The organism is Blautia sp. 1033sp1_1033st1_G9_1033SCRN_220408, assembly GCF_040929965.1.
Lineage (GTDB): Bacteria > Bacillota > Clostridia > Lachnospirales > Lachnospiraceae > Blautia_A > Blautia_A ammoniilytica.
Window position 1 is genome coordinate 23956 of the sequence record NZ_JBFKZO010000014.1, and the last position, 57671, is coordinate 81626.

The window sequence follows — 57671 nt, forward strand, 5'->3', positions numbered from 1 at the left end:
GCGAGAGGGGGATTTGAACCCTCGACACCACGGGTATGAACCGTGTGCTCTAGCCAACTGAGCTATCTCGCCATATAAAATTGTTGGTGAATCACAAGTAGCGAGAGGGGGATTTGAACCCTCGACACCACGGGTATGAACCGTGTGCTCTAGCCAACTGAGCTATCTCGCCATATATTCATAAGTATGGGGCCTATAGGGCTCGAACCTATGACCCTCTGCTTGTAAGGCAGATGCTCTCCCAGCTGAGCTAAGACCCCATGTATCAAGCTGTAAAAAAGTATTCATCCCTGTCACAACTTGCTTTGCTATTATACTATCATATCCGTCACTTTGTCAACAACTTTTTTAAATTTTTTGAGTTTTTAAAATAATAAAAAAAATATAATTTTTCCAAAAAACCATTTGACAACCATTCATTTATATGGTAATATATGTCTTGTCCTTGAGACAAACAATAACAAATGCGATAGTGGCGTAGTTGGTAACGCGCGACCTTGCCAAGGTCGAGACCGCGGGTTCGAGCCCCGTCTATCGCTCTTGATGCCGGAAGATTTTTCTTCCGGTTTTTTTTGTTTAGAATCTTCCAGTCAATTGCTGCATCCTGCGGAGCGTTTTTATACAAAGAAACATTATGGAGTAATTTCCTGTTACATAAAATAACAGCAAAACTTCCTGCTATACGCTAAGAAGTCCTGCTGTCTTATTACTATATTTATAGCTCTGCTTTCTTTAAAATCAATTAATGGTGGAACAGACGGATTCCGGTAAATGCCATAACCATTCCATAGCTGTCACAGGTAGCGATCACATCTGCATCTCTTACAGATCCACCAGGCTGTGCAATATACTTCACACCACTTTTATGTGCACGCTCAATATTGTCGCTGAATGGGAAGAATGCATCAGAACCAAGTGTTACATCTGTCATCTGATCCAGCCATGCACGTTTCTCCTGGACTGTAAAAATCTCCGGTTTCTGTGTAAAGGTTTTCTCCCACTTACCGTCAGCCAGAACATCCATGTATTCCTCACCAATATACACATCAATGGCATTGTCTCGTTCTGCTCTTGAAATCTCCTTTTTAAAAGGCAGGTTCAGCACCTTCGGACTCTGACGAAGGAACCAGTTATCAGCCTTCTGTCCTGCCAGTCTTGTACAATGCACACGGGACTGCTGTCCTGCACCAACACCAATAGCCTGTCCGTCTTTTACGTAGCATACAGAATTGGACTGAGTATACTTCAAGACGATAAGAGCCACTTTCATATCTCTTTTTGCTTCTTCTGAAAGATCTTTCTTAGCAGTCACAATATTGGAGATCAGCTGATCATCAATAGCCAGCTCCTGTCTTCCCTGTTCAAAAGTAACACCATATACCTGCTTATGTTCTACAGGTGCAGGCACAAAGTCCGGATCGATCTGGATCACATTGTAGTTGCCTTTTTTCTTCTGCTGAAGGATCTCCAATGCCTCCTGTGTATATCCAGGTGCGATCACACCGTCAGATACCTCTCTCTTGATCAAAAGGGCTGTATCTTTATCACACACATCAGAAAGGGAAATGAAATCTCCAAAGGATGACATACGGTCTGCACCTCTTGCTCTTGCATATGCACATGCCAGCGGTGAAAAGTTCTTCCAATCCATATCCTCTACCCAGTAGATCTTTGCAAGAGTCTCTGTCAGCGGAAGGCCAATGGAAGCCCCTGCAGGTGAAACATGCTTGAAAGATGTGGCAGCCGGGAGACCGGTAGCTTTCTTCAGATCGCGTACCAGCTGCCATCCGTTAAATGCATCCAGAAAATTAATGTATCCAGGTCTTCCTGAAAGAACCTTGATTGGAAGTTCTGATCCATCCTCCATGTAAATCCTGGAAGGTTTCTGATTTGGGTTGCATCCATATTTTAACTCTAATTCTTTCATTATTGTCTCCTCCTTCTTCTGATTACTGATTCTTGTTTACGATCTTTGATACATAACTGCCTGTTGCAATATCAATGTACCTTACAAACAGAGATACTTTGTTGTCAGGATTCAGGCTGTTCCACAACAACTCTGCAAATGCATCCATATCATCCGGGATGGCTACCAGCTTAGGCTCTCCTTCGAAGCTTGGAAGCGGATTCCCGTCGCACTTGTATGTGTGGATAAAATGTCCTTCTCCTGCTTTTGCATTTGAATAGGCAAAGGTATATCTGTTGCAAGAAGATGGATCCCCATTATTGCTTTTCAAAATAGACATTGCATAGCTGTAGGAACCATTTTCCACATGCATAACACCGGAAATACGAGGCGTATAGTTTGGTCCATCTGGCTCAAATTCTCTGCTGCGAAGGGACTGTTCAAATGTAAGCTGATGATCCATTCCCTCATAGATGGTGTCTGTCTGATCACCATTTGTAACAATCGTCTTATTGCCCAGAACACGTACCGGAGCATAAATGATCAAACTTGGATCAACCAGTTTGGAAGGGTCAAAGGCCTGTGTACGGATCCCCTCTCCTTCTTCTACAAAAATACGGTTTCTGCTGTTTTCACTTCTGCCCATGATAAAATATGCTGTTACAGCCTTGGTTCCATCTGCAGACCGTCCGATCACGATCCCTCTGCCAGGATAAGAATTTTCTTTCAGTTCTTTTTCCAGTGACAACATTTCCATAATCTTTGCTCCTTTGCTTTACCTTTTCTCTTTTTTGTGTACAAAAAACCTGGGAAGCCCTCTTACCAGGCTGCCCAGGCGGTCGACATTTTCATATACTGCACTCCCTGTAGGTTTGCCCTACGATCCGCCAGTTGTGCAGCTCTTTTTTACTATACAATAGATTTTTCTTATTTGCAAGCCCCCAAAAATATTTGGTGTTGAAAAACCTATTCACTTCAAGATTCACAGACACTCTACTGCAAGGCTTTATCTCAGTCGAGAAGACTCCCACATCTTTCAGGTGGTAAGTAACAGCAAGTTCGTCTCAGTGGGAGTCCAATCTCCGACTGAGATAAACGCTCCGCGAGGATGCGCAGTGATTCTGTAAAGAATATGTCAGCTTACGCTGACCAGAATCACGCGCCAAGTCTCGCGGCTACTCGACTTGAACCGCCTGAATGCGAGCCTGTATATCAGCCTTCATCTGCTCCCAGGCCTGAGGATTATCCACATAATATTTAGGGCATTCTTTCCCTGTTACATCATAATGCCGGATCACTGCCTCCTGATCCAGTCCAAAACGCACACAAAGCCAGGCTGCCAGTTTTACGCAAGATTCATAAGTGGTATCATTAAACTTCCCGGTCTCGTCTGGATGGCAGCACTCAATAGACAAAGTGTCTACGTTCCTGGAATTGGTGGCATAGGACATCTCAGAAGATGGAATACACTGGATCACCTCGCCCTCCAGTCCAATCACGAAATGGCTGCTTACCTTTGTCTCATGGGTCCAGGACAGATTCTCAAAATAATCCCTGTTGTCCTGTGCAGAGGCTCCCGGATTCGCTGTATAATGAATGGCAATATAATTAACCTGTGCAATGGGCAGCTGCGGCCTGGAATACTCATTAGGGGTAAGCAGCTGCACATCAATATACGGTGCTCCCTGTTCCTGCCACTGCTGAGGGCCATCGGAAGTACCCTCTACACTGGATGCATTCTGACTGGTCATTTCCTCTGACTGATCTGCTGTATACTTTCTGTTGATCAGCCAGATCATGCAGACAAGGATCAGCAGCAAAAGGCTGCACGCAAGGATCAGCCGCCGGTTACGCTGCCGTATCCGCTGCCTTTTTCCAGGTATTGTTCTTTTCTCTTTATGTAAATCAGGCCGCCTTGGAAAAGACGGCCTGGGAGATTTATCTGTCATATTTATTTATCATCTACACTGTAGTTCGGTGCTTCTTTTGTAATGTGGATATCATGAGGATGAGACTCTTTCAGAGATGCAGCGGAGATCTTAACAAATCTGCCGGTTGTCTTCAGTATCTCAATATTCTCGGCGCCACAGTATCCCATACCTGAACGAAGACCGCCCATTAACTGGAATACAGTATCCTCCAAATGGCCCTTGTATGCTACACGGCCCTCAACACCTTCAGGAACAAGCTTCTTGGCATTCTCCTGGAAATAACGATCCTTGCTGCCGTTCTCCATAGCTGCAATAGATCCCATACCACGATATACCTTGTACTTTCTTCCCTGATATAATTCAAATGTTCCCGGACTCTCATCGCATCCTGCGAACATGCTTCCCATCATACACACATTAGCACCTGCTGCGATCGCCTTAGTAATATCACCGGAATACTTAATACCACCATCTGCAATGATAGGGATATCATAACGGCTTGCCACTTCGTAACAGTCCATAACTGCTGTGATCTGTGGAACACCAATACCGGCAACCACACGGGTAGTACAAATAGATCCAGGTCCGATACCAACTTTAACAGCATCCACTCCTGCATCGATCAGAGCCTTTGTAGCTGCTCCTGTAGCTACATTCCCTGCGATCACCTGAAGCTCCGGATATGCTGCCTTGATCTCCCGAACAGCACGGAGGATATTCTCAGAATGGCCGTGGGCTGAATCGATCACGATCACATCTACGTTAGCTGCAACCAGTGCCTCTACACGTGCAAGTACATTAGCTGTAATACCTACAGCTGCACCACAGAGCAGACGTCCCTGGGAATCCTTCGCTGCCAGCGGATATTTGATCTGCTTCTCAATATCCTTAATAGTGATCAGTCCCTTTAAGTTGAAGTCATCATCAACGATGGGAAGCTTCTCTTTACGGGACTTGGCAAGAATCTTCTTTGCATCTTCAAGAGTGATCCCTTCTTTTGCAGTGATCAGTCCTTCAGAAGTCATGCATTCTTTAATCTTCTTGGAAAAGTCTGTCTCAAACTTAAGGTCACGGTTGGTAATGATACCTACCAACTTTCTGCCTTCTGTGATCGGAACACCTGAAATACGGAATTTTGCCATCAGGTCGTTGGCATCCTTCAATGTGTGCTCTGGGGACAAATAGAATGGGTCTGTGATAACGCCGTTCTCGGAACGCTTAACTTTATCTACCTCATCAGCCTGCGCCTCGATAGACATATTCTTGTGAATAATACCAATACCACCCTGTCTGGCCATGGCAATCGCCATTCTGTGCTCTGTAACGGTATCCATACCTGCACTCATCAGCGGTATGTTTAATTTTACTTTCTTGGTCAGATACGTGGTTACATCAACCTGATTCGGAATTACCTTTGAATACGCCGGAACTAAAAGAACATCGTCAAATGTAATGCCCTCTCCAATGATAGTACCCATTGCATTTCCTCCCTTGTTAAATGTTTTGTGTTTTATTTTTTATGTATTGTTCCATAGTTTAGCAAAAAAAATAATCAGTGTCAATACCGGGTTAGCCTGAAAAATTCTTAGCATGACACACTGGGTCAGGCCGGAAAAACCTTGCCATGACACACTGGGTCAGGCCAAAAAGACCTTGTCACAACCTGTTTACTCAGTCCAGAAAGACCTTGCTTGGCGCACTGCTCCGAATCGCCTGGATCATCTTCTCATCCGGCTCCAGGATCACTTTGCAGGACTCTCCATTATCTCTGATGATCATGGCAAAACGCTTGTGCTCTGCATTTCCAGAAGAAAAATCGTACACCTTCATCTTCTGGTTATTGTTGTAATAATCCATCCTGTGGGAGGTAAGGGGAGCTACCAGATCTGCATTCTTAATATCCAGATTTTTAACTCTTTTTCTCTTGGATTTGGCCATGATCTTGTCAATGTCCAGTTCACCGTTCACATAAAGATACTCGTACTCCAGGTCAGTCCTTGGAAACAGTATAAAATACCCTGCCAGACCAAGAACCAGTGCCAGAAGCAGAGCAATTGGTGTGATAAACAAACCTGCCACAACAAAAAGTGCAGTAAATCCTATCACTGCGATCCGGACTGCAGAATCCGCTGCTGTGCGCTCTTTCTTTACCAGATGCTCCTGATATAAGTCACTCATAACATCTTCTCCTATTTCTTTTTTTGTTTTTAATTTTTGTAATTGTCAGAAAGTTCAATTCAAGTCGAGCAGTGCTTCCAGTACATCTTCTACTATTCCTGACATTTTTTTCAGTATATCACAAAACAGGGCCAGCGTCTATGACGCCGACCCCAATTTATACTTTCTTTATGATGTACCTCTTTATAATGTGGCTGGGATTACATCATACCCATTCCCTGTCCGCCAGCCGGTACTGCCGGTGCATCTTCTTTGATGTTTGCAACAACAGACTCTGTTGTAAGCAGTGTAGATGCAACGCTTGTAGCGTTCTGAAGGGCACTTCTGGTAACTTTTGCAGGATCAAGGATACCTGCGCTAACCATATCCACATATTTCTCATTCAGAGCATCAAAACCAATTCCTGGCTCAGACTCTTTTACTTTATTGATGATCACGGATCCCTCAAGTCCTGCATTTGCAGAAATACGGAACAGAGGAGCCTCCAGTGCTTTCAGGATGATGTTGGCACCGGTCTTCTCATCTCCCTCAAGAGATGCAGCCAGCTCACCAACCTCTTTGGTAGCATGGATGTAAGCAGAACCGCCACCTGCGATAATGCCTTCCTCAACAGCTGCTCTTGTAGCTGCCAGAGCATCTTCCATACGAAGTTTTGCTTCTTTCATCTCTGTCTCAGTTGCAGCACCAACACGGATCACAGCTACACCGCCAGACAGTTTTGCAAGTCTTTCCTGAAGCTTCTCTCTGTCGAAATCAGATTTTGTCTCCTCAATCTGAGCACGGATCTGTGCAACACGGTTTGCAATATCTTCTTTCTTTCCAAGACCGTCAACGATAACGGTATTCTCTTTTGCAACTTTAACGGATTTTGCACGGCCTAACTGAGCCATTGTAGCATCCTTCAGTTCCAGACCAACCTCATCAGAGATCACTGTACCGCCTGTAAGGATTGCAATATCCTGAAGCATTTCTTTTCTTCTGTCACCATAGCCAGGAGCTTTAACAGCCACTACCTGGAAGGTTCCTCTTAATTTGTTTACGATCAGAGTAGTAAGAGCCTCACCCTCAACATCCTCTGCAATGATCAGAAGCTTTGCTCCAGCCTGAACGATCTGCTCCAGAAGCGGAAGAACTTCCTGGATATTGCTGATCTTCTTATCTGTGATCAGGATATATGGATCTTCCAGTGTTGCTTCCATTTTCTCCATATCTGTGGACATATATGCTGAAATATATCCACGGTCAAACTGCATACCTTCTACCAGGTCAAGCTCTGTATGCATAGTCTTGGATTCTTCTACAGTGATAACACCATCATTGGAAACCTTCTCCATAGCATCAGCTACCAGCTTACCAACCTCTTCATCACTTGCAGAAATTGCTGCTACATTTGCGATCTGGGATTTACCGCTTACTTTCTGGCTCATCTTCTTGATTGCTTCTACAGCAACATCTGTAGCTTTCTTCATACCTTTTCTCATAATGATCGGGTTTGCACCTGCTGCCAGGTTTCTCATTCCCTCATGTACCATTGCCTGAGCAAGTACTGTAGCAGTTGTAGTACCATCACCTGCAACATCGTTGGTTTTGGATGCTACTTCTTTAATCAGCTGTGCACCCATATTTTCAAATGCATCCTCAAGCTCGATTTCTTTCGCAATGGTAACACCATCGTTAGTGATCAGCGGAGCGCCAAACTGTTTATCAAGAACTACGTTTCTTCCTTTCGGTCCAAGTGTTACTCTTACTGCATCAGCTAATTTATTCACACCAGCTTCAAGTGCTGCTCTGGCTTCTGCGCCATATTTAATCTCTTTTGCCATGATCATCAATCCTCCTGTTTTTATTTAATAACAGCTAAAATATCGCCCTGTTTTACAACAATATATTCTTCGTTTTCAAGTTTCACTTCTGTTCCTGCATATTTGGAGTAGATAACCTTATCTCCTACAGCAACTTCCATTTTTACTTCTTTGCCATCAACAACGCCGCCAGGACCTACAGCAATAACCTCTGCCTGCTGTGGTTTTTCCTGTGCCTGACCAGGAAGAACAATACCGGACTTTGTAGTTTCTTCTGCTTCTAACTGTTTTAATACAACCCTGTCACCTAATGGTACTAACTTCATGATTTATGTCCTCCTTTATTATTGCAATGCTCTTCATTTCTAATTTGCTAGCACTCAATTAATATGAGTGCTAATCACTGTCCCTATATTATTGAATTTATCGCTTTTCTGCAACTCTTTTCACGCTTATAGATTACAGTGTATTCTTTTAAAATCTTATTTATTCTTTATTTTTCTCTTGTTTTCTAATTTTTTTATTTTTATAAAAAAATGATGTAAATATAGCAGCAAAAGAAACAGCCAGCAAGCCAAGCCAGAATCCTACAGGTACAGTATACACAAAGCCCATCATTGCGATGCATTTTTAGCAATAAGAACCTTACGGAATAATTTCCTGATTACGGAACAAAGCGAACAAGTCCGCTTCAAACTCCCTGTATCCCTCAATCTTTGAGGGACTTGTTACGCTTTGCGCGCCAGATGCAGTCTGCTTTAGCAGACATATTCCTCATGCATCTGGTCGCATCCTCGCGGAGCGTTTTTATGTAATAGGAACATTACGGAGTAATTTCCTATTACATAAAAAAGACTGCTGCAATCTCTGCAACAGCCTTCTGATCATCTGATATCCCAGCCCTGTTCAGGCTTTCTTGTTATTCTTCTGGGCTTTGATCTCCTCCAGTTCATCGAAGATCACTTCATTCAAAACCTTAATATAAGTTCCCTTCATACCTGAAGAACGTGATTCGATCACACCTGCACTTTCAAATTTGCGAAGTGCATTCACAATAACGGAACGGGTGATCCCTACTCTGTCAGCAATCTTGCTGGCAACCAGTATCCCCTCATCCCCATTCAGTTCATCAAAGATATGGATGATGGCTTCCAATTCCGAAAATGATAAAGTATTAAAAGCAGACTTCACAACCTGCTTCTTACGGTCTTCCTCCGCATTCTCTTCATGCACCGCCCGCATCATCTCCAGCCCTACAACAGTAGTGCCGTATTCGCTGACAATAATATCTTCTATATCATATGGACGGTCCTTACGGTACATAAATACCGTGCCAAGTCTCTCACCTGCAATGTCAATGGGATTGATAATCCCCTGGTAGCTTGCAGATACATGCTCAAACCCAAGCGTCTGGAGATTTACATTTTCTTTGGTAGACAGAACGCCCAGAAACCTTTCATTCAACATTCCATCCACATAGCCGCCAACTTTATCTTCAATCAGTTCTGTGATTTCCTCAACTCCAGGACATAAGCTTATACCTAATACCTTACCCTTCTTACTAAGTACAAGAATGTTGGAGCTTAGAGTCTCCATCAGAACCTGGCAGATATCATTAAATACCACCTTGCTGGAGTTGCTGTTGTGAAGAAGCTTGTTAATCTTCCTTGTTCTATCCAGTAACTGAACGCTCATATTGTCCTCCTTTCACTTCTTTTATGAAGCAATCCTGTAATCTGATATAATCATACTACACGTTTTGCAGGATATTTACAAGACATTTTTTACTATTTTTTTATTTTACCCGATTTTTCAGGAAATATATCTTATTAATAAATATTGACTGAAAAAAGCATTATTTATCCTCATCATCGGTTGTTTTCTGTTCCACATATCCACAGGTTTCCTGGCTGCATACCAGTTTATTGCCTTTTTCCACCATATAATTACCGCATTTTGGGCATTTCTTCTTAGACGGCTTCTGCCAGGACATAAAATCACATTCCGGATTGTTCTCACAGCCGTAATATTTTCTGCCCTTTTTGGTCTTTTTCAGCACAACCTCACCGCCGCACTTAGGACACTGTACACCAATCTTTTCATAATATGGCTTAGTGTTTCTGCACTCCGGGAATCCAGGGCATGCAAGAAATCTGCCATGGGGACCATATTTGATCACCATATGACGTCCGCAGTTATCGCAGATCACATCTGTAACTTCGTCCTGGATATCTACTTTTTCCAGTTCCTTCTGTGCAGCATCCACATCTGCTTTCAGATCCGGATAGAAATTACGGACAACTGTCTTCCACTGTACTGTCCCTGCTTCCACGCAGTCCAGAAGACCTTCCATGGTAGCTGTAAAATTCACATCTACAATACTTGGAAATGCCTGTTTCATAATATTATTTACAACTTCACCCAGTTCGGTTACATAAAGGTTCTTCTGCTCTTTTGACACATACCTTCTGCTGATAATCGTGGTAATGGTAGGCGCATAAGTACTTGGGCGTCCGATTCCCAGTTCTTCCATGGTTTTTACAAGGGAAGCCTCTGTATAATGAGCCGGCGGCTGTGTAAAATGCTGCTGTGGCTTTAATTCCTTTAAGGAAAGCTTCATGCCCTTTTCCAGACTTTGGCTTAATACATTGCCCTTCTTCTCATCATCTTCCTGGGTGTATACACACATAAAACCGTCAAAGGCCACCTTGGAAGCTGCAACTGTGAAGGTATATTCCCCTGCCCGGATCTTCACAGATGTGGTCTCATACTTGGCTGCTGCCATCCGGCTGGCTGCAAAGCGTTTCCAGATCAGCTGATAAAGCCTGAACTGATCTCTTGAAAGGGAGTCCTTGATCATCTGAGGAGTCCTGCTGATATCTGTAGGACGGATCGCTTCATGGGCATCCTGGATCTTCTGTCCCTTTTTCACTGCTTTTTCGAAATGGGAAACATACTGCTCACCATAATTGTCTCCAATATAAGCTCTTGCAGCACTGTCAGCTTCCTCAGAGATCCTGGTAGAATCTGTACGCAGATAGGTGATCACACCTACTGTGCCGCTGCCCTTGATATCCACGCCTTCATACAGCTGCTGTGCCAGACGCATGGTCTTCTGTGTAGAAAAATTCAATGTTTTGGCAGCCTCCTGCTGAAGAGTACTGGTAGTAAAAGGAAGTGGCGCATTCTTGGTGCGTTCTCCTTTCTTTACCTCGGAAATCTCATACTCCTGCCCCTCCAGAGCCTTCAGTACCTGGTCCATCTCCTGCTTATTATGGATCTCCATCCGCTTGTCTGTGCCGTAGAATCTGGCTTCCAGTGGCTTTTTCTCTCCATTTACAATGAAGTCTCCGTCCAGGCTCCAGTATTCTTCCGGAATAAAAGAATTGATCTCATCCTCTCTGTCGCAGATGATACGTAAAGCTACAGACTGTACCCTTCCTGCACTTAAGCCTCTCTTCACCTTTACCCATAAAAGAGGACTGATGGTATAACCCACCATACGATCCAGCATACGCCTTGCCTGCTGTGCGTCCACCAGGTTCAGATTTAGTTCTCTTGGATGCTTCAACGAATCCTTTACTGCAGTCTTTGTGATCTCATTAAAGGTGATCCTGTGCATTTTCTTTGGATCCTCTTTCAGAGCCTGTGATAAATGCCAGGAAATAGCCTCTCCCTCACGGTCAGGGTCCGTTGCAAGATAGATCTTATCTGCTTTCTTCGCTGCCTTACGAAGTTTGGCAAGCAATTCTCCCTTTCCACGGATGGTTATATATTTCGGTTCAAAATCATTATCCACATCAATGCCAAACTGACTCTTTGGGAAATCCCGTACATGTCCGTTTGATGCCTCTACTTCATAATTTGCCCCCAAAAACTTCTTAATTGTCTTTACCTTTGCAGGTGACTCAACTATCACCAGATACTTTGCCATGATAACTCTCCTAAGCTAAATCATAATGTAGTCACATGTTACTTACATCTAACATAATGCTGTCTGCCCACCTCACTGGCAAGCCCCAATACCTGAAGCTGCATCAGCAGCCCGCTTGTTTTTCCTGCTGAAAATCCTGTTTTTTGAATAAAATAATCCAGGTTTTCAGGTCGTAAATCGAGACAACTATACACCAATTCCAAATCTCTTGCAAGTCCTAAGTTCTTTTTTTCTCCTGCTGTCTCCTTCTTTTCAGGAAAAATCCCCCATTCCCCAAGCAGGATTTCCGGACACCAGGCAATGCCTGCCCCATCAAAAATCAGCTGATTACAGCCCTGTGAAAGAATCTGATCCACCTGTCCCGGAAGGGCATACACTGCCTTTCCCTGATCAAGAGCAAAGCCTGCAGTGATCAAAGATCCGCTTCGTTCTCTGGCTTCCACGATCAGCACCACATCTGCCAGGGCACTGATGATCCTGTTTCGTGCAGGAAAATGTCCTGCCTTTGGCGGCATCCCGGGAGGAAATTCACTGATGATCCCTCCTCCGGTTTCCAGGATCTGATTGTAAAGCTTCCGGTTGGCTGCAGGATAACACACATCCACGCCGCTGCCCAGCACTGCATAAGTTGGCCTTTGTGCCTCCAATGCGCCCAAATGTCCCTGAGTATCGATTCCCAATGCCATACCGCTTATCACCTGGATCCCGTATTCTGCCAGTACCTTTGCATAACAATGAGCCTGCCTTTTTCCATAGGCGCTGCACATTCTGGCCCCTACCACAGCTGCTGTGGGTGCATTGTCTTCCGGCAGATTTCCTATTACATAAAGTTCTTTTGGCATACCTGACAGCTTCTTAAGACGCTTGGGATATTCCTTACTGTTTATGGTGATCTTTCTTATTTCTGTTTGTTTTCCTTCCATATAAAATACCTCACTGTTTCTTCATTTATACCCAGTATTTTTTGTCAAATGCACGATAGGATAAAGCCTGCGAAATGTGGGAAACATGTATCTTATCCTCCTGCTCCATATCCGCAATGGTTCTGGCCACTTTCAGTATTCTGTGATACGCTCTGCCACTAAGTTCCATTTTTCGGAATGCCTGTTCAAGAAGCCTGTTTCCTTCTTCTGTAACCCCGCAGTATTTCTGGATCTGTCTGCCGGAAAGCTCTCCGTTAAAGCATATGTTTTCCTTTTGATATCTTTCCAGCTGGATCTGCCTGGTTCGCTCTACTCTTTCCCGGATCGTATCAGAGGATTCTCCTTCCGGCGCGCCATTCATCTGCTGAAAAGATACAGGCGATACCTCCGTACAAAGATCGATCCGGTCAAGCAAAGGATTGCTGATCTTCCCCAGATAGTGACTCACTTCTCCAGGAGTGCAGCGGCACCTGTTCATATCCGGAAAAAAGCCACATGGACAAGGGTTCATGGCTGCTGCCAGCATAAAGCCTGCCGGAAATGTAAAGGTCCCGCTGGCTCTTGAAAGCTGGATCACTTTATCTTCCATGGGCTGCCGCAGGATTTCCAGGCTTCTCCTTGAAAATTCCGGCATTTCATCAAGAAAAAGCACACCTCTGTGTGCCAGGGTCACCTCTCCTGGACCAGGAATCCTGCCTCCTCCTGCCATTGCCTGGGCAGAACTGGTATGGTGAGGACTTCGATAAGGTCTTTGACAGATCAACGGACTGTCAGCAGACAACAATCCAGCAATACTGTAGATCCTGGTCAGCTCCAGGCTTTCTTCAAAAGTAAGCTGTGGCATAATGGTGGGAAGCCGCTTTGCCAACATAGTTTTGCCGGCTCCAGGAGGGCCGATAAACAGAATATTGTGAAATCCGCTCACTGCGATCTCACAGGCTCTTTTGGCTCCTTCCTGACCATGGATATCCAGAAAATCCACCCTGGTCTTGCACTCATTTTCTGTTTCTTTAGGGCTTGGTCTGTCAGGATTTTCTTTATGAAAATCTTCCGGATTTTTCAGATATCGGATCAGTTCTTTCAGATCCTTTACACCGATCACTGGCATATCTTTTACAAGCCTGGCCTCCTGAAGATTACCATAGGGAACCATACAATATCTGCACTTTAATTCCCTTGCTTTGATCACTCTGGCAAGAATACCCGGCACAGGATAAATCTCTCCGTTCAGGCTGATCTCCCCGGCAAGCATCACGCCTTCAAGCAGGCTTGGATGAAGGATCCCTGCCGCAGATAAAACAGCTGCAGCTACAGGTATATCAAATCCTGCCCCTTCTTTTTTGATATCTGCCGGTACAAAGTTCACGGTTACTCTTTTAGGTGGCAGACTGATCCCATTATTGCGGAGAGCAGTACGGACCCGGTCCTGAGCCTCTTTTACCTGAGCTGACGGATACCCCACCATTGTGAAGGATGGAAGACCGTCACTTACATCTGCTTCCACCTGAATGGGACACACTTCCATTCCTAAAATACTGGCTGACAATACACTTGCAAACATGATTTCCTTTCTGCAAAAAGCGCTGCCCCGACCTGTGTTTTTGCCTTTTTTAAAATAAAATTCTCATGGATTTTTGTAGATGATTTTCAGAATACTGCACATGAATTCCAGACTGTTTTTGAACAGATAGATAGATTTTAGTATAGCCCATTATGCTCCTATTTGCAATAGTTTAATTGGTTCTGTTTTATACTGCGAATAGACGTTTTCATAGAAATACAAAAGAAAAAAATCGGAAAGGAGAAATACTGTATGAGATTTCAGCGCATTCAGGATCTGCGTACGGATGCTGACCTTTCTCAGAAACAAATCAGCGAAATCCTGCATATCAGCCAGCGATCCTATTCCCATTATGAAACAGGATCCAGGAATATACCAATTGAAATGCTCATCCGACTTGCAAACTATTATAATACAAGCATTGATTATCTGGTTGGCCGTACCGATAACAAAAAGCTGTATCACTAAAAAACATGCATTGTATGCTTCCCGGAAGCTAATCCAGCTCCTAGGCACACACAATGCATGTTTTGTTTTAGTTTTATGGAACAATTATTCTACACCATTCCAGCAATAAGTGCAAAGCTTACATGGCTCAATATCAATGGATGCTTCCAGATCATCCAGACGATGGTACTTCAGGGAAGTGAAATTCAGTTCTTTACGAATCTCTTCCAGCATTTCCTTATAGTTCTGTGAATCCGGATTTGCATAATCTGCAAGCACTTTCGGATCCACATGATCCCCTTCTCTTTTTGCCACGATCCGCCTTGTGATCAGATCCATTTCTGATTTGGATCTGGAGAAATTCAGATACTTGCAGCCATAGAGCAATGGCGGACATGCAGGACGGATATGCACCTCTCTTGCCCCATTATTATAAAGAAATTCTGTAGTTTCACGAAGCTGTGTACCACGAACGATGGAATCATCAATCATCAGCAGGCTTTTCCCTTTGATCAGCTTATGTACAGGGATCAGTTTCATCCTGGCGATCAGATTACGCTGGCTTTGCTGAGTAGGCATAAAAGAACGGGGCCAGGTTGGTGTATATTTAATAAATGGTCGTGCAAAAGGCACTCCGGAACGATTGGCATATCCAATGGCATGGGCAATACCTGAATCCGGCACACCTGCTACAATATCCGGTGAAATCTCCCCTGCATCTCTGCCTGCCAGAATGTCTCCGCATTTGTACCGCATTTCTTCTACATTGACTCCTTCATAGGTAGAAGTTGGATACCCATAATATACCCAGAGGAAAGAGCAGATGCGCATTTTATCCCCTGGCTTTTGCAGCACTTCCACCCCTTCAGGTGTAAGGAAATCTACCTCGCCCGGGCCTAATTCCTTATAATCTTCATAACCCAGATTAATGTACGCATGGCTTTCAAAAGAAGCACAGCAGGCTCCTTCTTTCCTGCCGATCACTAAAGGTGTCCTTCCCAGACGGTCACGGGCTGCATACAGTCCTTCCGGTGTCAGGATCAGCATAGTCATAGATCCCTGGATCACTTCCTGTGCATAGCGGATCCCGTCCAGGATACTGCCCTTCTGATTAATCAGAACTGCCACCATTTCCGTAGGATTTACGCTGCCTCCGCTCATCTCAAGGAAATGTGAGCATCCGTTTTTGAAACAGTTCTGTACCAGTTCCTCCAGATTGTTGATCTTACCAACTGTGGTGATGGCAAAATTCCCCAGGTGGGAACGTACAAGCAAAGGCTGAGGCTCATTATCAGAAATACAGCCGATTCCTACATTTCCGTGCAGTTCCTCCACATCCCGATCAAACTTTGTCCTGAATGGTGAATTCTCGATATTATGGATTGCCCTGTTAAATCCTTCTTCTCTATCATAAACAGCCATTCCACCTCTGCGCGTTCCCAGATGTGAATGATAATCGATTCCGAAAAACAAATCCATTACACAACTGTTTTTTGAAACTACTCCAAAAATTCCACCCATTTTTTCGATTCTCCTCTGTTTTTATTTGCCCTGATGGACTTTTATATAGAAATCAATGCCTGATCCTTTAATGGTTCAGTCACTTTTTCTCTTTGATAATGCCTCTCCTGTAGGCTTCCAGAAGCCATTTTAATTCACTGATCCGCTCCTTCAGTGCCTTTCCATTGTCTGTATCCCCAACCAGGCGCCGTCTGGAAGTATAATGAACTGCCACACGGTTTGAAACAATGTCCTGTTCTCTGATCACTGCATCCTCTGCAGAAGTAAAAGGCTCATGGGCAGTCAGTGCCAGACCATAGGAATTATAGATCAGGGTATATCCGGCGATCCCCGTAACTTTCCGATAAGCTTTGGAAAAACCGCCATCGATCACGATCACCTTCCCACCACACTTCACAGGATTCTCTCCCTCTAGCTGATGCACAGGTACATGGCCGTTAATGATCCTGCCCTCTGCCCCGTCCAATCCAAATTCTTCCAAAATATGATCAACTACTTTTTCATTCTCAAGAAGGCGGTAATAAGCATTTTTATTCTCCTGATGAGTTCCCGGATCTTCTATATAGTACCGTTCAAAAGTAGTCATCTTATCTTTTCCGAAAAGCGGTGAATTAGGTGCTGCCCAGATGTACCACAGTATATCCCTGCTTTTTTCCAGTTCCTTATCGTCCAATTCATAAAAAGCCCGTCTTGCATAGGATTCCAGGGTATCATAAAGGGCTTTTCCTTTGTATATGTTCCCATAGATCTGTACTTTCTTAAAGGATCCGTCTTCATTTAATGGAATGCTTCCATGAAACAGCAGATTCCCATTATATACCCTATAAAGCCCTCCTTTGTCAAGAAGAAAACGCATATGCTGTTGAAGCTTTGCACAATTAACAAAACCGGAAGTAAGCCGTTCCATCACTGTTCGTTCTTCTTTAGTAAGCTGATAAGGATGTGTCCAGTCCACAGTGGGAAAACAATTATCCAAAAGTGGATATTCTTTTCCGTCAGGAAGTGTAACCGTTCCTTTTTCCGGATGGATCCGATGAAGCAGGAGTCGATCCTCCATATCAAAGTCCGGATGGTTCATGATCAGCTGACCCTCCAGTTTGAACTGGATCACTGCAATAGCCTTATGCATTTTCCTGCTATATTCTTTTTCCATTGCATTGTAATTAGACGGACTGGAAATCCCTGAAAAAGCTATGCAGGGATCATCCCTGTATGCTTCCATTGCAAAGGCTGCCAGCGGCATCATGTTAATCCCATAGCCATCCTCCAAAATATCCAGATTGCCATATCGGACACTATTACGGATCACAGTGGCAATACATGCCTGCTGTCCTGCAGCAGCTCCCATCCATACTACATCATGGTTCCCCCACTGGATATCCAGGGAATGGTAAGACATCAATCGGTCCATAATGAAATGGGGGCCAGGTCCTCTATCATAAATATCTCCAAGGATATGCAAATGATCCACTACCAGCCTTTGGATCAGTTCGCACAAAGCAATAATAAAGTTCTCTGCCCTGCCGATCTGAATGATGGTTTCTACAATCGCATCATAATAGGCTTCCTTGTCCAGAACCTCTGCCTTTTCAGTGATCAGTTCTTCAATCACATAAGCAAAATCTGCAGGAAGGGCTTTTCTTACTTTGGATCTTGTATATTTGGAGGCTGTTGTTTTGCATACCTCGATCAGACGGTATAAAGTGATCTTATACCAGTTTTCCATATCCTCTTCCTGTTTTTTTACCAGTTCAATCTTCTCTTTCGGATAATAAATCAGCGTTGCCAGTGATCGTTTATCCTGATTGCTTAGGGTATGGCCAAACACGTCATCCACCTTCTTACGGACTGCCCCTGAGCCATTTCTCAGCACATGGGAAAAAGCCTGGTATTCCCCATGAATATCAGAAAGAAAATGCTCTGTACCTTTCGGCAGGTTCAGAATAGACTGAAGATTGATGATCTCTGTGGATGCCTTTCCAATCGTTGGATAAAGCTCTGCAAGCCGCTGCAGATAGCGCAATTCTTCTGTGGTCATAGTCCCTCCCTACACCGCATTTTTTGAGAAATCAAACAGTGAAATCTGGTTGGACTGAGGAATATCCCCAAATAACCCCAGATCGTCCATCAGATCGATCACTGTCTTGCTTACCTTCGTCCTGTCACGGAAATCATCCTTTGACAGGAACTTTCCTTTTGCTGCTGCTTCTACAACAGCGTCTGCTGCCTTGTCCCCCAAACCGTCAATGGTATCCAGCGCAGGCATCAGCTTCTGATCCATGATCTGGAACCTGTGGGCCTTTGCCTTGTAAAGGTCAATAGGAACAAAGTCAAATCCTCTTGCATACATCTCCTGTACGATCCTCATATCCTTCAGGGTTGCCTGCTCCTTCTGGGTAGCCAGATCCCCTTTCTTACGGATCTCTGCCATATAGTATTCCAGTCTTTCTTTACCCATACACATCAGTTCATAGGAAAATGATGTGGCACGGATACTGAAGTAAGCTGCATAGTAAGCCAGTGGCTGGAAAACCTTAAACCAGGCAATACGGTAAGCCATCATAACGTAGGCTGCTGCATGGGCTTTTGGGAACATGTACTTAATCTTCTTACAGGACCAGATATACCAGTCCGGAACCCCGTGCTCTTTCATGGTTGTGATCCATTCATCACGCAGGCCTTTTCCTTTACGTACACTTTCCATGATGGTAAATGCCAGACCGCTTTCCACACCCTGTCCGATCAGATAGATCATAATATCATCCCTGGTACAGATAGCAGTGGAAATAGTGGCCTTTCCTTCTTCGATCAAGGTCTGTGCATTGCCAAGCCACACATCCGTTCCGTGAGATAGCCCTGCAATACGGACAAGATCAGAGAAATACTTTGGTTTTGTATCAATCAGCATCTGCATGGCAAAGTCTGTACCAAACTCAGGAATACCCAGACATCCCAGCTTACAGCCTCCGATATCCTCTGGCTTGATCTTCAATGCCTCTGTGCTGGCAAACAAAGACATCACTGCCTTGTCATCCAGCGGAACCTTCCTGGCAGAAAGACCTGTCAGATCCTCCAGCATACGGATCATGGTAGGATCATCATGCCCCAGTATATCTAGCTTCAGAAGGTTACCGTCAATAGAGTGATAATCAAAATGAGTGGTGATAAAACCACTGCTGGAATCATTTGCCGGATACTGTACAGGTGTAAATTTCTCAATCTCCTCGCCTTTTGGAAGAACAATGATTCCTCCAGGATGCTGTCCTGTGGTACGGCGTACTCCGGTACAGCCCTGCACGATCCTATTGATCTCACAGTACCGCTTATGCTGGCCTCGCTCTTCAAAATAATTCTTTACATAACCAAACGCTGTTTTATCAGCCAGGGTACCAATGGTGCCGGCCTTAAAGGTCTGGCCTTTTCCAAAAATCACCTCTGTATATTTATGTGCATTTGTCTGATATTCACCGGAAAAGTTCAGGTCAATATCCGGCTCCTTGTCTCCCTTGAATCCAAGGAATGTTTCAAATGGAATATCAAAACCCTGTTTTGTCATCTTTGTACCACACTTAGGGCAGATCCGGTCCGGCATGTCACAGCCTGCCATTCCAGCAAATTCCTTGATTTCAGGAGAATCAAAATCACTGTATTTGCATTCCGGATTAGGGCACAGGTAATGGGGCGGCAGAGGATTGACCTCTGTGATACCGGACATAGTGGCTGCAAGCGAGGAGCCAACCGATCCACGGGAACCAACCAGATACCCATCCTCATTGGACTTCCATACCAGTTTCTGTGCAATGATATACATCACCGCATATCCATTGGAAATAATAGAATGCAGTTCTTTCTCCAGCCGATCCTCCACAATGGCAGGCAGCGTCTCCCCGTACATTTCGTGAGCTTTCTTGAAACATATATCCTTCAGATCCCTGTCGGAATTTTCAATAACAGGCGGAAATTTGTCCGGATGGATAGGGGAAATTTTCTCAATCATGTCTGCGATCTTATTGGTGTTGGTGATTACCACCTCTTCTGCCTTTTCGCTGCCAAGATAAGAAAATTCTTCCAGCATTTCCTCTGTAGTACGAAGGTACAGAGGTGCCTGATTGTCTGCGTCCTTAAAGCCATTACCAGCCATGATGATCCGTCTGTAGATCTCATCCTGAGGATCCATAAAATGCACATCACAGGTAGCCACTACCGGCTTATTAAACTGCTCTCCCAGCTTAACGATCTTCTTATTGATCTGGATCAAGTCTTCCTTAGAGTGGATGGTATCATTCTTCTCATCCTCGATCATAAACCAGTTATTTCCCAAAGGCTGGATTTCCAGGTAATCATAAAAATTCACAAGTCTTGCGATCTCCAGCTCCGGTGCATTCCGAAGCAATGCCTGGTAAAGCTCACCGGCCTCGCAGGCGCTTCCAATGAGCAGTCCATCCCTGTGTGCTTCAAATACACTTTTGGGAACTCTTGGCTTATGGTTAAAATATTTGATATGGGACTGGCTTACCAGCTTGTACAGATTGATCCTGCCTGTTTCATTACGCATAAAGATCACGGCATGATAAGTGGGCAGCTTTTTGATGGTGTCTGTAGAAACCTTTCCTTGTTCATTCAGCTGATCCACATCAAAAATATCTCTTTCTCTGCACATTTCCACAAATTTCTCGAAAATACGTGCCGTACACTCTGCATCATCCACTGCTCTGTGGTGATGATCCAGAGACACGCCAGCTGCCTTTGCCACAGTATCCAGCTTGAAACGGTTCAAGGCAGGAAGAAGGAACCTGGCCATGCCAACTGTATCCACATAAGTAAAATCATGGGCTATTCCCAGCCGGTTGCAGTTTTCAATAATAAAGCTCATATCAAAATCAGCATTATGGGCTACCATGGTAGCTCCCTCACAAAATTCCAGAAATTTTGGCAAAACTTCCTGGATCTTTGGTGCTTCCATTACCATTGCATCATTAATACTGGTAAGCTGCTCGATACGAAATGGGATAGGCACCTCCGGATTTACAAAGGTGGAAAAACGGTCTGTGATCTTTCCTCCTTCTACCAGCACTGCACCGATCTCTATGATTCTGCAGGTAAGAGGTGAAAATCCGGTAGTCTCTATATCAAAAACAACAAAACGTCCATCCAGAGTCTGACCCTTTGGATTTGTAACCATACCTTTCAAGTCATCTACCAGATAGGCCTCCATGCCATACAATACTTTAAAATCCGAATCCTTGGGTACACATCCACCCCAGCTGTCAAAACAATGATTTGCTTCAGGAAATGCCTGCACTACACCATGATCCGTAATGGCAATCGCCGGGTGTCCCCATTCATATGCCCGTTTCACCAGTGCCTTGGCCTCGGTAACACCATCCATATCACTCATCTTGGTATGACAATGCAGTTCCACCCTTTTCTGTGGTGCTGTATCCATCCTTGTGCTGCGGAAATCTCCAATCTTCTTGATCCCACTTACAGAACCAATGGTCAGCTCACTGTCAAAACGGTCAATGGTGGTAACACCTTTCAGCTTAATAAAGGCTCCCTTTTTCAAATGCTCTGTTACTTCCGGCACCTGTTCATTTCGCAGGAACATTTTTACAGTGATAGAGTCTGTAAAATCCGTCACAGGGAAGATCAGAATGGTCTTTTCATTTCGGATCTCCCTTGCCTCCACATCCATTACCTGACCACGAATGGTCACCTCTCCCACAACTTCCACAATGGATTCCAGAGGAACAGGATCATTCTCCACATCCCTTCCATAGATAACATCCGGATTTGGATCCTTGCGATAGCTTCCACGGTCGCCCCATTTACCTTTTTTCTCAAATGGCTTCTTCTCCTTAGGAGCCTGCACGGTTTTGCCTTTTGTTGTTTCACCGGATGCGGCCTTTTCCTGGCCGGAATCAGCTGTCTGTTTCTTTTCCTGGCTTTCGCTTTTTGTTTTCTCATCATCCAGTTTGGCATGGCGAAGCACATTCTCCACCTCCTGCTGGATCTGCAGGGCTGCGTTTTTACGGTATTTGCTTTCTCCTGTCTCAATAAAATCAATGTCTGCTTTCAGGTTCATACCACACCGTTCGCAGAAAACCTTATGAAAATACTCCAGCAGGATCTCACTTTTTTCCCTGGCGATCACAGAATCCGGCAGCTGCAGCTGCATCGTTTCCGCTTCCGGAAAGGTGATCTGTGCACGCTTGAACAGATTGTATTCCAGCATATTATAATTTTTAAGCTCAAGCTCCATGCTGGAACGGTAAACCTCCATAAAATTCTCAGGAGTGTACTGCTCTGACAAATAGAACCGTTCGATCAAAGTAACACCCATGACGATCCCTGGGAAGCACTGTCTCTGGATCTGCTCTTCCAACTCAAAAATATGTTTCTTATGGATCCAGCGGCTGCTTTTAATGTATACTCGCAGCTGTGTCTTTCCAGCATTACAGGATACCTTTGTGACTATTACATCCTCAAGCAGCGCCTGAAGCTCTGTCTTTAATTTCAGTCCTGGAAATACATCAAAAAAAGACTTTTCCATTATTCACTCCAATTCATTAGCTCTTCCCGAAGAACAGCCAGAAGCTGGTCCTCCGGTATCTTACGTACAACTTCTCCTTTTTTGATCAGGAGTCCAACACCATCTCCGCCTGCAATACCAATATCTGCTTCCTTGGCCTCTCCAGGGCCATTTACCACACAGCCCATAACTGCTACTTTAATATCCAGTGGAATATCCTGAACCATAGTCTCTACCTGGTTGGCAAGACCGATCAAATCAATCCTGGTACGTCCGCAGGTAGGACATGATACTACTTCCACCCCGCCTTTTCTAAGACCCAGCGTCTTCAGGATACGCTTTGCCGACTTCACTTCTTCTAAAGGTGCTCCTGTGAGAGATACACGTATCGTATCTCCTATACCCTGATATAAAATGATCCCAAGTCCGATGGCTGACTTGATATTTCCCGAATAAAGAGTACCTGCCTCTGTGATCCCCACATGCAAAGGATATCTGGTCTTTTGTACGATCAGCTCATGAGCCCTGGCGCACATCTGTACATCTGATGACTTAATACTGATCACCAGATTGTCATATCCAAGATCTTCTATGATATGCACCTTATCCAGTGCGCTTTCCACAAGCCCCTCTGCTGTCACCCCGTGGTATTTCTCTACCAGATCCTTTTCCAGGGAACCACTGTTTACGCCTACACGGATGGGGATATTCCTCTCTTTTGCCACATCTACTACTGCTTTGATCCTCTGGATGCTTCCAATATTTCCTGGGTTGATCCGGATCTTATCAGCACCGTTTTCCATAGCTGCAATGGCCAGTCTGTAATCAAAATGGATATCTGCCACCAACGGGATATGGATCTGTTTTTTGATCTCCTTTAATGCCAGTGCAGCTTCCATGGTAGGTACAGCACAACGGATAATATCACATCCTGCTTTTTCCAGGGCAAGGATCTGTGCTGTGGTTGCCTGTACATCTTCTGTCTTGGTATTGGTCATGGACTGGATCAGTATAGGATTTCCTCCACCGATCTTCCTGTTCCCAATCTGTATTACTTTTGTATGCTCTCTATATGTGCTCATTTTTATCTGCCTTTCTGAACAAAGCGGACAAGTCCGCTTCAAACTCCCAGGACCTCTCAATTTTTGATGGACCTGTTACGCTTTGTGCGTCCAGAAAGGGGCTGCTGCATATATGTGCCACAACCCCTTTCCGGATAATGAATGATTACTTACGGATCTCCAAAAGCTTGCTCTTAAGCTCTGCTTCCATACGCTGCATCTCAACCTCAGCCTGCTGACGCTTGATCCTGCCTTCTTTCTGGATCCTCATCACATCATCCAGAGTCTGGATCAGATCTGCATTTGTTTTCTTTAATGTTTCTATATCAACGATCCCGCGCTCAGATTCTTTTGCTGTTTCCACAGATGCCATATGAAGGGCTTCCGCATTCTTCTTCAAAAGCTCATTGGTCAGGTCTGTCACTTTCCGCTGTGCATTTGCTGCTTCTGTAGAATGGGCAATACCAAGTGCCAGCACCATCTGGCTCTTCCATAAGGGAATGGTATTTACAATGGTAGTCTGTATCTTCTCAACCATAGTGGTATCGTTATTTTGTACCAGACGGATCTGTGGTGCAGTCTGCATTGAAATGGTTCTTGTAAGCTCCAGGTCATGCAGCTTCTTCTCAAACCGGTTACATTTACTATCCAGATCCTTTGCTTCCTGGGCATCCTGGGCAGATCCGCTGATCTGAGCTTTGGTTTCCAGCTGTGACAGCCGGCCGTTCCGCACTTCCTCCAGCTTCTTCTTACCTGCCAGGATATACATGGTAAGCTCTTTATAATAGTTCAGGTTCTGCTGATACATCTTATCCAGCATAGCAGAATCCTTCATAAGACGGATCTGGTGCTCCTGGAGGGAATCAACGATCTTCTGCACATTCACCTCTGCCTTGGCGTAACGGTTCTTCATTGCCTCAATCTTATTGCTCTGTTTCTTGAAAAAGCCGAAAATCCCTTTCTCCTCAGTGGCGTCAAAATCACGCAGTTCTCCTACTACCTCTGCGATCAGATCTCCTGCTTCGCCCAGCTCCTGGGTCTTTACATTTGCAAGGGCTGCATCTGAAAAATCCGCCATCTTCTTCTGGGTACCTGCACCATACTGAAGGATCTGGTTGGTATTCTCAATATCGATCCTGGCTGCAAAATCAGCCACCAGCTTTTGTTCTTCCGGTGTAAGGATCGTCTCCTCCATCTCTTTCTTTACTGCAGCTTCTGCAGGCTCTTTCTCCTCTTTCGTTGTCTCTTCCTGTCCGAAATCCGGCTCCAGTGTCAGTGTTGGTGCTTCTGTTTCAAAATCTTTAAAATCTTTTTCCATTACGTTCTCCTCATTCCTTTTACTTTTTGAATGCCTTGTATATCTCCGACTTCCGGCAAAAAACATGCCAAAACTCTTGGTCGGATACTACCTGCCAGATAATTACAGTGCATCTTTTTTCCGCATCTTTGTAAATTCATCCTCTGTCAGGCCTTCCTGTGCCAACACCGTATGTAATACGGAAATATCACTGGACACATCCATGGCTGTATCTTCAAAAATAGAATCCAACAGCTTCTCAAAAGCTGTATTCAGGGTGTCAATCGTCTTCTCGATCTCAAACTTGGAGTTCTGGATATTCTCTCCCTGGACAGGCTGGCTGTCCATATCCTCATATGCATCCAGCAGCTTCACTGTGGTAGGAAGATAGTAATCCATCAGCCTTTTCAGATCTGGGATCACCTCCGGATGTTCCTGCACCCGCTCAAAGATCTTGCGGACGATCAGTTCCATACGGGAGATCTTGGCTGATATTTCTTCTCCTGGGATAGCATCATTACTCCTGTGGATCTTGTCAATAAACTGATTTCCCCGATCAAGCACCTCCTGCACCTGGGCGCTTACTGCCCCGGCTGACGCCTTCTTCTCTTCTTCCTTCCGTGCTGAAGCTGCCCGCTCTTCAAGAGCCTGCTGGGTCTGTATATACTGCTGATAAGTTTCATCGCTGGTGATCAGACAAGTCTGCTGCTGATCCACATGACCTTCCAGGAACCATCCTTTACCGATCATCTTCTTAATGTCTTTTTTTACGTATTTTACAGGCTTGCCTGCGATCCTGGCCAGCTGGTCAAAATTGCAGTATGTTCTCTGACCAAGGGCACGGATATACTTGTTGAAACGTCCAACCCTGCCGATCCGGCTGCATCCTTCCTTAAGAAGCACTACACCAGCTGCGGTAAAGGCACCAAGGGTCACTGCAGTGCTCATCGTAACTGCTGCTCCTGCTGCTGCCGCAATTTCTGCTACAAGAAAAGCAACACCGAAGCCGGCAGTAAAAACACCGCCGAAAATAGTCATCAGGATCCCTTTGGCGCGCTCACCCCCGGTCTTCCTGTAAAGCCCTGGCATGGATAAGCCATATCCGCTTTGTTTGTGCATTCTCGGTGGGATCCCCTGAGATCTGCCAAAAGGCGGCTGCTGGTATCCATGGTCTTTATGCGTCTCATAGGCTCTGGCATTATGCTCCGGGTTCTCATTTGTCCGGTAATCCTGCGTCTGACTGCCTCCGAAAGCACCGTTCAGTACACCCTTTAATGCCTCGCTGCCGGAATCAATAGCCTTATTTACTGTCTGATTAATATTCCTGCTGAGCTTTCGGTAATCCTGCTCGTTCACTGCACTGTTAATAATGTCCTGGATCTTTGCGCCCAGATCATCCCACTCCTGATGTTCCATGTATTCCTCCAATCAGGCTTTCCTGTTTCTTCACGTTGCCTGTATGATTTTCATTATAGCGAAATCAATAAAAAAAAACAAGAGAGCGAACATGAAATTACAGTTTTGCTATTGAATTTGACACGTAAAAGTTTTACAATGTGAAAGAATAAACACAGTATCATTCTTTTAATGAAAGACAAAGGCAGGGAACTGTGAATTTGTATTAAGAGGAGGCTCTTTGGTTATGGAAAAAAAGAACATCGACTGGGGCAATCTTGGCTTCGGTTATGTAAAAACCGATTATCGTTATGTATCTAACTTTAAAAACGGCGCATGGGATGAGGGTGGTCTGATCACAGATGATACTGTCACCATCAGCGAATGTGCAGGTGTACTTCAGTATGCACAGACTGTTTTTGAAGGTATGAAAGCTTATACTACAGAAGACGGCCATATCGTTACTTTCCGTCCTGACTTAAACGGAGAACGTATGGAAAATTCCGCCAGAAGACTGGAAATGCCGGTTTTCCCAAAAGACCGTTTTGTAAAGGCTGTTGTTGAGACGATCAAAGCCAATGCTGCTTATGTTCCGCCTTATGGTTCAGGCGCTACTTTATATGTACGTCCTTATATGTTCGGTTCCAACGCAGTGATCGGTGTAAAGCCGGCTGACGAATATCAGTTCCGTGTATTCACCACACCTGTTGGTCCATACTTCAAGGGCGGTGCAAAGCCTATCACCATCCGTGTCAGTGATTTTGACCGTGCTGCACCATGCGGTACAGGCCATATCAAAGCAGGACTGAACTATGCAATGAGCTTACATGCCATTGTAGATGCCCACAAACAAGGATTTGATGAGAATATGTACCTGGATTCCAAAACACGTACCAAGGTTGAGGAGACCGGCGGAGCAAACTTTATCTTTGTCACAAAAGACGGAAAGGTAGTTACTCCTAAGTCTGACAGTATTCTTCCTTCCATCACACGCCGTTCCCTGATCTATGTTGCACAGCATTATCTTGGACTGGAAGCAGAAGAAAGAGAGATTTACTTTGATGAAGTGAAAGATTTCGCAGAATGTGGTCTTTGCGGTACTGCTGCAGTGATCTCTCCTGTAGGAAAGATCGTAGACCATGGCAAAGAGATCTGCTTCCCAAGCGGAATGGAAAAAATGGGACCTGTTACCCAGAAACTGTATGAAACACTGACAGGTATCCAGATGGGCCGGATCGAAGCTCCAGAAGGCTGGATCCAGGTGATCGAATAAGCCCATATATAATTCCAATATATGCACACAAAAAGGAGCCGTACGGCTCCTTTTTTGCTGGTTTTATTTACATCTTTCATAACGTACAAAACGATATTCCAGATCAAAGTATGTCTGTTCTTCGCTTTCTGCTGCCACCTGCCACTGGGGCATCTCGTCCAGATTGGGAAAATACCTGTCTGCTTCATAAGCAAAGTCAATCTTCGTCACCTGAGCAGTATCACAATATGGCAAAAGCATTTTGTATACACTGTCACCGCCGATGCAATAAACCTGATCCTTTGGATATTTCTTTATTTCCTCCAGAAGCTCCTGAAGGCTGTGCACAACAATAGCACCTTTTACCTGATAATCCGGATTTCCGGAAAGGACAATATTAGTACGATTCTTTAATGGCAGTCCTCCAGGAAAGCTTTCCAGAGTCTTCCTTCCCATTACAACTACCTTGCCAGAAGTCTCCGTACGGAACATTTTCATGTCTGCCGGAATACTGACCAGAAGATCATTATTCTTTCCTATTCCCCAGTTTTTATCTACTGCAACAATCATTTTCATGATAACTTTTCCTCCTGTGATAATTATTATATGGCAATCGGTATATTCTTGATCTGCGGCCAGGTCTGATAATTCTCCACGATCAGATCATCTGTAGTAAAATCATAAAAATCTTTGATCTCAGGATTCAGTTTAACTGTAGGCGCCGGATATGGAGTCCTGGCGATCAGTTCCTTAACTACAGGAATATGACGATCATAAATATGACAGTCAGCGATCACATGTACCAGTTCTCCTGCCTCCATATCACATACCTGAGCGATCATCATCAGCAAAATAGAATACTGGCATACATTCCAGTTATTGGCAGCCAGAATATCCTGGGATCTCTGATTCAGCACTGCATTCAGAGTAAGCCTGTCCTTGCCTGGCTCCTTGGTCACATTAAAGGTCATGGAATAAGCGCATGGATATAGATTCATCTCATGAAGATCCTGGTGTACATAAATATTGGTCATGATCCTGCGGCTGTAAGGATTATTCTTAAGATCATACAGTACACGATCTACCTGATCCATCATCCCCTCTTTGTACTGGTGCTTCACACCCAGCTGATAACCATAAGCCTTGCCAATGGATCCGTTCTCATCTGCCCAACTGTCCCAGATATGGCTGTGAAGATCCTTAATATTATTAGATTTCTTCTGCCAGATCCACAGGATTTCATCCATAGCACTTTTCAGTGCAGTCTTACGAAGGGTCAGTGCAGGGAATTCCCTGCGAAGATCGTACCGGTTCACTACGCCAAATCGTTTAATAGTGTAAGCGGACGTACCGTCTTCCCATACAGGACGTACCTTTTCCCCTTCTGTGCTGGTACCATTCTGGATCACATCCTGACACATCTTTATAAACACTTCATCTGCATAACTCATCTTCATATACCTCCAGATCCTCTGCTTATGTCACACATATCATTCATTTAAGCCTGGCATCATTATATAAAAAAAGGCGGTACAGTTCAACATAATTCTTTACATCTGATTTATCAGGTGTTATATTAATAGCCATGAAAAAGCTGATGATTACTTTATTGAAGCCCCTTTCTTTTCTTCCGGCGATCCTGATGATGTATGTAATCTATTCTTTCTCCGCCCAGACCGGGGAGGTGTCCGGGCAATTAAGCTACAAGATTTCATACAAGATCGTTGAAACAAAGAATCAGCTCCTGAATGAGAACAAAAGCAGTGCAGAGCTTGCTGTTTCTGCAGATACTATCCATTTTTATGTACGTAAGGCAGGTCATATGACCGAATATTTCCTGCTTGCTGTAGCCATCTCCTTCCCGCTTTACGTTTACGGTGTGCGTGGGATCTGGCTGGTGATCCTGGCAGGCATTATATGCGTAGGCTTTGCAGGCCTGGATGAATACCACCAATCCTTTGTGGCTGACCGTGGTCCTTCCCTGCGGGATGTAGGGATCGACAGCATAGGCGCATTGATTGGAATCCTGATGGTGCAGGCTTTTTGCTGGTCAACCCTGCACAATCCCCAAAAAAGAACATAGCCCTAATGCAAAGATGCTGTATCTTTACAGTCCCCAAAGGTTCTGTAAAGATACAGCATCTTTTTTACTTCCAGGATTCCAGATGGCATCCAGGGCAGAGTATGTCTGCCTTTGTTCTTCCGGTCATTCTTCAGTCTTTTCCTGTTCCTGCTCTTCTGGCTGTGCTTCAGTTTCTGCCTCTTCATTCAGATCTTTCACCAGATTGGCTCTGTCTGAAATGGATTTTTTGGCATTTCCTGCTGCAGCAGCTTCTTTTGCAAGACGGGCCTTTTCTTCGGCTTCTTTTGCACGCTTTTCTTTGTCATCTTTGATCACGTTTTTACCGCCGTAGAAAAGCATACCTGCCCCGATCACCAGGAATGCAATACCTGCAACCATAAAGTACCAGGCACCCCCATCTACGCCATCAATGACATTTTTACACAACTTATAGCCTGTATAAAGCAGGTATATACCTGCCAGACACATCAGCATACAGCTTCGCACAGGCAGACCACTTTGATTCTGGTTTTCTTCGCCTGTATTTTGGTTTTCCTCTTTTCTTGGTTCTTCCAATCCCTTATCCTCCTTTATTTATGACACAGCGAACTGACTTTCATACAGACCTGCATAGAATCCTCCCTTTGCAAGCAGTTCTTCATGTCTGCCCTGCTCAATGATGTTCCCATCTTTCATTACAAGGATCCTGTCTGCTTCCTGTATGGTAGACAGACGGTGTGCAACGATAAAACTTGTTCTTCCTTCCATCAGCTCTGCAAAAGCCTGCTGGACCTTTATCTCTGTACGTGTATCGATAGATGAGGTAGCCTCATCCAGGATCAGCATAGTAGGACGCATCAACATGACGCGGGCAATGCACAGAAGCTGCTTCTGTCCCTGAGAAATATTACCACCGTCTTCTGTGATCACAGTATCATACCCCTGGGGCATACGCTTAATAAAACTATGGGCATGGGCATGCTTTGCAGCTTGGATCACTTCCTCCATAGATGCATCCGGCTTACCATATGCAATATTCTCACGAATCGTACCTGCTTTTAACCAGGTCTCCTGAAGTACCATACCAAAATTCCTGCGAAGGCTGTCTCTGGTAAGTTCTCTTATAGGATGGCCGCTTACTACGATCTGTCCTTTATCCACATCATAGAATCTCATAAGAAGATTGATCATCGTAGTCTTTCCACATCCGGTAGGTCCTACAATGGCAATCCTCTGTCCTGGCTTTACATCAATGGAAATATTCTGAAGAAGCGGAACTTCTTTTCGGTAGGAAAAAGAAATATTCTCCACATTTACACTTCCATCTGCTTTTTCCAATTCTACAGCGTCAGCCACATCTGGCTCCTGTGCCGGTGTATCAATAAAATCAAAAATCCTTTTTGCACAGGCAAGAGCATTTTCCAGCTCTGTCACCACACCTGAAATCTCATTAAAAGGCTTTGTGTACTGATTGGCATAATTCAGGAAGCTGGTCAGCTGTCCCACACTCATACCGCCACGCATAACCACAAAAGCTCCAAAAATCCCTACGCTGGTGTATACCAGGCCATTTACAAAACGGGTAGATGGATTTGTAATGGATGAAAAGAAAATAGCCTTGATCCCACATACACGAAGTTCTTCATTTACTTTTCCAAACCGTTCCCTGGCACGCTCCTCGTAGGAAAAAGCCTGTACCACCTTCTGGTTCCCCACAAGCTCTTCCACAAGGGAAGTCATCTCAGCCCGCTTCTCAGACTGCTCTTTAAACATCTGAAAGGTCCTGCCTGCAATAAAGCTGGCAACAAATAAAGAAACCGGTGTAAGCAAAATAACGATTAAAGAAATCTTCACACTGATAGACATCATAAAACCAATGGTTCCTAAAATGGTGATCACACCTGTAAAAAACTGGGTAAAGCCCATAAGAAGACCATCGGAAAACTGACTTACATCTGCAACGATCCTGCTTAAAATATCACCAGGCTGGTTGCTGTCAATATAGGAAACCGGCACCTCCTGCAAATGGGAAAATGCCTGACTGCGGATATCCTGTACCACTCCATAGGTTACCTGGTTTGTAAGAAGGTTCATGATCCATTGCGTGACAGCCGTTCCAAGCACAACCATTGCCAAAGTACCAAGGATCCTGAGCAATGCTTTTGTTTTGATATTCCCGGGCCCGATAATGGTATCAACTCCCTCACCGATCAGAATAGGTGTATACAGGGTAAAAGCCACTGTAAAAAGAGCCATGAGAAGCATCAGGATGATCTTTCCTTTGTAAGGACTGATAAACTTCAACACCCTTCTCATTGTATCTTTGTTCTTTCCCATTATCGGTTCACCTCCTGTTCTGATAACTGTGACAGACAGATCTCGCGGTAAACCTGACAGGATTCCATCAATTCTTTGTGTGTTCCTACACCAGCCAATGCCCCGTCATCCAGCACCAGGATCTTGTCAGCTTGTTTGATGGATGTTGCTCTCTGTGAAACAATAAATACGGTCATCCCCTTTGTCTGCTCATGAATCGCATGACGAAGGGCTGCATCTGTGGCAAAGTCAAGAGCAGAAGCACTGTCGTCCATAACCAGGATCTCAGGCTTTCCTACAAGAGCACGGGCAATCGTCAGCCTCTGTCTCTGGCCTCCGGAAAGGTTGGCACCACCCTGGCTGATCATGGTATCCAATTTTTCAAGCTTACTATCTACAAAATCCTTTGCCTGGGCAATGGAAAGAGCCAAATCGATCTGCTGGTCTGTTGCGTCTGCTTTGCCCCATTTCATATTATCACGGATGGTGCCTTTAAACAACACTGCATGCTGAGGAACCATTCCTATCTTTGTGCGAAGCTGTGCAAAAGGATATGCCTTTACAGAACTACCGTCGATCAGGATCTCTCCCTGTGTTACATCATAAAATCTGGGGATCAGATTCACAAGGGTAGACTTTCCACAGCCTGTACCGCCAATGATACCTATGGTCTCCCCAGGCTTTGCTGTAAAGGAAATCCCTGTTAACGCCGGTACCTGACTGCCGGCATAGGTAAAGGTCACATTGCGAAACTCAACCCTTGCTGTATCTGCCTTATCCTTCTGTGCACTGGTGCCCTCATCAGTAAGAGTAGACTGGGTATCCAGCACCTCATTAATACGTACAGCAGAAGCCATGGCCTTTGTCACTGCAACGATCAGATTGGCAAGCGCGATCAGTGCGATCAGGATCTGGTTCATGTAATTTACAAGAGCCACTACCTCACCCTGACTGATAATCCCGTTTCCTACTTCGATCCCACCGTACCACAAAATAGCAATAATCGCAAAATTCATGATCACAGTTGTTGCCGGATTCAGAAGTGCGGAAATCTTTCCTGCACGGATCTGGATGGCTGTATACTGGTCATTTACTTCTGAAAAATCTTTGTTTTCTTCATACTGTCGTCCAAAAGCACGAACTACCCTGGCACCTACATGATTCTCCCTGGTGATCAGCGAAATCCGGTCCAGGGAAGCCTGTGCCTTTTTGTAAATAGGTACCGTCCATTTCATGATCAGGTAGATCACAATGGAGATCACAGGTACTGCGATCAGAAAAATAACCCCAATCCTTACATTAATAGTAAAGGACATGATCACTGCTCCCACCACAATAAAAGGTGAGCGCAGGAACAGACGCAGAACCATATTTACACCAGTCTGTGCCTGATTAATATCACTGGTGATCCTAGTTACAAGCGTAGGTGTACCAAGCCGGTCAAGTTCCCGGTATGAAAGGCTGCTGATATGGGAAAACATCTCCCTGCGAAGAGCCGTACTAAAACCTGTGGCTGCCTTTGCAGCAAAATACTGTGCTGTAAGTGCGCACACAAGTCCGATCATGCCTAACAACACCATGATCACGCACTGATGCCAAATATAGGCAGAATCTTTATTCTTGATCCCTATGTCCATGATCCCGGCCACCACCAACGGAACGATCAGTTCAAAAGTAGCTTCCAGCATCTTAAACAAAGGAGCCAGAAAAGTTTCCTTCCCATAGCCTTTCAAAAACCGTATTAATTTTTTCATTCTTTTTTATTGCTCCTGGATTCTTCCATAAATTTTTGTCATCCGGCGCATACGTTTGATGGTCTCTTCGTCAAACTGACCCTTTGTCAGTCTCCATTTCCAGTTGTTGCCTAAAGTAGATGGAGTATTCATCCTTGCTTCATTGCCCAGGCAAAGATAATCCTGTACCGGAATCACCGCCAGATCTGCCACACAGGACATGGCTTCACGGATCATCCCCCATACACACTCATCGGCACTTTTCCCTTTGCATCCTGTATATTCCCTGGCAAAAGCTGCATCATGACGACTTAAGTCACGGTACCAGCCCTTTGTAGTCTCATTATCATGAGTACCTGTATACACCACACAATTATGATCATACTTATAAGTAAGATAAGCGCTATTCTCACTTTTGTCAAATGCAAATTGTAAAACCTTCATGCCGGGAAAACCGGATTTCTTCAACATCTGAAGAACTGTATCTGTCAGGTATCCCAGATCCTCTGCAATCACATTCAAATGACGGATATTTTTTCTAAGGACTTTAAACAGTTCCAGTCCTGGACCCTGCTCCCACTTTCCGAATTCTGCGGTAGAATCACCATATGGAATCGCATAATATTCATCAAAACCACGGAAATGATCGATCCTGACCATATCATAAATTTCCATGCAATGGCTCATTCTCTGGATCCACCACTGATATCCTGTCTCTTTATGATAACCCCAGTTATAAAGAGGATTTCCCCACAACTGACCTGTTGCGGAAAAAGCATCCGGTGGACAGCCAGCTACCGCTACCGGCTGATTCTCTTCATCAAACTGGAACAGCAATGGATTGGCCCATGCATCTGCCCCATCAAAGGCTACATAGATTGGCAGATCTCCGATGATCTCCACGCCCTTTTTGTTGGCATAAGTCTTCAGTGCACTCCACTGTTTGTAAAACCAGTACTGCTGGAAACGGTAGAACTGGATCTCATCAGCCAGACGCTCCTTTGCCTGATCCATGGCCTGCGGATCACGTACCTTTAACTCCTTTGGCCATTCATTCCAGCCAATATTGTCCTGCTCATTTTTGATAGCCATATAAAGGCAGTAGTCCTCCAGCCAGAAGCTATGCTTCTTTACAAATTCCTGGAAATCTGCGTCTTCTTCACAGTTATATTTCTCGTATGCTTTTCTCAGCAGACGAAAACGGGAATTGTACATCTTTTCATAATCTACGTAACTTTCACTTCCGCCCCAGTCGCAGCTGCTGCATTCCTCTTCTGTAAGAAGTCCAAGAGAGATAAATGCTTCAAGATCTATAAAATAAGGATTTCCTGCAAATGTGGAAAAGGCCTGATATGGGGAATCTCCATATCCGGTAGGTCCCAACGGCAGGATCTGCCAGTATTTCTGTCCTCCTTTTGTAATCTGGTCTACAAATTCATAAGCTTCTTTTGAAAAGCATCCGATCCCGTAATCGGATGGAATGCTGGATATCGGAAGTAATACTCCACTGGCTCTCATTTGTTGTTCCTCCTGTTTATTAAAATTGACATACCGATTAATTATAACAATCCCATGATTGCAGGTCAATATTGCTATTTTTAGCTTTATGTAAGAAATCCATGAAACCGGAAAACATGACAAATGCAGGCAGAGGGAAACCTATCCTCTGCCTGTGACCATACCAGCTCGCCCTGTCTATCATCACTGGATGCTTTTTTACCACAGCTTACCAGAAAAGCTACACATACCAGCACAAGAAGCAGGATCCATCCTTTTTTCTTCATCTGTTTTCCCCTTTTGGATTGTTTCTATACCTTCATTATTTGCAAACAGATGTTTCTTTATTCATTTTTAAAAAAGTTTCTTTTTGATATATACGGAAATATCGTGGTAAACTTTTTCTTTTCCTTTTTCATTAAGGATCTCATGACGCATTCCCGGATATATTTTCCCTTTTACATCCAGATACCCGGCGTGACGCATAGCCTGCACGGATTTTGCAAAATGACGCACATTGACCATACAAGGATCATCCCCTCCGCTGATAAACAGTACTGGCATTTTAGGCTTTCTGCATTCCCAATGTTTTACATCGTAAGCCCGTTTCATTAGTTCAAATAAAGTAATAAAACCATCATCTGTAAAGGTAAAACCACAGTAGTCTGACTGGTGATAAGCATCACATACTTTCTTGTCTGAGCAGATCCAGTCCTTACACTGCTCATCTTTCAGGAATTTTGCATAATAAGAAGCAAAGGACATTGTCTCTAAAAGCTTGCTTTTATGATCCATCCCACAAAGCTTCCCCTCTGCTTTTGCTATGGCTGTGCCTAATGGCCTGGCTGCATTTTTACTTGGAGAGCCACATACGATCAGCATATCCATACAATCATCATGCTCTCTTGTGTAAGCACGTACTGCCAGTGATCCCATACTGTGCCCCATCAGGATCAGGGGCAGATCCGGAAATCTTTCTCTTAGTCCCTGGTTCACAGTATGAATGTCTAACAAAAGTGCATCTGCACCGCCACCATACATATGCCCCAGGTCCTCTTTTCTCCGCACACTTTTCCCATGGCCTCTGTGATCATGGATGATCGTCAAAAAGCCTTGCTGTGTCATGTATTCCATAAATGGAAGATATCGTTCTTTGTGTTCGGCCATGCCATGGACCAGCTGCAGGATTCCTTTGTAAGGGTGTGCATTCGGAATCAAAGCAAGTACCGAGATCTCCAGCCCGTCTGCCTGGGAATAAAAGCTTCCTTCATATTTTTTGCTCATGTTCTTCCCCTTTCTGCGCCTTGTGTAGATATTAATTATTATAAAGGTGCTGCGTTGCCATTGTCAACGGATTCTGGTATAATGGGGGCGGCTGGGATACAGTAAAGTAACGATTGGCAAGTGTTTCGTTTAGTTATCGAGATGTGTGTAATAATAAAATAATAATGCAGAAAAGATATGTCTTATATATCAGGGCTTCGTTTTCGGATTTCTCCCGTGCGCTTATTATCTCTGTCATTTGCCAAACTCACGCCTACGGCGTTCAGACACGGCAAATAACAGAGAAGCTAGCCCGGTCGAAATCTGTGAAAGCCTCGCATGATATATAATCCATATGCTTTTCTGCTTATACCGAACACTACTCTGTATCAAATGTTCAGTTTGCCAATGGTTATTTTACTGTATCTGTGGTATGATTTGTTGACTGTGTAAATTTTATCAGGAGGTATTATGGACGATAATAAATACGATGAGCAGTTAGGTGATATGACTGAGGAGGACAATAGCGTCCCGGATATTGAAAACAATGAGAACACCCCAGATATTGAAGATAACGAGAGCACCCCAGAGGTTGAAGATGACGATTACACCCCAGAGGTTGTGGATGATGATAACACCCCGGATGTTGAAGATGAGACTGAAGAAGCTGACGCCGAGGATAAGGATGTCACGGTTGAGGAGCCGGTTTCGTCAGGGCGAAAGCGCAAGAAAAAGAAGCGTACTGGTCTGATTTTGTTTTTGCTGGTTCTGATTCTGGCAGCTGGCGGGGCTGTCGGTTATTATATGTATCTGCGCACTCAGCCTCAGGAGGCTGTGGAGGAATATCTGTCAGCTGTTCAAAGGCTTGATTTTACCGCAATGGAGGGTATGCTGCAGAGCAATGATCTTTCTGCACTGGATGATGCTGATCTGAGAAATGAAGCTTATACGGAGTTTTTCAAAAGCATTAACGAGAAGATGACCTTCAAGATCATCCGTAATGATTTCAGCCTGAATAACGGTACTGCCCGGATCACTGCCCGGATCCATTATATTGACGGCACTGAGATTTATAAGGAAACCGTCATCGAGTTTCTCCGTCAGATTGCTTCTAAGGCTCTTTCCGGTGAAAGTCCCACTCAGGAAGATGCTCAGACTCAGCTGGCTTCCATTCTTTGTGAAAAAGTAAAAACCACAACACCGGTTTACAGCGAAACAGATATTCTTTATCCGGTGATCAAAACGGATGATACCTGGAAGATTGTTTCCCTGGATGATGCAACGGTAAAGCTTATGTCTGCCAATGTTAAAAATATAGAAAATGAGATCAACCAGACTCTGGACGGCTCAGCGCAAAATACGTCAGATGATCCTGCTGCTTCCGGTACCGATGGCAGCCAGACAGCTTCTATTGACATGACAACTACTAATTTCCAGATCCGTTATACCAGACATCAGACAACAAATGATTATGCAGGAAATCCCTGCCTGCTTGTTTACTATGATTACACAAACCTGAGTTCTGTACCTTCTAGTGCAATGGTTGATGTTTCTCTTAGCGCTTACCAGAATGACACTGTTTTGTCTGCTGCTATTCCGGATACCAATGATGATGCCCTTGACCATTATATGGCTGAGATCCAGCCTGGTGAAACGGTCAACGTATGCCAGGCCTTTTCCTTGAATGATACCAGTGATGTTACTCTGGTTGCCGGAGAAGGTTTAAGCTTCGGCGGCGGTGCTACTACTTCTCAGATTCTAAAGTTGCAATAATTCAAGTCGAGCAGCCGCGAGACTTGGCGCGTGATTCTGGTCAACGTAAGTTGACATATTCTTTACAGAATCACTGCGCATCCTCGCGGAGCGTTTATCTCAGTCGGAGATTGGACTCCCACTGAGACGAACTTGCTGTTACTCACCACCTGAAAGAGGTGGGAGTCTTCTCGACTGAGATAAAAAACTGTGGCTTATCTGATTTTGAGCAATAATCAGGTAAGTCACAGTTTTTTATTCTGTATGATATTCTTTTAGCTTTTTTCTGCAATTTCTGTAGTCTGGGCAGTATTTTTCCACTTCCTCCCAAAATCGCTGGGAATGGTTCATATACCGCCTGTGAGCCAGTTCATGGACTACCACATAATCCAGAAGTTCTTCTGGCAGGTAATACAGCAGATAATTAAAATTCACATTCCCTTTGGAGCTGCAGCTTCCCCATCTTGTTTTCTGATTGCGGATGGTGACCTTTCCCACCTGTACATTCATAATTCTGCAGTAATATTCTACTCTCTCTGCAATTTTTTCCACAATATTTTTCTTGTCTGCTGCTGTCAGGCTGGTAACTGGCGGGGCCGGCACTTTTTTCCCTGAATCTGTATTTCTCGTTTCCCCATATTTTTTTAAGATCCATTCTTCATGTTCTTTTACAAAGTGAACCAGTTTAGGATCTGACAGACTGTAGGGAATCCGCGCATATATATTGCCTGTCTGTTTCACTTCCAAACCAATGGTCTTTCGACCGGAACGTACTACCTGAACCTTCAGTTTTTCATTTTGATTTTGGATATATATTTCTGTAAGCACGTTTCCTCCTGTATATTTCTGTACATAGTTTCCCCGTGATCCGGGAATACTGAGGGCAGGAACGAGTAAACCTGCCTCGTTACAGAAAGGATGGTATTTATGGGTAATAAATTTATGCAATATTTTTCTCTGACTTTAGTAGTGATCGGTGCCATTAACTGGGGATTGATCGGATTCTTTGACATTAACCTGGTGGCATTGCTGTTCGGAAGCATGTCCTGGCTTTCCAGGATCGTATATGCATTGGTAGGCCTTTGCGGCCTGTATCTGCTGAACTTCTACAGCTTGGTTGCCACAGAAGGCCAGGAAGGTTGAAATAAGTAATAGATTCAAGTCGAGCATCACTTATAAAATCTACCATACAATTCAAAAATGCATCTACAGGATTCCGATTTTCAAAGACTGAATCCTGCAGATGCGTTTTTTCTTGTAGTAATCTTTGTTTCAAAGTATAACTATCAAATCTAATCAAACGGATATTCTGCAATTCCTTTCGCTACTTGCTCATAATAACAAGAACAGGGCAGAAATTCAACTACTACTCTGTTTTCTACCCTGCTCAAATGCTTATTTATACATTACCAAACAGATTCTATACTTTTCAAATACAACTTCGCCATCAGATGATGTGGATCCAGTTGCAATGTTTCTTTCAGGCACTCAACTGCTTTCTTAGTATTTCCAAGACCCATATTTCCAAGACCCATAAGGAAATAGCAATGAGCTTTGTTTTTTTTGGTAAAATCTTATTTAAAAATTAACAGATCCGGATATGATACTGCAAAGTAATCCATTTTAACTTTGTCATAAATATGTGCCTCACCGTAGCTAATCAATTTGTAAAACCTGGAGTTCGATGCTGCCTTCTCTCCCAGTTCCAAAAGAGCCATACCTTGGAACATTATCATGTCTGCTGGCTGATCATTGTAGAACATCATACCTGCCGGTTCAGAAGTACCTGTGCTGGCTTTATCAAACAATTCTTTGGATTTTTCAACATTACCAAGTGCCTTCTCCGCCAGTCCCATATAATAATAAATATGATTATCTTTTGTTCCTTCCAGTTTACCTTCTCCAAGATTTTCCGGATAAGTAATTGCTTTTTCCAAAAGTGCTTTTGCACTATCATAATTTTCGTTTGCGATCGCTTTTTTTGCCAGTTCTACCAAAGAAGTGGTATATTGAGTTGTAACTTTTCCTTCCCCACCTTCCCATGGATGGAATTTACGTCCCATCAAAAGTTCATATGCCTTTTCATGATGACCTGCAAAATTCTGCATCGTAATATATTCAATAAACACATCATCTCTTTTCGCAAACGTTTCCGAATATTTTTCATAAAATGCAATCCTGTTTTCCACAGAATAACCAAGTTTCTTATATAACTGATCCAGTTCCAGGAAAATACGTGCATCTGTAGTATCCAGCAAAAAGGCTTTTTCCAATACTTCTTTTGCTTTTTCCGGCATGTTGCTCTGATTATAATAAACCAGGGACAAGTTTCGTAGTACTGTCGGATAAGTACAATCCAGCTTTGCGGAAGTCTCCCATGCATCCTGTGCTTCTCCATACTGACGCTTGTCATACCAGATATTTCCGATGTAATAATACGCTTTTGGGAGCTGTGGCTGTAATTTTATTGCTAATTCCAGTACCGCAATATCTTCCAAACTATTTGGAAAACAGCAAAATGGATTTATTTTATCAGCGATAATCACCTTTTTCTTTGCAGCTTCTGTATTTCCCATATCCATCAGACAAGCAGCTCTATAATAATCTAACATTGGCCATTGTGCACCACACAGATTCAGAATACCAAGTGCTTCTTCAAAGCATCCGCTTTCTCTATAATCAATGGCTGCCCGAATAAAGTTCTGTGGAAAATTACGCATCCGAATCTTCAATGTCTGCTCTTTTATAGCTTTTTCTTCTCCTTCGGTCAGAAGAACTGCTTCATAACCGGATATATAGTCAAATGGATCTATCTTGAAGTTTTCCTTGATCCACTGTTTTGCTTCTTCGATCTTTCCAAGCTTTCTTAGAATCGTTGCCTTCAATCCACGTGCCTTAACATTATGGCAATTCTTTACCAGTCCTTTTTCAACAAACTCCAATGCCTGCAAAAAGTCTTCTTTTTTTGCTGAAATAGCAGCAAGGAAATAGAAAGACATCTCCTGCTGTTCATTGGACCAAGTAGCCTTGAAGAATGCATCGTAAGCCTCATCATAACGTCTTTGATAGAATAATGTCAGCCCAAGACCATAATAAGCTTCACTATTGTAAGGGTTGGGATTTTTCCAAGTCATACGCTCCAGGGCTTTGCGAAAATACTTCTCACTCTCTGTCAGCAGGCCACGGCGGAACAGAAGCATGCCATAGGCAGTATTTAGACGGATATCTCCTTCATCACGTTTCAGACCTTCCAGATAATAGTCGTCAGGGAGATAGGTTGCGTGGCGGTACTGTTCGATGTGCAGTCCTGTCAGATACAGTTCTTCGCAGGTTTGGATTTCTTTCGGGTCTTTTGCTGCTTTTGCAGGCTCAGGGATCTTTGCAATCTTTTCTTCCAGTGGAGTAAATTCTACAAGTTCTCTGCCATCTGCATTGAACACACGGACAGTAATGTCTGTCTTATTTTCTACTGGAAGGCTGAGTTTCTTCTCATATACAGCTACAGGAGAAATATCTGCGATTTCCTCGAATACCTCTTCACCCTTCTTCTCCAGAACTATTCTTGCATTCTTTTCCACTCCTGTTGCATAAACACACAAAGATATTTCATCGTTTTCAATTTCCATGTTTATCATTGCATCAATAGTGGCGTTCTTTACATAACCCACTTTCTTGTATGGCATAAAGTACTGCTTAAATGTCTTTTCTTCAAATGGTTTTAACCAGGAAAAATCTGGCTGGTTGTCTGTGTAAACACCGGTCATCAACTCAATATACGGACCATCTTCATCTGTAAGATTGCGATCCCAGGCTTTTCCAAAATCACCGCATCCCCATGTCCACTGTTTCTTACCAGGAGAAATATGATGGTCTGCTACATGAAGAATTCCTGCTTCTTCTCTGTAATCATATCCTCCTACGAAATCAAAGTTAGATTTCTCTGCCATGTAAGATGTAGGAACCGGAATATTTTTATATCTGGAAATATCCACACCTGCACTGTAGTCATGTTTATAATATACACCCGTAGCGATTGGAAATTTAGATACATCACGTTTTCCATGATCCATAACAGCATGTACATCTGGTGGAAAAACAGATTGTGTATAGTCGTTTACAGGTACTGCCGGGTTCGCCCACCACAGGAAAGTTTGCGCCATTGGTGTACGGTTGTAAAGCTGTCCGCGAATCTCAATATATGCTTTGTCCGGATATAAAGTAAAGGATGTGATACCTTTAGTTCCATACATTTGATCCACATCGTTGACCATCACGGTCTTGCTGCCATCCTCGTGTTCTGTCATGGTATAATCTACCGGCAGATACGTCGTTGGACGGTGATGCTGCGGCCAATTAAACTCAATTCCTCCGGAAATCCATGGTCCTGTCAGGCCAACCAGTGCTGGTTTAATCACATGATTATAATATACAAAATCATAATTATTGGTCTTATCATAGGCCCGCTGAATTCTTCCTCCCAGCTGTGGCAACACCATTACCTTCAAATATTGATTTTCCAGATATAACGCTTTCCAGATCTTATCATGTTTTTCATCTTCTATTGTTTCAATTACTGGATACGGGTACACTCTCCCTGAACTACCCTGATAAACTCGTTTTTCTGAAAAAATAGGATTCTTCTCTGCCACACCAATTTCATAAGTAGGAATGAGCACATCTTCCTCCCAGATTTTTACTGTTTCCATAGGAACCTCCTTATCTTTGCTATACTTCGTTTCTTTTATAACTACTGACATAACACAAATTCGCAATGTACCAATAATGCATAATACATATTCATTAATAAAAAGGATCTTCCTGTAAGATTGGTATTGCATCTTGCCAAATATAAACAAACCAACCAAAAGAAGATCCTCTGTCATGAATTGTATGTGAAACAAACCTGTAGGTAAATAGTATTTACATAATCCACTTATTCTTTAAAGATTCTTTTCTAGAGCGAACAAGTTTATTATATTTATAAATACACGAACTCTTCAAGCTATTTCAATCATGCATGTTTTTATTATGTAACACTTCTTATATCGTAGGAAATTCTCTGTATACATATTCCAAGTGTTGCTCCAAAAGTGACAATGTCTGTTTGTCCGGATAATTTCCCGGTTGCCGACATACAGCATTTTTCATAATCCCTCTCCGCTTTAAAATGATTTTTTCAAGAGCAACAAAGGATTCTATATCTCTTTGCATAAAGTGAATGTGGGGCAAATATTTATTAAAAAGCTCAAAAGCTTTTTCTTTCTCTCCATTTTCAAATGCATCATAAATCATACGATATGGGCGAATTAATGCCGCTCCCGGCATTACAGCACAGGCGCCACGAAGTAGTGCTTCATACATGCATTCACCTCCATTACCTACTATGATATCATATTTGTTATTCGTTGCTGTTCTTAATGCGGTAATCGCTGGTCCTGTAGGAGATGCTTCCAGCTTAATATACAACTCTCCAGAATGATGTTCACTGATTTCCTCAAATGTCTGAAGCGAAATCGCCATTCCATTTAAAGCAGGTGCGTACTGAATAATAATTGGAATTTTTACATTTTCTGATATTTCTCTTAAATGGTTTACTAACATTCCCGATGTTGGTGATGCATAACTAGGTGGCATAATATTCAATGCTGCCGCTCCCTTTTTCTCATAGTAAGTAGCTTCTCTTATTGCTAAAACAGTAGCATGACTACTTACAGTTGCAATAATCGGAACCCTTCCTCTATTTGCCTGAATGGCTCTCTGGAACAGTTCTTTTCTTTCATCCATTGTTAGCTTATAAAATTCTGCACCAGCAGCAAATAGACAGATTGCATGCGCTCCATCCCTTATTGCTATGTCTACTATATCTTCAAAATTGCCATAATCTACATATTTACCATCATCAGTAAAAGGAGTTGGTATGACCGGAATAACACCTTTTAGTTTTCCCATTAAACTACCTCCTGTCAAAAATTTTAAAATCATGGGAAGGATATATCATCACAGGCTTCCATGCCCTGATTTTTTCAAATACAGTTTCACATTCTTTACCGTTTACGCATAAACCCACCGGTATTTCCTCCTGTAAGTTCTTTTCTGTCATTACTACATCACCAGTAATAACGCCATATCCTTCTTCCATATTAACAATCACCATCTGAGAGCCATATGTATGCCCACCTATATATTGTATATAGATTCCCGGAATTATTTCCTGTGCACTTTCCCCTTGAATTAAATGCACTCTGTCCCTGTTCTTTTTCAGCCAGGAAAACCACTCCTCCGGATATTCCTCCGGATGATTTTCCGCTCGATTCCATTCCTTTTCATGACAATAGTATTGGGCATTTGTAAAACATTCAGCATTTCCAGCATGATCCCAATGAAGATGCGTAAAAATAACTGCCTCTACTTCTTTCGGTTTCACAGATGCTTCATTAAAAATATCTTCCAAGGATTGACTACGTTTTACACTTAACTGAAGTTTTTCTGCACATACCGATGGATCTCCAAAGCCTGTATCTACTACCACTAAATGTCCACAAGTTTCTAAAAGAAACATTACAGAGGGCACATACCCCTGGTTTTCTGGTTTTCCATTTCTATACTTAATATCGTCTCTGACCATTCCAAAACTTCCAGTCAAAACAGGAGTTATTTTCCAAATCTGCTTTTCCTTTTCCACAGTTCTCTCCTTATTTAATACAATGGGACAAATTCTCCTTTATTCACCGCATCAATATCATTATATGCATATTTCTTTATTGTTTCTTCTTTCAGTTCTACTCCCAGTCCAGGTAAATCCTGTATTAGCTCCACATACCCATTTTTATATAAAATAGGCTTTATCAGAAGTTCCTCTCTAAGAGGATTTAAAGTCTGGTCATGTTCCATGATAAAGGCTTCTGGTTCAGATGCCATAAAATGCATGTTCGCCATAAATCCTACCCCGCTTCCAAAAATATGCGGTGCCATTCTCATATGATGTGCTGATGCGATTGCAGCAATTCTCTTACACTCAGATATTCCTCCTGAGCGCGTCACATCTGGCTGTATCATATCCACAGCATGTCCTGTGATCAAAGGTGCAAAACCATACCTTGTAAATTCATTTTCACCTGCAACAATGGGAATGCTTGTATTCGCAGTTAGACGTTTAAATCCTTCTACATCATCGGGATGAAGTGGCTCTTCCAGCCAAAAAAGGTCACAATTTTCTAGTTTTTTACATACACGATATGCTGTATCATAAGTCCAAGGAAAGTTCGTATAACATTGACCTGCATCTACAAGAAGCGCTGGTTTAGGTCCTACTCTTTTTCTCAATTCCTGAATTAATTCAATATCTTCCTCTGGATCTTCATTTCCAATTCTAACCTTAAATCCAAAATATCCTTTTGAAATATATCCAAGAGCTTCTTCAGCCAGAGAATCAACAGATTTTGCCATTCCCCCACTAGCATATGCCTTGAATTTTGTTCTATATTTTCCACCAATCAAATCATAAACAGGTCTTTGAAGTATTTTTCCTATAACATCATATAAAGCAATATCAATGCCGCTAATGATTGTTGCAATTACTCCTCGCCTTCCATAATGTGCAGACTGAACATAGAGTTTTCTCCATATTTTTTCAATATTAAATGGATCTTCTCCCAGAATCATCTTTTTAAATCGTGTATTTATCATCGTTTCTATTGCTCTCGGAAGATACGCTGACTCACCAATTTCTCCAAGACCAGTATATTTATCATCCACGGTAATACGTACTAACACACAATTTCTTTGGAGTGTAGCACCCCCTGACCACTTCCACTTTTCATCCTGTTCATATCTGTAGCATAATAAAATTGTTTCCACATCCGTTATCTTCATTACAGTCCCTCCACAACTACTTTTTCGTTAATTGCTTTTACAATTGCTTTATGAAGTAAGCAAACCTTTTTCGCATCCTCCATTGTGGAAATCGGTTGTTTTTCCTCTAGAATACATTTCTCAACAAACCATTTCATCTCTTCATTAAACATTTCCTGGTACAAACTTTGTTCATATTCAACATCCGTTTTCTCCATAAAATCTCTTCTGGAAAAACTCATACATCCTTTATTTCCTATAATTTTGATTTTAAATGTCCACGGTTCTGATGAACAATCCTCGGCCGCCCATGTTACAAAAATTTGTACAATCGTACCCTGAGCATATTCCAACATTACCGAAACCTGAGCACCATCTGTCTCATTTTCCTTTCCCTCTATACATGTACGAAATGCTGTTGTCCGCATTGGCATACCTAAAAATGCCAAACAGAGATACAATTGATGACAAAGGACATCTGTTTCTGGTCCTGTATACTTTACCGCCAATTCTTTCGGCATATAATACATCTCTGATAAATAAACGTATGCAGGAACTCCCAGTCTTTTTCCTTCAAGAGCACGTTTCATCCGTATTAGTTCTGGCAAATAGATATAACTATGTCCAGGCATACAAACCACTTTATTTTTCTTGGCTGCTATGGACATCTCTTCTATTTCTCTATCAGAAAAACTCACAGGTTTTTCTACCAAAACATGTTTTCCCGCTTCAATACCTTTCATCGCATATATATAATGAAACTCCGGAGGTGTAAGAATACACAAAGCATCTACAAGAGAGGATTCACAGATTTCATCTCCTGACAAAACAGGAACTCCTATTCTTTCTCCAAGTTCTTGAGCATGTCTTCCCCCTGAAACGGCTGCAATTTCTGCCCATTCACACTCTTTTATCGCCAAAATATGATTTTCCGCTACTCTTCCGCATCCTATCAGACCTATTTTAATTTTATTCTTCATTTTCACTCCTTAACTGCCCCCATAGTAAATCCCTGCACCAGATATTTTTCTAGATATGTAAATAACAATAATCCTGGTAAACATGCCAATACTGATCCGGCCATTATCTGTCCCCAATTCACGCTGCCATGTTGTCCTTGCATAAGAGCTATTCCTACGGTAATTGTTCTCATACCTTCAGTTCTGGCAAACGTAAGCGCATACATATATTCCTGCCATGAAAGAATAAATGCAAACATGGCAACTGTCACTATTCCCGGAGCAGCCAAAGGCACAATAATCCCAAACAGTATTCTCAAACGACTACACCCGTCAATTCTCGCAGCTTCTTCAAGCGATACTGGAATCGTATCAAAATATCCCTTTATCATCCATGCACAAAACGGCATTGCAAAAGTTGTATATGCTATAATCATAGACAAATGCGTATTTAAGAGTCCCAATTTGCTCATAATCATATACATTGGAATTAAAAGAAGCATAGAAGGAAACATCTGCACTACAATCAACAATGCAGAAAAAAAGAATCTGCCGTGGAAACGAAAACGGGATATCCCATATCCTGCGAACATGGCAACTACAAGCGATACCCCCATAGTTGCAAAAGAAACTATGAGCGAGTTTACAAAATATGTTTTAAAATATCCCCTATTCCATATTTCTCCGTAATTTTTAAAACTAAATTCTGATGGCAACCACTTTGGTATCTCCTGAAAAATTTCATCTGCTTCTTTAAAAGAAGTAGAAACCATCCATAAAAATGGCAAAATCAAAACAACTGTTAAAATCAAAATTACAAAAGTATATCCTATTTTACTATATTGTTTCTTTTGTGCCCGTGTCATTTACTCACTCCTTCAATAATTTCTTCACATACACAATACATGGAACAATCAGCACAAGCATCATGATAACGGCTGCTGCCGAAGCATAGCTTGTTTGGAATGTTTGCATGAACAAACGGTATATATATACAGGAAGAGATAACGTAGCTTCTCCTGGTCCTCCCTTTGTTACAACTTGTATAATTTCCAACTGATTAAAATTCCATATGGATGTAAGAATTGATGTAATCAACATGATGCTTTTTAACATAGGAATCGTAACAAAACGAAAACACTGACTTCCTCTTGCGCCGTCTACTTTTGCCGCTTCATACAAATCACCAGGTATTGCCTGAATTCCAGCAAGTAATGTAATCGCAACAAAAGGAATGCTCTTCCATATAATGACCATAACAACTGATACAGCAGCCAATTTCTCATCAGATAGCCACGAAAGATTATGTGAAATAATCCCTATACTTTTCAAAATATAATTCATCATTCCAAAAGATTCATTCAAAAACCATTTCCATATAATACCTGCTATGGCATTTGGAATAATCCATGGAATCAAAACCAAACATCGAAATAATTTCTTGCAATAAATATCTTTGTTTAAGAGTACCGCAAACAATAGGCCAAAAAACAATTCAAATACAAGAATAACAAGTGTCCATAAAACAGAACGTCTTAATGCATCCAAGAACATAGAATCCGTTAATAATGATTTATAATTATCCAGTGCTACAAATTCTGGTTGTACAGGACGAATCAGACTTTCATTATAAAAGCTGTTAATAATTCCTGACAAAACAGGATAAATTAAAATAACCAAAATCAAAGCAGCACATGGAAAAAGAAATAAATAAGGTGTTGCTGTTGTCTTAATTTTTGTTTTTATTCTTTTTTTCATCCAATGTCTCCCTCGCAAATTGAATCCGAGAGTGCTTTTTCAGCACTCTCGCTTCAATTATGACCATCACTCTCCGTGAAATTCCTTTAACTTTTCATCAAGCATATGAATCCCCTCGTCAACTGAAACACTTCCCATCAGCATCTGCTGCACTGTAGAATTGCCATACATACTGGTAAGGGATTGCCATGAAGGATCAAGCGGTGGTATCATACAGTAATCTACTTCATCTAAGAACGGCTGAAGTTTTTCATCATAGTTTTCCTTTGCATACTGTATAAAGTCTTCAGAATACAACATACCTCCTGCAGCATTGCAAAAAGCTCCAGCTATAGTTAATCCCTCTATATCACTTGGTGTATTATAAAAATAATCTAAAAACTTCCATGCTTCTTCTTTATGCTCTGAAGCTTCCAAAATATTGAATGTATTAGGATAACCTCTGTATACAGTATTGTCCGGACCATCAAACATAACGGCGGTTCCCCATTTACCATCCAAATCTGGTCCCTTTTCTGCAACAGATCCCGTCACCCATGCTCCGTTCTGCATCATTGCAACTTCTCCTGATACAAAAGCATTTGTTACTGCCTCCCAGTCATAATCAACAACACTATCAGGAGTTACTTTATGTGTCTGTACAAGATCAACCATCAATTGGGTTCCTTTTATCGCTGTTTCATCAGAAAGCCTTGATTCCCATTTTCCCTCGTCATATGTTGAGATATCTGCTCCGCACATTTGCATAAACTGTACCCAATAATCGGAAGCATTCTCTGCCTGTACCGGCCAAGCATATCCATACTGATCTATTACCCCATCTCCATCTGTATCTTTTGTCAAAGCTTTTGCATATTCCAGAAATTCATCATATGTTTTTGGAGGCTTATTTGGATCAAGTCCTGCTTCTTCAAAAAGATCTTTTCTATAGAACAATGCCCAGTTACATCCTTCTTGCGGCAGTCCATCAATTTTTCCATCTTCCGCTGTAATCATTGCTTTTGCACTTGGAAGAAAGCTATTTATAAGTTCTTCCGGTACCAATGTACTTAAATCTGCTATCGCTCCAATTCCTCTGTATTCTGCAAGCATAGATGTATTGCACATAATCAAATCTGGTGCATCTCCACTTACAATAGAAGTCATAATCTGAGATGGTGCATCTGTCCAGCTACTCCGTGTTTCTATAATTTTAATACCCGGATTTTTTTCTTCAAAATCTGCAATTGCACGTTCCAAAATTTCAAGCTGTGCAGGAACCCACGCTGTATGCAGAAACTGAATTTCTACCGTTTCCTCTGCTTTAGCTTCATAACTCATGGCACCAAACATTCCTATAGATAGTGCTGCACAGAGAAACATACTTACAAACCTTTTTTTCATTACCAAACCCTCCTGTTCTATTATACTTTTCTTTAGCTCATCCTCAACTTCTGCACCAAAATTGTCATCTGCTCAATCCACTGATAACAAAATACATCGTTTAAATTATAAAAATGACGCTGTATTTCACCTGAATCCACACCTATAACCTTTGATAAAATACGGTAGTTTTCCGGAAATGAAATCCCATCCAAATGCCTTACAAGCTGTATAATATTCATTTGAATCTCTGATGCCCTTTCCAAATTTCTTTGATGGTATGATTCCAACAGTTCATTTTCTTCTTTATCAAACATCCAACTAAGTGCCGATATGCATCCCGATACTCCAAGAGTAAGCGCTGGCAAAAAACATGCATCTTGTCCTGTAAAGACATGAAAATCTGGTCTTTTGTCTTTTACCACCCCCATCACCTTTGATAAATACAAAAAATTACCACTACTATCTTTCAACCCGATAATATTTGGAATAGCAAGAAGCTCTTCCATATATTGCAAGGGAATTTCAGGCGCACAAAACGGAATATTATACATAAGAATTTTTATTCTTGGTGGAGCTTTTTTAGATATGGTTCTATAAAAATCCAATACATTTTCCGGCGTCTGAGGAAAATAATACGGAGGACATATAAGTGCATATTGATATCCGATTTTATCCATATACTTTAAAAGATTCAGCACACTTTCTTCCGTAGGTGCACTTGCTCCTCCAATTAAAATCTTATTTTTTCCAGCCACCTCCATACCTGCTGCAAGAACTTGCTTCTGTTGCTCAGCGTTCATATAAATAAATTCTCCCGTTGAGCCACACATAAGAAGACCTTTCACACTCGTATCTCTGCAATAAATAAGTTCTTGATATAGTGCTTCCATATTTAACTGCCCATCACTGTCAAAAGTAGTCAGTGTAACTCCATATATTCCCCGTTCCATTTACCCTCCTAACTGTTCTTATATATGAACGTTATTTACATATCCGGATTATGTTTATATAAATATTATCATAATAAAGTTAAACTGTCAATATTCTTATTTTCACCATTTTTTTTACATTTATTTTGTCTATATTTCACATATATTCAAGTTTGCTTTTATTTATAAAAAACACTACATATTATATATATGAACAGATATTTCACACCTCACATTCGAAATGTTGTTTCATTCCCTTTAAAATAAATCACCTACTTGAATTTTTTCCCAGTTTTATATATTATATATTGTATATATGAACAGTTTTCATTTATACTATTTCAATTAATTATAGGGAGGATTTTCAGTATGGAGCAAAAAAATCATCGACTTTTACAATGTGCTTTAGAAATCATGAAATATATATCAAAACAACCAAAGGGTGTATCATTTAAAGAAATCTGTACCATTACTGATTTACCCAAAAGCTCTGTCCATAACCTGGTACAGACCATGTGTAACATGAATTTTTTGCAAAAAAAAGAAAACTATAATGAATATCGAATTGGTTTACAGTGTTTCGAAGTCGGCAATGCCTATCTTTCTACAAATCCTTTTTATTCTGTAGCTAAAGATATTGTCGAAAATGTATCTATACGTTGTAATCAAACAACACATTTTGGAATTCTGAACGGTCATGACACCATTTACCTTTATAAATTCGACAGTAATCAGCCGCTTCGCATTGTATCACATACAGGTAAGCGTATTCCCGCTCATGCTACAGCTATTGGAAAAGCTCTTTTATCAGGACTTTCTAAAGCAGAATTAGATGAGTTATATAGAAATTATAAATTAGAAGCTATAACCGAACACACTATTACTTCTTTAGATGAATTGGAGAAACAAATAGAAGAAGTACGAAAAACACATATAGCCTATGAGGCGGAGGAATCTTCACCATATGTACGCTGTATTGCCGTTCCTATCTGCAATCGTATTGGAAATGTAATCGCTGCCCTTTCTGTATCTTTTCCCATTTACCAAAATACCCTAAACGCAGATACATTTAAGCAGGTTCTCTTTGACGCAAAAAGGCAATTAGAAGCAGCATTACTCACATTAGACATGTAAAAAACCGAATAATACCCTGCAAAAATTTTCGTATTTTATCTTGATGATTTTGAACTGAAATGTATCCTGGCATCCTAATAAAAAAGAAATAGCATAAACAAAAAGAGCACGGAGAAACTCATCAGAATCTCTCCATGCTCTTTTTACAACCATTTATTAATCATCTTTGAATTAAAAAAGCGATAGACGGGGCTCGAACCCGCGGTCTCGACCTTGGCAAGGTCGCGCGTTACCAACTACGCCACTATCGCATAAGCGGGTGATGGGAATCGAACCCACGTATCCAGCTTGGAAGGCTGGTGTTCTACCATTGAACTACACCCGCACACTTTGTTATGTGCTTTTGTTTACCGCTGCAACGATGATTAGTATACCCGATAATCATTCATTTGTCAACACTATTTTTGAATTTTTTCATTTTTTTATACAAGTCAAAAAATTCACCTTAACCAGACGTAAACGCAGAACAGAAGGAACAGGGCTGCAGCACCTATAAACACACCGCCTATTACAAGTCCGGCCTTTAGTGACAGCCAGATCACAGCCTTTGTTTCTGCTTTTGTCAAAGGCTCTTTTTCCTCTGTATCTAATTCCTGATCCTGTACAGAAAACTTCTTCCTGCCTGTATTCCAGGGCATCCCATCCACATCCATGTTAGCTACTGTATAATCCGGCAACTCCTCTTTTTGTCTTTTTCCCATCTTCTGCCTCCTGATCCCATATGCATAACATAAGCATACGCCATGGCCATGAAGCCAGCTGCATGCCAGAATCTTCTCTGACACACAGCATAGATCCATTGCCGGTATCTTTAATCGTAAAGATGACAGCGAACCATATGTCCATTCCCCATATCCTTTGCTTCTGGTATCTTAGTCTTACAGATCTCCATACATTTCCTGCATCTGGTATGGAATTTACATCCTGACGGTGGATTAGCCGGTGAAGGGATATTTCCTTCAAGAATGATCCGATTTCTTTGCAGATCCGGATCCGGCATTGGGATTGCGGAAAACAGTGCTTCAGTATAAGGATGAAGCGGCTTTGCAAAAATATCCTCTGTACTTCCGGTTTCCACCAGTCCTCCCAGATACATAACGCCAATGGTATCTGAAATATGCTCAACCACAGACAGATCGTGTGAAATGAACAAATACGTAAGGTTTCTTTTTTCCTGAAGTTCTTTTAACAGATTGATGATCTGGGCCTGAACAGACACGTCCAGAGCCGATACAGGCTCATCACATACAACAAATTCAGGATTCAGAGCCAGTGCTCTTGCTATACAGATACGCTGTCTCTGCCCACCGGAAAATTCATGGGGATATCTGTCCTTGTGGTATGTCTGTAACCCACAATCATCCATGATTTTATTTAAATATTCATCATATTCTTCCTTTGGAACCAGCTTATGCTCCCTGACTGCCTCTCCAATGATCTCTCCTACCGGAAGTCTGGGAGACAATGATGAGTAGGGATCCTGGAAAATGATCTGCATTTTTGTACGAAGATCCCGCAGTTCTTTATGATCCATGCTGTATATATCTTTTCCATTGAAAAGTACGGTTCCATCTGTTTTGGGGATAAGCCGGAGCAGAGTCCTTCCTGTGGTGGATTTTCCACAGCCGGATTCTCCTACCAATCCCATGGTGGTTCCTCTTTTTATGTTGAAGGAAACATCATCTACTGCTTTTACAGCACCTATCTGCTTTCCAAACATCCCGCCTTTGATAGGGAAATATTTCTTCAAATGGGATACCTGCAGAATATAATCCTGTTTTTCTGTTTTCTCACTCATTGATCTTTCCCTCCTCTCCAGGATGTTCTTTTACCAGCCAGCCTTCCTCCGGGCGGTCCTGGTAGCGATAGCAGCTTACTTCATGAGTAGGACTGAGGCGGATCACTCCCGGATAAGAGCCCTGGCATTTTTCACACCGCAGCTCACATCTGTCGCGGAAATAACAGTAATCCGGCATGTTGATCGGATTAGGCACCTTGCCAGGGATACTGTACAGCTTATCCACTTTCTTACCTACCACAGGCTTGGAACGCATAAGGCCAATGGTATAAGGATGAGAAGGTGTATTGAAGATCTCCCTTGCAGTTCCTTTTTCCACTACTCTTCCGGCGTACATGATCACCACGTAATCTGCCATTTCAGCGATCACGCCCAGATCATGTGTGATCAGCATAATTGATGAATTGATCTTGTCCTTTAGGTTTCTCATAAGGTCAAGGATCTGCGCCTGTATAGTCACATCCAGGGCTGTGGTGGGCTCATCCGCAATAATCAGTCTTGGATTACATGCAAGCCCTATAGCAATGCACACACGCTGGCGCATACCACCTGAAAGTTCATGTGGGTACATTTTATAGACGCCCTCACAGTTTGCGATCCCAACCAATTTCAGCATTTCCAGTGTTCTTTCTTTTACCTGGGCTTTTGGCATTTCCGGATTGTGAAGCATAGTAATCTCGTCCACCTGCTCTCCAATACGAAAAACAGGATTCAGTGCAGTCATAGGCTCCTGAAAGATCATTGCCATCTCATTGCCTCGCAGCTTCTGCATCACGCTGGTAGGTGTGTTCACAATATTGTAAACCTTATCCCCTGTATTAAACCTGATCTCACCTTGCACGGTCTGGCCCTGAGGACGCTGCACCAGCTGCATCAGGGAAAGGCTGGTAACAGACTTTCCACAGCCGGACTCACCTACGATCCCCACCGTCTTTCCCTGCGGTACATCAAAGCTGACTCCGTCTACAGCCTTCACAGTCCCTATATCTGTAAAGAAATAGGTGTGCACATCATCAAATTCTACTACATTCTCCGGGTTCTTCATCTGGGACAGATATTCTGACTCCGGAATATTCTTCCGGTTCCGTTTCTTTTCCATCTCATCTGTGATCTTCCGATTTTCCCTGGAAATCCTTTTTGTTTCTTTAGCTGAGATATAATTTGCGTTTTTCTTTTTAAATAATGCCATACTCTCTCACCTACCGTTTCATCTTGGGGTCAAATGCATCCCGAAGTCCATCGCCTACAAAGTTAAATCCAAGAACTGTAAGCAAGATCAGACATCCGGCAGGAATCCACACAAACGGGAAGTTTGTAAGTACATAAACGTCATTGACCGCATTTACAATATTTCCCCAGGATGCGTAGGGGAATTTAACACCAATTCCAAGGAAGCTTAAGGTAGCCTCCATAAGGATAACATCTCCAAGCCCCATGGTTGCAAATACGATAAGCTGTGGGATAACATTGGGGATCAGATGTCTGAAAATACGTCTGGAAATCCGAATACCTGTAGCCTCTGTTGCAACCATAAATTCCTGCTCACGAAGAGACAGGATCTGGCCACGGACGATTCTCGCAATAGATGGCCATCCGATCACACCCAGTATTGCACAAAGTGCATAAATACGGATACGCGGATCAATCTTGTAATAATCCATTACAGATCCAATGATAATATATAAAGGCATTGCCGGAATACAAATTACTACATCTACCAGACGCATCAGTATGGTATCCACCCAGCCTCCGAAATAACCTGAAATACCACCAATAATCACACCCAGCACTACTTCAATAATGACTACCACAAACCCGATCAGGAGTGAAATACGTCCTCCATACATCAGCCTTGTAAGCATGTCCATACCGTTTCCGTCTGTACCGGCCCAGTGTTTACTGTCCGGGGAGCGGAATGTATCATTAACTGTAGTCTTTTTCTGACTGCGAACCACATACTGTGTATTCTTTCTCTGAAGCTGATATTTCTCTTCCTCTCCCTTTTCATTTATTGCTGTAAAGGTATCGGCTTTCTCAAGGATAGCCTCTTCAACTGCTTCTTTAAAAGGAAGTGAAAGGAAACTGCCGGCAGTCTGAGGGGAAACAAGAAGGGAAGATATGGTTGCATATACCTGTCCTTCCTTCAGGATCTCCACTGCCTGTCCTTTCAGAGACTGCATTTCATACTTTGTATCCTCATATTCAAAAGAAGACTTATCCTCTGCAATTGCACCAAGTGCTGCCTCCTGAAAACCAAATCCTGGTGCATCCTCCTGAGATACAGCATTAAAAACCTTCTTTGTGGCTATGCCGATCACACCGGAAACAGAAATCATATCCTGACGTCCGGCTTTTGTAATGGAATAAGTCACTCCATCCACTTCAAAGCTATCTTCGCCAGCCTCCAAAGCCTCCGTATATCCTTCCTTGATCTCATCTGTAACAGGTGTGCTGCCAGCTTCTTTATAGGATGATTTTCCTTTCAGTGTCAGTACTGTAGCCACAGGCTCAGCAGATGTGATCTGGTAATAAACATCTCCTTTTTTCTCCAGTCCATACTCTGCATCATTTGTGGCAAAGGACTCCTGCTCCTGATTTACCGCAAGAATAAATTTCTGCTGGGCAGCAGCAGGAAAATTCATCCCTTCTTTTACAGTAAAGATATAAGCATCGTTGTCTGTAGCGCCTGCATAATCCTTCCATACATATTCCGTCTTACGGAAAACCTGACTTTCTCCATACGGACTGACTACACCACCTACAAACGAAAACAAAAACATGGCGATCAGGATCACAAGTCCTGCCATAGCCAGCTTATTACGGAAAAATCGTTTCATTACCAGCATTCCCGGTGAAAGAACTTTCACACGCTGTTCATCATCCAACGCCTGGGAGGTACTGACATGCTGATCAATCTTTTTTTCAGAATCTTTGCTCATGTTTTTCCTCCTAATTTATTCTTACTCTTGGATCCGCCACTGCATAGAGAATATCTGCAATCAGATTTCCTGTCAGTGTCAGGAATGCCAGAAATACCATATAAAACATAGTAAACGGAATGTCTCCCTGGGTCAGTGCCTGATAAGAAGTATATCCGATCCCCGGGATCTGGAATAGTGTTTCTGTGATCATAGCACCTGCGAACAGGCTTGGAAGTGTACTTCCCAAAATTGTAATAATCGGGATCAGAGTATTACGGAATGCATGATGATAGATTACCTTTTTCTCCGGAACACCTTTTGCCCTTGCTGTACGGATATAATCCGCGTTCAGTACTTCCAGCATATTGGTTCTTGTATAACGCATCAAAGATCCTACGCTTACAATGGTCAGTGTAACCACAGGAAGAATCATATGCTTTGCCATATCCAGAATTTTCCCAACAGATCCGTAGGATTCATGCATACGGCTTACAATTCCGTACAGGTCTACCCATTTAAGATTAATGGAAAAGATATATTTCAGGATGGTAGCAAAAAAGAATGAAGGTAACGAAATACCGATCAGAGCAAAA

General features: G+C 42.7%; 48 protein-coding genes, 6 tRNA genes and 1 riboswitch (1 of these 55 running past the window's edge). Of the genes, 7 read left to right on the forward strand and 47 right to left on the reverse strand.

All coding sequences use genetic code 11. The features are described 5' to 3' along the window. The 3 genes from AB5916_RS11075 to AB5916_RS11085 form a co-directional block, all read right to left on the reverse strand. Window positions 1-72 (reverse strand) — tRNA-Met (locus AB5916_RS11075). Between the two features lie 26 nt (window positions 73-98). Next, window positions 99-172, reverse strand: a tRNA-Met gene (locus tag AB5916_RS11080). Window positions 173-187: 15 nt separating this feature from the next. Continuing rightward, window positions 188-260: transfer RNA gene (locus tag AB5916_RS11085), tRNA-Val, on the reverse strand. Between the two features lie 206 nt (window positions 261-466). On the opposite strand from AB5916_RS11085, the gene AB5916_RS11090 reads away from it, so the two are divergent. After that, window positions 467-539 (forward strand) — tRNA-Gly (locus AB5916_RS11090). A gap of 203 nt (window positions 540-742) precedes the next feature. Here AB5916_RS11090 and AB5916_RS11095 read toward each other — a convergent pair. The 12 genes from AB5916_RS11095 to AB5916_RS11150 all read right to left on the reverse strand — a co-directional run bounded on the left by AB5916_RS11095 (window position 743) and on the right by AB5916_RS11150 (window position 14235). Next, a complete protein-coding gene (locus AB5916_RS11095; protein WP_368190839.1) occupies window positions 743-1927 on the reverse strand; it encodes a phosphoribosylaminoimidazolecarboxamide formyltransferase in 1185 nt (394 codons plus the stop codon). 22 nt (window positions 1928-1949) lie between these two features. Continuing rightward, entirely contained in the window at window positions 1950-2663 is a 714-nt protein-coding gene (locus tag AB5916_RS11100; RefSeq protein WP_158421323.1) for an IMP cyclohydrolase, read from the reverse strand. A 65-nt stretch (window positions 2664-2728) separates the two neighbouring features. Next, a riboswitch (ZMP/ZTP riboswitch) is annotated at window positions 2729-2811 on the reverse strand. 270 nt (window positions 2812-3081) lie between these two features. After that, window positions 3082-3855: an N-acetylmuramoyl-L-alanine amidase family protein gene (locus AB5916_RS11105; RefSeq protein WP_368190841.1), complete on the reverse strand. Its 774-nt coding sequence runs from the start codon at window positions 3853-3855 to the stop codon at window positions 3082-3084. A 2-nt stretch (window positions 3856-3857) separates the two neighbouring features. After that, complete coding sequence (gene guaB, locus AB5916_RS11110; protein ID WP_158421321.1) at window positions 3858-5315, reverse strand: IMP dehydrogenase; 1458 nt, start codon at window positions 5313-5315, stop codon at window positions 3858-3860. Window positions 5316-5508: 193 nt separating this feature from the next. After that, complete coding sequence (locus AB5916_RS11115; protein WP_173726914.1) at window positions 5509-6015, reverse strand: DUF6106 family protein; 507 nt, start codon at window positions 6013-6015, stop codon at window positions 5509-5511. Between the two features lie 200 nt (window positions 6016-6215). Then, on the reverse strand, window positions 6216-7838 hold the full coding sequence (gene groL / locus AB5916_RS11120) for a chaperonin GroEL (protein WP_158421319.1): 1623 nt from the start codon (window positions 7836-7838) through the stop codon (window positions 6216-6218). A 20-nt stretch (window positions 7839-7858) separates the two neighbouring features. Further along, window positions 7859-8143 (reverse strand): co-chaperone GroES, encoded by a 285-nt coding sequence (gene groES / locus AB5916_RS11125; RefSeq protein WP_158421318.1) that lies wholly within the window; start codon window positions 8141-8143, stop codon window positions 7859-7861. A 160-nt stretch (window positions 8144-8303) separates the two neighbouring features. Beyond that, on the reverse strand, window positions 8304-8435 hold the full coding sequence (locus AB5916_RS11130) for a hypothetical protein (protein ID WP_368190844.1): 132 nt from the start codon (window positions 8433-8435) through the stop codon (window positions 8304-8306). Between the two features lie 288 nt (window positions 8436-8723). After that, the gene (codY, locus tag AB5916_RS11135; protein ID WP_368190846.1) at window positions 8724-9512 is read right to left on the reverse strand and encodes a GTP-sensing pleiotropic transcriptional regulator CodY; all 789 of its coding nucleotides are present in this window, start codon (window positions 9510-9512) and stop codon (window positions 8724-8726) included. A 160-nt stretch (window positions 9513-9672) separates the two neighbouring features. Next, complete coding sequence (gene topA, locus AB5916_RS11140; protein WP_368190848.1) at window positions 9673-11751, reverse strand: type I DNA topoisomerase; 2079 nt, start codon at window positions 11749-11751, stop codon at window positions 9673-9675. 38 nt (window positions 11752-11789) lie between these two features. Further along, window positions 11790-12674 carry a DNA-processing protein DprA gene (gene dprA / locus AB5916_RS11145; RefSeq protein ID WP_368190850.1) on the reverse strand — a complete coding sequence of 295 codons (885 nt, stop codon included), beginning with the start codon at window positions 12672-12674 and terminating at the stop codon, window positions 11790-11792. Window positions 12675-12699: 25 nt separating this feature from the next. After that, complete coding sequence (locus AB5916_RS11150) at window positions 12700-14235, reverse strand: YifB family Mg chelatase-like AAA ATPase (RefSeq protein WP_173726917.1); 1536 nt, start codon at window positions 14233-14235, stop codon at window positions 12700-12702. 252 nt (window positions 14236-14487) lie between these two features. Between AB5916_RS11150 and AB5916_RS11155 the strand changes: the two genes are divergently transcribed. Further along, window positions 14488-14703 (forward strand): helix-turn-helix domain-containing protein, encoded by a 216-nt coding sequence (locus tag AB5916_RS11155; RefSeq protein WP_158421313.1) that lies wholly within the window; start codon window positions 14488-14490, stop codon window positions 14701-14703. A gap of 84 nt (window positions 14704-14787) precedes the next feature. Here the strand turns inward: AB5916_RS11155 and AB5916_RS11160 are convergent, their stop codons facing one another. The 6 genes from AB5916_RS11160 to AB5916_RS11185 form a co-directional block, all read right to left on the reverse strand. Next, on the reverse strand, window positions 14788-16203 hold the full coding sequence (locus AB5916_RS11160; protein WP_368190852.1) for an amidophosphoribosyltransferase: 1416 nt from the start codon (window positions 16201-16203) through the stop codon (window positions 14788-14790). Window positions 16204-16282: 79 nt separating this feature from the next. Next, window positions 16283-18241 (reverse strand): fructose-1,6-bisphosphatase, encoded by a 1959-nt coding sequence (locus AB5916_RS11165; RefSeq protein ID WP_368190854.1) that lies wholly within the window; start codon window positions 18239-18241, stop codon window positions 16283-16285. A gap of 9 nt (window positions 18242-18250) precedes the next feature. Beyond that, the gene (locus AB5916_RS11170; protein ID WP_368190856.1) at window positions 18251-22756 is read right to left on the reverse strand and encodes a PolC-type DNA polymerase III; all 4506 of its coding nucleotides are present in this window, start codon (window positions 22754-22756) and stop codon (window positions 18251-18253) included. Continuing rightward, window positions 22756-23817, reverse strand: a complete 1062-nt coding sequence (gene ispG / locus AB5916_RS11175; protein WP_173726920.1) for a flavodoxin-dependent (E)-4-hydroxy-3-methylbut-2-enyl-diphosphate synthase — start codon at window positions 23815-23817, stop codon at window positions 22756-22758. The genes AB5916_RS11170 and ispG overlap by 1 nt, the downstream gene beginning before the upstream one ends. A 145-nt stretch (window positions 23818-23962) precedes the next feature. Further along, complete coding sequence (locus AB5916_RS11180; protein ID WP_368190858.1) at window positions 23963-25114, reverse strand: toxic anion resistance protein; 1152 nt, start codon at window positions 25112-25114, stop codon at window positions 23963-23965. A gap of 102 nt (window positions 25115-25216) precedes the next feature. Next, on the reverse strand, window positions 25217-26509 hold the full coding sequence (locus AB5916_RS11185; RefSeq protein WP_368190860.1) for a 5-bromo-4-chloroindolyl phosphate hydrolysis family protein: 1293 nt from the start codon (window positions 26507-26509) through the stop codon (window positions 25217-25219). Window positions 26510-26735: 226 nt separating this feature from the next. Between AB5916_RS11185 and AB5916_RS11190 the strand changes: the two genes are divergently transcribed. Then, complete coding sequence (locus tag AB5916_RS11190; protein ID WP_158421306.1) at window positions 26736-27761, forward strand: branched-chain amino acid aminotransferase; 1026 nt, start codon at window positions 26736-26738, stop codon at window positions 27759-27761. A gap of 63 nt (window positions 27762-27824) precedes the next feature. Here the strand turns inward: AB5916_RS11190 and AB5916_RS11195 are convergent, their stop codons facing one another. Together AB5916_RS11195 and thyA are read right to left on the reverse strand one after the other, a co-directional pair. Continuing rightward, entirely contained in the window at window positions 27825-28316 is a 492-nt protein-coding gene (locus AB5916_RS11195) for a dihydrofolate reductase (RefSeq protein WP_173726923.1), read from the reverse strand. 26 nt (window positions 28317-28342) lie between these two features. After that, window positions 28343-29191: a thymidylate synthase gene (thyA, locus tag AB5916_RS11200; protein ID WP_368190862.1), complete on the reverse strand. Its 849-nt coding sequence runs from the start codon at window positions 29189-29191 to the stop codon at window positions 28343-28345. 146 nt (window positions 29192-29337) lie between these two features. Between thyA and AB5916_RS11205 the strand changes: the two genes are divergently transcribed. Continuing rightward, window positions 29338-29823 (forward strand): VanZ family protein, encoded by a 486-nt coding sequence (locus tag AB5916_RS11205; RefSeq protein ID WP_368190864.1) that lies wholly within the window; start codon window positions 29338-29340, stop codon window positions 29821-29823. 123 nt (window positions 29824-29946) lie between these two features. Here the strand turns inward: AB5916_RS11205 and AB5916_RS11210 are convergent, their stop codons facing one another. The 6 genes from AB5916_RS11210 to AB5916_RS11235 form a co-directional block, all read right to left on the reverse strand. After that, window positions 29947-30378, reverse strand: a complete 432-nt coding sequence (locus AB5916_RS11210; RefSeq protein ID WP_191868057.1) for a hypothetical protein — start codon at window positions 30376-30378, stop codon at window positions 29947-29949. Window positions 30379-30396: 18 nt separating this feature from the next. Beyond that, window positions 30397-32139: an ABC transporter ATP-binding protein gene (locus AB5916_RS11215; protein ID WP_158421301.1), complete on the reverse strand. Its 1743-nt coding sequence runs from the start codon at window positions 32137-32139 to the stop codon at window positions 30397-30399. Further along, complete coding sequence (locus tag AB5916_RS11220; RefSeq protein ID WP_368190867.1) at window positions 32139-33872, reverse strand: ABC transporter ATP-binding protein; 1734 nt, start codon at window positions 33870-33872, stop codon at window positions 32139-32141. The genes AB5916_RS11215 and AB5916_RS11220 overlap by 1 nt, the downstream gene beginning before the upstream one ends. A gap of 6 nt (window positions 33873-33878) precedes the next feature. Then, complete coding sequence (gene malQ, locus AB5916_RS11225; RefSeq protein ID WP_368190905.1) at window positions 33879-35411, reverse strand: 4-alpha-glucanotransferase; 1533 nt, start codon at window positions 35409-35411, stop codon at window positions 33879-33881. A gap of 44 nt (window positions 35412-35455) precedes the next feature. Continuing rightward, window positions 35456-35635 (reverse strand): hypothetical protein, encoded by a 180-nt coding sequence (locus tag AB5916_RS11230; RefSeq protein WP_368190868.1) that lies wholly within the window; start codon window positions 35633-35635, stop codon window positions 35456-35458. Between the two features lie 67 nt (window positions 35636-35702). Further along, on the reverse strand, window positions 35703-36632 hold the full coding sequence (locus AB5916_RS11235) for an alpha/beta fold hydrolase (protein ID WP_368190871.1): 930 nt from the start codon (window positions 36630-36632) through the stop codon (window positions 35703-35705). A gap of 450 nt (window positions 36633-37082) precedes the next feature. Between AB5916_RS11235 and AB5916_RS11240 the strand changes: the two genes are divergently transcribed. Beyond that, on the forward strand, window positions 37083-38384 hold the full coding sequence (locus AB5916_RS11240) for a DUF5067 domain-containing protein (protein WP_368190872.1): 1302 nt from the start codon (window positions 37083-37085) through the stop codon (window positions 38382-38384). Window positions 38385-38618: 234 nt separating this feature from the next. Here the strand turns inward: AB5916_RS11240 and AB5916_RS11245 are convergent, their stop codons facing one another. Further along, entirely contained in the window at window positions 38619-39191 is a 573-nt protein-coding gene (locus AB5916_RS11245; RefSeq protein WP_368190874.1) for a M48 family metallopeptidase, read from the reverse strand. A gap of 99 nt (window positions 39192-39290) precedes the next feature. Here AB5916_RS11245 and AB5916_RS11250 point away from each other — a divergent pair, with 99 nt between their 5' ends. Further along, complete coding sequence (locus tag AB5916_RS11250) at window positions 39291-39506, forward strand: DUF378 domain-containing protein (protein WP_158421296.1); 216 nt, start codon at window positions 39291-39293, stop codon at window positions 39504-39506. A gap of 263 nt (window positions 39507-39769) precedes the next feature. Here the strand turns inward: AB5916_RS11250 and AB5916_RS11255 are convergent, their stop codons facing one another. The 10 genes from AB5916_RS11255 to AB5916_RS11300 form a co-directional block, all read right to left on the reverse strand. Further along, window positions 39770-39898 carry a hypothetical protein gene (locus AB5916_RS11255; RefSeq protein ID WP_368190876.1) on the reverse strand — a complete coding sequence of 43 codons (129 nt, stop codon included), beginning with the start codon at window positions 39896-39898 and terminating at the stop codon, window positions 39770-39772. A 39-nt stretch (window positions 39899-39937) separates the two neighbouring features. Next, on the reverse strand, window positions 39938-43069 hold the full coding sequence (locus AB5916_RS11260) for a DUF5107 domain-containing protein (protein WP_368190878.1): 3132 nt from the start codon (window positions 43067-43069) through the stop codon (window positions 39938-39940). 334 nt (window positions 43070-43403) lie between these two features. Continuing rightward, window positions 43404-44312, reverse strand: coding sequence for a dihydrodipicolinate synthase family protein (locus AB5916_RS11265; RefSeq protein ID WP_173726930.1), 909 nt, complete (start codon window positions 44310-44312; stop codon window positions 43404-43406). Between the two features lie 4 nt (window positions 44313-44316). Continuing rightward, window positions 44317-45045, reverse strand: coding sequence for an N-acyl homoserine lactonase family protein (locus AB5916_RS11270; protein WP_368190880.1), 729 nt, complete (start codon window positions 45043-45045; stop codon window positions 44317-44319). A 14-nt stretch (window positions 45046-45059) separates the two neighbouring features. Next, window positions 45060-46235, reverse strand: coding sequence for a mandelate racemase/muconate lactonizing enzyme family protein (locus AB5916_RS11275; RefSeq protein ID WP_158421292.1), 1176 nt, complete (start codon window positions 46233-46235; stop codon window positions 45060-45062). Then, the gene (locus AB5916_RS11280) at window positions 46235-47194 is read right to left on the reverse strand and encodes a Gfo/Idh/MocA family protein (protein WP_368190881.1); all 960 of its coding nucleotides are present in this window, start codon (window positions 47192-47194) and stop codon (window positions 46235-46237) included. Before AB5916_RS11280 ends, AB5916_RS11275 begins: the two co-directional genes overlap by 1 nt. A 2-nt stretch (window positions 47195-47196) precedes the next feature. Further along, complete coding sequence (locus AB5916_RS11285; RefSeq protein WP_158421290.1) at window positions 47197-48039, reverse strand: carbohydrate ABC transporter permease; 843 nt, start codon at window positions 48037-48039, stop codon at window positions 47197-47199. A gap of 4 nt (window positions 48040-48043) precedes the next feature. Further along, the gene (locus AB5916_RS11290) at window positions 48044-48931 is read right to left on the reverse strand and encodes a carbohydrate ABC transporter permease (RefSeq protein WP_158421289.1); all 888 of its coding nucleotides are present in this window, start codon (window positions 48929-48931) and stop codon (window positions 48044-48046) included. Window positions 48932-48997: 66 nt separating this feature from the next. Further along, window positions 48998-50314, reverse strand: a complete 1317-nt coding sequence (locus tag AB5916_RS11295) for a sugar ABC transporter substrate-binding protein (protein ID WP_158421288.1) — start codon at window positions 50312-50314, stop codon at window positions 48998-49000. A 32-nt stretch (window positions 50315-50346) separates the two neighbouring features. Next, window positions 50347-51246, reverse strand: a complete 900-nt coding sequence (locus AB5916_RS11300; protein ID WP_368190884.1) for a dihydrodipicolinate synthase family protein — start codon at window positions 51244-51246, stop codon at window positions 50347-50349. A 348-nt stretch (window positions 51247-51594) separates the two neighbouring features. Between AB5916_RS11300 and AB5916_RS11305 the strand changes: the two genes are divergently transcribed. After that, window positions 51595-52359 (forward strand): IclR family transcriptional regulator, encoded by a 765-nt coding sequence (locus AB5916_RS11305; RefSeq protein ID WP_158422666.1) that lies wholly within the window; start codon window positions 51595-51597, stop codon window positions 52357-52359. A 178-nt stretch (window positions 52360-52537) separates the two neighbouring features. Here the strand turns inward: AB5916_RS11305 and AB5916_RS11310 are convergent. The 7 genes from AB5916_RS11310 to AB5916_RS11340 all read right to left on the reverse strand — a co-directional run. Beyond that, window positions 52538-52610: transfer RNA gene (locus AB5916_RS11310), tRNA-Gly, on the reverse strand. Window positions 52611-52613: 3 nt separating this feature from the next. Beyond that, window positions 52614-52684, reverse strand: a tRNA-Gly gene (locus AB5916_RS11315). A 115-nt stretch (window positions 52685-52799) separates the two neighbouring features. After that, the gene (locus tag AB5916_RS11320; RefSeq protein WP_368190887.1) at window positions 52800-53060 is read right to left on the reverse strand and encodes a hypothetical protein; all 261 of its coding nucleotides are present in this window, start codon (window positions 53058-53060) and stop codon (window positions 52800-52802) included. Window positions 53061-53170: 110 nt separating this feature from the next. Then, window positions 53171-54157: an ABC transporter ATP-binding protein gene (locus AB5916_RS11325; RefSeq protein WP_158422664.1), complete on the reverse strand. Its 987-nt coding sequence runs from the start codon at window positions 54155-54157 to the stop codon at window positions 53171-53173. Then, window positions 54150-55346 carry an ABC transporter ATP-binding protein gene (locus tag AB5916_RS11330; RefSeq protein ID WP_173726938.1) on the reverse strand — a complete coding sequence of 399 codons (1197 nt, stop codon included), beginning with the start codon at window positions 55344-55346 and terminating at the stop codon, window positions 54150-54152. The genes AB5916_RS11325 and AB5916_RS11330 overlap by 8 nt, the downstream gene beginning before the upstream one ends. A gap of 10 nt (window positions 55347-55356) precedes the next feature. Continuing rightward, window positions 55357-57096, reverse strand: a complete 1740-nt coding sequence (locus tag AB5916_RS11335; protein WP_368190889.1) for an ABC transporter permease — start codon at window positions 57094-57096, stop codon at window positions 55357-55359. Window positions 57097-57106: 10 nt separating this feature from the next. Further along, a protein-coding gene (locus AB5916_RS11340; RefSeq protein WP_368190892.1) for an ABC transporter permease crosses the window boundary here: on the reverse strand, window positions 57107-57671 show its 3' portion. 422 nt of this gene lie beyond the right edge of the window; 565 of the gene's 987 nt are visible here — the last part of the coding sequence; its start codon lies beyond the right edge, outside the window; it ends in the stop codon at window positions 57107-57109.

Coding starts and splice junctions, on each gene's coding strand:
- AB5916_RS11095 (WP_368190839.1), bottom strand. CDS start 1,927: ATGAAAGAATTAGAGTTAAAATATGGATGCAACCCAAATCAGAAACCT.
- AB5916_RS11100 (WP_158421323.1), bottom strand. CDS start 2,663: ATGGAAATGTTGTCACTGGAAAAAGAACTGAAAGAAAATTCTTATCCT.
- AB5916_RS11105 (WP_368190841.1), bottom strand. CDS start 3,855: ATGACAGATAAATCTCCCAGGCCGTCTTTTCCAAGGCGGCCTGATTTA.
- guaB (WP_158421321.1), bottom strand. CDS start 5,315: ATGGGTACTATCATTGGAGAGGGCATTACATTTGACGATGTTCTTTTA.
- AB5916_RS11115 (WP_173726914.1), bottom strand. CDS start 6,015: ATGAGTGACTTATATCAGGAGCATCTGGTAAAGAAAGAGCGCACAGCA.
- groL (WP_158421319.1), bottom strand. CDS start 7,838: ATGGCAAAAGAGATTAAATATGGCGCAGAAGCCAGAGCAGCACTTGAA.
- groES (WP_158421318.1), bottom strand. CDS start 8,143: ATGAAGTTAGTACCATTAGGTGACAGGGTTGTATTAAAACAGTTAGAA.
- AB5916_RS11130 (WP_368190844.1), bottom strand. CDS start 8,435: ATGATGGGCTTTGTGTATACTGTACCTGTAGGATTCTGGCTTGGCTTG.
- codY (WP_368190846.1), bottom strand. CDS start 9,512: ATGAGCGTTCAGTTACTGGATAGAACAAGGAAGATTAACAAGCTTCTT.
- topA (WP_368190848.1), bottom strand. CDS start 11,751: ATGGCAAAGTATCTGGTGATAGTTGAGTCACCTGCAAAGGTAAAGACA.
- dprA (WP_368190850.1), bottom strand. CDS start 12,674: ATGGAAGGAAAACAAACAGAAATAAGAAAGATCACCATAAACAGTAAG.
- AB5916_RS11150 (WP_173726917.1), bottom strand. CDS start 14,235: ATGTTTGCAAGTGTATTGTCAGCCAGTATTTTAGGAATGGAAGTGTGT.
- AB5916_RS11155 (WP_158421313.1), top strand. CDS start 14,488: ATGAGATTTCAGCGCATTCAGGATCTGCGTACGGATGCTGACCTTTCT.
- AB5916_RS11160 (WP_368190852.1), bottom strand. CDS start 16,203: ATGGGTGGAATTTTTGGAGTAGTTTCAAAAAACAGTTGTGTAATGGAT.
- AB5916_RS11165 (WP_368190854.1), bottom strand. CDS start 18,241: ATGACCACAGAAGAATTGCGCTATCTGCAGCGGCTTGCAGAGCTTTAT.
- AB5916_RS11170 (WP_368190856.1), bottom strand. CDS start 22,756: ATGGAAAAGTCTTTTTTTGATGTATTTCCAGGACTGAAATTAAAGACA.
- ispG (WP_173726920.1), bottom strand. CDS start 23,817: ATGAGCACATATAGAGAGCATACAAAAGTAATACAGATTGGGAACAGG.
- AB5916_RS11180 (WP_368190858.1), bottom strand. CDS start 25,114: ATGGAAAAAGATTTTAAAGATTTTGAAACAGAAGCACCAACACTGACA.
- AB5916_RS11185 (WP_368190860.1), bottom strand. CDS start 26,509: ATGGAACATCAGGAGTGGGATGATCTGGGCGCAAAGATCCAGGACATT.
- AB5916_RS11190 (WP_158421306.1), top strand. CDS start 26,736: ATGGAAAAAAAGAACATCGACTGGGGCAATCTTGGCTTCGGTTATGTA.
- AB5916_RS11195 (WP_173726923.1), bottom strand. CDS start 28,316: ATGAAAATGATTGTTGCAGTAGATAAAAACTGGGGAATAGGAAAGAAT.
- thyA (WP_368190862.1), bottom strand. CDS start 29,191: ATGAGTTATGCAGATGAAGTGTTTATAAAGATGTGTCAGGATGTGATC.
- AB5916_RS11205 (WP_368190864.1), top strand. CDS start 29,338: ATGATTACTTTATTGAAGCCCCTTTCTTTTCTTCCGGCGATCCTGATG.
- AB5916_RS11215 (WP_158421301.1), bottom strand. CDS start 32,139: ATGGGAAAGAACAAAGATACAATGAGAAGGGTGTTGAAGTTTATCAGT.
- AB5916_RS11220 (WP_368190867.1), bottom strand. CDS start 33,872: ATGAAAAAATTAATACGGTTTTTGAAAGGCTATGGGAAGGAAACTTTT.
- AB5916_RS11230 (WP_368190868.1), bottom strand. CDS start 35,635: ATGAAGAAAAAAGGATGGATCCTGCTTCTTGTGCTGGTATGTGTAGCT.
- AB5916_RS11235 (WP_368190871.1), bottom strand. CDS start 36,632: ATGAGCAAAAAATATGAAGGAAGCTTTTATTCCCAGGCAGACGGGCTG.
- AB5916_RS11240 (WP_368190872.1), top strand. CDS start 37,083: ATGGACGATAATAAATACGATGAGCAGTTAGGTGATATGACTGAGGAG.
- AB5916_RS11250 (WP_158421296.1), top strand. CDS start 39,291: ATGGGTAATAAATTTATGCAATATTTTTCTCTGACTTTAGTAGTGATC.
- AB5916_RS11255 (WP_368190876.1), bottom strand. CDS start 39,898: ATGGGTCTTGGAAATATGGGTCTTGGAAATACTAAGAAAGCAGTTGAG.
- AB5916_RS11260 (WP_368190878.1), bottom strand. CDS start 43,069: ATGGAAACAGTAAAAATCTGGGAGGAAGATGTGCTCATTCCTACTTAT.
- AB5916_RS11265 (WP_173726930.1), bottom strand. CDS start 44,312: ATGGGAAAACTAAAAGGTGTTATTCCGGTCATACCAACTCCTTTTACT.
- AB5916_RS11275 (WP_158421292.1), bottom strand. CDS start 46,235: ATGAAGATAACGGATGTGGAAACAATTTTATTATGCTACAGATATGAA.
- AB5916_RS11280 (WP_368190881.1), bottom strand. CDS start 47,194: ATGAAGAATAAAATTAAAATAGGTCTGATAGGATGCGGAAGAGTAGCG.
- AB5916_RS11285 (WP_158421290.1), bottom strand. CDS start 48,039: ATGACACGGGCACAAAAGAAACAATATAGTAAAATAGGATATACTTTT.
- AB5916_RS11290 (WP_158421289.1), bottom strand. CDS start 48,931: ATGAAAAAAAGAATAAAAACAAAAATTAAGACAACAGCAACACCTTAT.
- AB5916_RS11295 (WP_158421288.1), bottom strand. CDS start 50,314: ATGAAAAAAAGGTTTGTAAGTATGTTTCTCTGTGCAGCACTATCTATA.
- AB5916_RS11300 (WP_368190884.1), bottom strand. CDS start 51,246: ATGGAACGGGGAATATATGGAGTTACACTGACTACTTTTGACAGTGAT.
- AB5916_RS11305 (WP_158422666.1), top strand. CDS start 51,595: ATGGAGCAAAAAAATCATCGACTTTTACAATGTGCTTTAGAAATCATG.
- AB5916_RS11320 (WP_368190887.1), bottom strand. CDS start 53,060: ATGGGAAAAAGACAAAAAGAGGAGTTGCCGGATTATACAGTAGCTAAC.
- AB5916_RS11325 (WP_158422664.1), bottom strand. CDS start 54,157: ATGAGTGAGAAAACAGAAAAACAGGATTATATTCTGCAGGTATCCCAT.
- AB5916_RS11330 (WP_173726938.1), bottom strand. CDS start 55,346: ATGGCATTATTTAAAAAGAAAAACGCAAATTATATCTCAGCTAAAGAA.
- AB5916_RS11335 (WP_368190889.1), bottom strand. CDS start 57,096: ATGAGCAAAGATTCTGAAAAAAAGATTGATCAGCATGTCAGTACCTCC.